This is a genomic window from Pseudomonas sp. PDM26, from assembly GCF_019219185.1.
Classification (GTDB): domain Bacteria; phylum Pseudomonadota; class Gammaproteobacteria; order Pseudomonadales; family Pseudomonadaceae; genus Aquipseudomonas.
In genome coordinates this window covers 1-57,671 of record NZ_JAHUWC010000006.1, presented here as the reverse complement: position 1 = coordinate 57,671, position 57,671 = coordinate 1, and the positions used below count along the sequence as shown (strand labels likewise).

At 55.2% G+C, this 57,671-nt stretch carries 50 protein-coding genes and 2 pseudogenes (1 of these 52 running past the window's edge); 28 read left to right on the top strand and 24 right to left on the bottom strand.

Features of this window, described 5'->3' with window-relative positions; all coding sequences use genetic code 11:
• The 5 genes from KW849_RS13535 to KW849_RS13515 form a co-directional block, all read left to right on the top strand.
• A protein-coding gene (locus tag KW849_RS13535) for an electron transfer flavoprotein subunit alpha/FixB family protein (protein ID WP_218429847.1) crosses the window boundary here: on the top strand, window positions 1–376 show its final stretch. Its footprint begins 569 nt before the window's first position; 376 of the gene's 945 nt are visible here — the last part of the coding sequence; its start codon lies beyond the left edge, outside the window; the stop codon is at window positions 374–376.
• 14 nt (window positions 377–390) lie between these two features.
• Window positions 391–1,233 (top strand): MaoC family dehydratase N-terminal domain-containing protein, encoded by an 843-nt coding sequence (locus KW849_RS13530; protein WP_095966582.1) that lies wholly within the window; start codon window positions 391–393, stop codon window positions 1,231–1,233.
• A complete protein-coding gene (locus KW849_RS13525; protein WP_218429846.1) occupies window positions 1,230–2,045 on the top strand; it encodes a CoA ester lyase in 816 nt (271 codons plus the stop codon). The genes KW849_RS13530 and KW849_RS13525 overlap by 4 nt, the downstream gene beginning before the upstream one ends.
• Window positions 2,046–2,106: 61 nt before the next feature.
• Window positions 2,107–3,498: an aldehyde dehydrogenase family protein gene (locus tag KW849_RS13520; RefSeq protein ID WP_218429845.1), complete on the top strand. Its 1,392-nt coding sequence runs from the start codon at window positions 2,107–2,109 to the stop codon at window positions 3,496–3,498.
• A 609-nt stretch (window positions 3,499–4,107) separates the two neighbouring features.
• A complete protein-coding gene (locus KW849_RS13515; RefSeq protein ID WP_218429844.1) occupies window positions 4,108–4,329 on the top strand; it encodes a hypothetical protein in 222 nt (73 codons plus the stop codon).
• A 371-nt stretch (window positions 4,330–4,700) separates the two neighbouring features.
• On the opposite strand, the pseudogene KW849_RS13510 reads toward KW849_RS13515, so the two are convergent.
• Window positions 4,701–4,904: pseudogene (locus KW849_RS13510) on the bottom strand (antitoxin Xre/MbcA/ParS toxin-binding domain-containing protein); the annotation flags it as partial.
• 212 nt (window positions 4,905–5,116) lie between these two features.
• Here KW849_RS13510 and KW849_RS13505 point away from each other — a divergent pair.
• Window positions 5,117–5,526: pseudogene (locus KW849_RS13505) on the top strand (IS5/IS1182 family transposase); the annotation flags it as partial.
• A gap of 422 nt (window positions 5,527–5,948) precedes the next feature.
• Window positions 5,949–6,281: a hypothetical protein gene (locus KW849_RS13500; RefSeq protein WP_218429842.1), complete on the top strand. Its 333-nt coding sequence runs from the start codon at window positions 5,949–5,951 to the stop codon at window positions 6,279–6,281.
• A gap of 60 nt (window positions 6,282–6,341) precedes the next feature.
• On the opposite strand, the gene KW849_RS13495 is transcribed toward KW849_RS13500, so the two are convergent.
• The 3 genes from KW849_RS13495 to KW849_RS13485 all read right to left on the bottom strand — a co-directional run bounded on the left by KW849_RS13495 (window position 6,342) and on the right by KW849_RS13485 (window position 7,946).
• Entirely contained in the window at window positions 6,342–6,791 is a 450-nt protein-coding gene (locus KW849_RS13495; RefSeq protein ID WP_218429841.1) for an antitoxin Xre/MbcA/ParS toxin-binding domain-containing protein, read from the bottom strand.
• A 203-nt stretch (window positions 6,792–6,994) separates the two neighbouring features.
• Window positions 6,995–7,351, bottom strand: a complete 357-nt coding sequence (locus tag KW849_RS13490) for an XRE family transcriptional regulator (protein ID WP_218429840.1) — start codon at window positions 7,349–7,351, stop codon at window positions 6,995–6,997.
• A gap of 406 nt (window positions 7,352–7,757) precedes the next feature.
• On the bottom strand, window positions 7,758–7,946 hold the full coding sequence (locus KW849_RS13485; RefSeq protein ID WP_218429839.1) for an AbrB/MazE/SpoVT family DNA-binding domain-containing protein: 189 nt from the start codon (window positions 7,944–7,946) through the stop codon (window positions 7,758–7,760).
• A 287-nt stretch (window positions 7,947–8,233) separates the two neighbouring features.
• On the opposite strand from KW849_RS13485, the gene KW849_RS31335 reads away from it, so the two are divergent.
• Both KW849_RS31335 and KW849_RS13480 read left to right on the top strand, forming a co-directional pair.
• Window positions 8,234–8,452 (top strand): hypothetical protein, encoded by a 219-nt coding sequence (locus tag KW849_RS31335; RefSeq protein ID WP_109787213.1) that lies wholly within the window; start codon window positions 8,234–8,236, stop codon window positions 8,450–8,452.
• Window positions 8,453–9,671: 1,219 nt separating this feature from the next.
• The gene (locus KW849_RS13480) at window positions 9,672–10,322 is read left to right on the top strand and encodes a hypothetical protein (RefSeq protein ID WP_218429838.1); all 651 of its coding nucleotides are present in this window, start codon (window positions 9,672–9,674) and stop codon (window positions 10,320–10,322) included.
• A 1,029-nt stretch (window positions 10,323–11,351) separates the two neighbouring features.
• Here KW849_RS13480 and KW849_RS13475 read toward each other — a convergent pair.
• Window positions 11,352–11,591 (bottom strand): hypothetical protein, encoded by a 240-nt coding sequence (locus KW849_RS13475; RefSeq protein ID WP_218429837.1) that lies wholly within the window; start codon window positions 11,589–11,591, stop codon window positions 11,352–11,354.
• 1,314 nt (window positions 11,592–12,905) lie between these two features.
• Between KW849_RS13475 and KW849_RS13470 the strand changes: the two genes are divergently transcribed.
• Entirely contained in the window at window positions 12,906–13,115 is a 210-nt protein-coding gene (locus KW849_RS13470; protein ID WP_143519873.1) for a hypothetical protein, read from the top strand.
• Window positions 13,112–13,993: a Fic family protein gene (locus tag KW849_RS13465; RefSeq protein ID WP_218429836.1), complete on the top strand. Its 882-nt coding sequence runs from the start codon at window positions 13,112–13,114 to the stop codon at window positions 13,991–13,993. Before KW849_RS13470 ends, KW849_RS13465 begins: the two co-directional genes overlap by 4 nt.
• On the opposite strand, the gene KW849_RS13460 is transcribed toward KW849_RS13465, so the two are convergent.
• Window positions 13,981–14,682 (bottom strand): DUF2290 domain-containing protein, encoded by a 702-nt coding sequence (locus tag KW849_RS13460; protein WP_218429835.1) that lies wholly within the window; start codon window positions 14,680–14,682, stop codon window positions 13,981–13,983. The two genes, KW849_RS13465 and KW849_RS13460, sit on opposite strands and share 13 nt — an antisense overlap.
• A complete protein-coding gene (locus KW849_RS13455; RefSeq protein ID WP_218429834.1) occupies window positions 14,675–16,828 on the bottom strand; it encodes an ATP-binding domain-containing protein in 2,154 nt (717 codons plus the stop codon). Before KW849_RS13455 ends, KW849_RS13460 begins: the two co-directional genes overlap by 8 nt.
• An 838-nt stretch (window positions 16,829–17,666) precedes the next feature.
• Here KW849_RS13455 and KW849_RS13450 point away from each other — a divergent pair.
• Window positions 17,667–18,611: a hypothetical protein gene (locus KW849_RS13450; RefSeq protein ID WP_218429833.1), complete on the top strand. Its 945-nt coding sequence runs from the start codon at window positions 17,667–17,669 to the stop codon at window positions 18,609–18,611.
• Between the two features lie 104 nt (window positions 18,612–18,715).
• On the opposite strand, the gene KW849_RS13445 is transcribed toward KW849_RS13450, so the two are convergent.
• The 5 genes from KW849_RS13445 to KW849_RS13425 form a co-directional block, all read right to left on the bottom strand.
• Window positions 18,716–19,807: a hypothetical protein gene (locus tag KW849_RS13445; protein ID WP_218429832.1), complete on the bottom strand. Its 1,092-nt coding sequence runs from the start codon at window positions 19,805–19,807 to the stop codon at window positions 18,716–18,718.
• Window positions 19,808–20,547: 740 nt separating this feature from the next.
• Window positions 20,548–21,090: a hypothetical protein gene (locus KW849_RS13440; RefSeq protein ID WP_218429831.1), complete on the bottom strand. Its 543-nt coding sequence runs from the start codon at window positions 21,088–21,090 to the stop codon at window positions 20,548–20,550.
• A 344-nt stretch (window positions 21,091–21,434) separates the two neighbouring features.
• Window positions 21,435–24,131 (bottom strand): tandem-95 repeat protein, encoded by a 2,697-nt coding sequence (locus KW849_RS13435; RefSeq protein WP_218429830.1) that lies wholly within the window; start codon window positions 24,129–24,131, stop codon window positions 21,435–21,437.
• A 153-nt stretch (window positions 24,132–24,284) separates the two neighbouring features.
• The gene (locus KW849_RS13430) at window positions 24,285–24,725 is read right to left on the bottom strand and encodes a hypothetical protein (RefSeq protein ID WP_218429829.1); all 441 of its coding nucleotides are present in this window, start codon (window positions 24,723–24,725) and stop codon (window positions 24,285–24,287) included.
• Between the two features lie 99 nt (window positions 24,726–24,824).
• The gene (locus tag KW849_RS13425; RefSeq protein ID WP_218429828.1) at window positions 24,825–25,277 is read right to left on the bottom strand and encodes a hypothetical protein; all 453 of its coding nucleotides are present in this window, start codon (window positions 25,275–25,277) and stop codon (window positions 24,825–24,827) included.
• 251 nt (window positions 25,278–25,528) lie between these two features.
• On the opposite strand from KW849_RS13425, the gene KW849_RS13420 reads away from it, so the two are divergent.
• Both KW849_RS13420 and KW849_RS13415 read left to right on the top strand, forming a co-directional pair.
• On the top strand, window positions 25,529–25,966 hold the full coding sequence (locus KW849_RS13420) for a hypothetical protein (protein ID WP_218429827.1): 438 nt from the start codon (window positions 25,529–25,531) through the stop codon (window positions 25,964–25,966).
• Between the two features lie 27 nt (window positions 25,967–25,993).
• Complete coding sequence (locus KW849_RS13415) at window positions 25,994–27,427, top strand: Shedu immune nuclease family protein (RefSeq protein ID WP_218429826.1); 1,434 nt, start codon at window positions 25,994–25,996, stop codon at window positions 27,425–27,427.
• 496 nt (window positions 27,428–27,923) lie between these two features.
• Here KW849_RS13415 and KW849_RS13410 read toward each other — a convergent pair whose 3' ends face one another.
• The 5 genes from KW849_RS13410 to dsr1 form a co-directional block, all read right to left on the bottom strand.
• Window positions 27,924–28,517 carry a GNAT family N-acetyltransferase gene (locus tag KW849_RS13410; RefSeq protein WP_218429825.1) on the bottom strand — a complete coding sequence of 198 codons (594 nt, stop codon included), beginning with the start codon at window positions 28,515–28,517 and terminating at the stop codon, window positions 27,924–27,926.
• Window positions 28,518–28,714: 197 nt separating this feature from the next.
• On the bottom strand, window positions 28,715–29,077 hold the full coding sequence (locus tag KW849_RS13405) for a hypothetical protein (protein ID WP_218429824.1): 363 nt from the start codon (window positions 29,075–29,077) through the stop codon (window positions 28,715–28,717).
• Window positions 29,078–29,236: 159 nt separating this feature from the next.
• Window positions 29,237–29,758: a hypothetical protein gene (locus KW849_RS13400; RefSeq protein WP_218429823.1), complete on the bottom strand. Its 522-nt coding sequence runs from the start codon at window positions 29,756–29,758 to the stop codon at window positions 29,237–29,239.
• 165 nt (window positions 29,759–29,923) lie between these two features.
• The gene (locus KW849_RS13395) at window positions 29,924–30,715 is read right to left on the bottom strand and encodes a tetratricopeptide repeat protein (protein ID WP_218429822.1); all 792 of its coding nucleotides are present in this window, start codon (window positions 30,713–30,715) and stop codon (window positions 29,924–29,926) included.
• 358 nt (window positions 30,716–31,073) lie between these two features.
• Window positions 31,074–34,853: an anti-phage defense-associated sirtuin Dsr1 gene (dsr1, locus tag KW849_RS13390; RefSeq protein ID WP_218429821.1), complete on the bottom strand. Its 3,780-nt coding sequence runs from the start codon at window positions 34,851–34,853 to the stop codon at window positions 31,074–31,076.
• Window positions 34,854–35,032: 179 nt separating this feature from the next.
• Here dsr1 and KW849_RS13385 point away from each other — a divergent pair, with 179 nt between their 5' ends.
• Window positions 35,033–35,512: a hypothetical protein gene (locus KW849_RS13385; RefSeq protein WP_218429820.1), complete on the top strand. Its 480-nt coding sequence runs from the start codon at window positions 35,033–35,035 to the stop codon at window positions 35,510–35,512.
• 87 nt (window positions 35,513–35,599) lie between these two features.
• Here KW849_RS13385 and KW849_RS13380 read toward each other — a convergent pair whose 3' ends face one another.
• Both KW849_RS13380 and KW849_RS13375 read right to left on the bottom strand, forming a co-directional pair.
• On the bottom strand, window positions 35,600–37,318 hold the full coding sequence (locus KW849_RS13380; protein WP_218429819.1) for a class I SAM-dependent methyltransferase: 1,719 nt from the start codon (window positions 37,316–37,318) through the stop codon (window positions 35,600–35,602).
• Window positions 37,319–37,789: 471 nt separating this feature from the next.
• The gene (locus KW849_RS13375; RefSeq protein WP_218429818.1) at window positions 37,790–38,611 is read right to left on the bottom strand and encodes a GIY-YIG nuclease family protein; all 822 of its coding nucleotides are present in this window, start codon (window positions 38,609–38,611) and stop codon (window positions 37,790–37,792) included.
• Window positions 38,612–39,452: 841 nt separating this feature from the next.
• Here KW849_RS13375 and KW849_RS13370 point away from each other — a divergent pair.
• Window positions 39,453–40,802, top strand: a complete 1,350-nt coding sequence (locus KW849_RS13370; protein ID WP_218429817.1) for a hypothetical protein — start codon at window positions 39,453–39,455, stop codon at window positions 40,800–40,802.
• A 224-nt stretch (window positions 40,803–41,026) separates the two neighbouring features.
• Here KW849_RS13370 and KW849_RS13365 read toward each other — a convergent pair whose 3' ends face one another.
• Window positions 41,027–41,686, bottom strand: coding sequence for an SOS response-associated peptidase (locus KW849_RS13365; protein WP_218430064.1), 660 nt, complete (start codon window positions 41,684–41,686; stop codon window positions 41,027–41,029).
• A gap of 292 nt (window positions 41,687–41,978) precedes the next feature.
• On the opposite strand from KW849_RS13365, the gene KW849_RS13360 reads away from it, so the two are divergent.
• The 3 genes from KW849_RS13360 (at window position 41,979) to KW849_RS13350 (ending at window position 43,298) form a co-directional block, all read left to right on the top strand.
• Window positions 41,979–42,200, top strand: coding sequence for a hypothetical protein (locus tag KW849_RS13360; protein WP_218429816.1), 222 nt, complete (start codon window positions 41,979–41,981; stop codon window positions 42,198–42,200).
• 125 nt (window positions 42,201–42,325) lie between these two features.
• Window positions 42,326–42,919 (top strand): hypothetical protein, encoded by a 594-nt coding sequence (locus tag KW849_RS13355; protein ID WP_218429815.1) that lies wholly within the window; start codon window positions 42,326–42,328, stop codon window positions 42,917–42,919.
• Between the two features lie 109 nt (window positions 42,920–43,028).
• A complete protein-coding gene (locus KW849_RS13350) occupies window positions 43,029–43,298 on the top strand; it encodes a hypothetical protein (RefSeq protein WP_218429814.1) in 270 nt (89 codons plus the stop codon).
• 106 nt (window positions 43,299–43,404) lie between these two features.
• Here the strand turns inward: KW849_RS13350 and KW849_RS13345 are convergent, their stop codons facing one another.
• The gene (locus KW849_RS13345; protein ID WP_218429813.1) at window positions 43,405–46,620 is read right to left on the bottom strand and encodes a DEAD/DEAH box helicase; all 3,216 of its coding nucleotides are present in this window, start codon (window positions 46,618–46,620) and stop codon (window positions 43,405–43,407) included.
• Window positions 46,621–46,886: 266 nt separating this feature from the next.
• On the opposite strand from KW849_RS13345, the gene KW849_RS13340 reads away from it, so the two are divergent.
• Window positions 46,887–47,327, top strand: coding sequence for a LexA family transcriptional regulator (locus KW849_RS13340; protein WP_218429812.1), 441 nt, complete (start codon window positions 46,887–46,889; stop codon window positions 47,325–47,327).
• Complete coding sequence (locus KW849_RS13335) at window positions 47,324–48,595, top strand: Y-family DNA polymerase (protein WP_218429811.1); 1,272 nt, start codon at window positions 47,324–47,326, stop codon at window positions 48,593–48,595. The genes KW849_RS13340 and KW849_RS13335 overlap by 4 nt, the downstream gene beginning before the upstream one ends.
• Window positions 48,596–48,674: 79 nt before the next feature.
• On the opposite strand, the gene KW849_RS13330 is transcribed toward KW849_RS13335, so the two are convergent.
• Together KW849_RS13330 and mobI are read right to left on the bottom strand one after the other, a co-directional pair.
• Window positions 48,675–48,998: a hypothetical protein gene (locus tag KW849_RS13330; protein WP_218429810.1), complete on the bottom strand. Its 324-nt coding sequence runs from the start codon at window positions 48,996–48,998 to the stop codon at window positions 48,675–48,677.
• Window positions 48,999–49,059: 61 nt separating this feature from the next.
• A complete protein-coding gene (gene mobI / locus KW849_RS13325; RefSeq protein ID WP_218429809.1) occupies window positions 49,060–49,527 on the bottom strand; it encodes a conjugative transfer protein MobI(A/C) in 468 nt (155 codons plus the stop codon).
• A gap of 587 nt (window positions 49,528–50,114) precedes the next feature.
• Between mobI and KW849_RS13320 the strand changes: the two genes are divergently transcribed.
• Window positions 50,115–51,125 carry a ParM/StbA family protein gene (locus KW849_RS13320; RefSeq protein ID WP_218429808.1) on the top strand — a complete coding sequence of 337 codons (1,011 nt, stop codon included), beginning with the start codon at window positions 50,115–50,117 and terminating at the stop codon, window positions 51,123–51,125.
• A 10-nt stretch (window positions 51,126–51,135) separates the two neighbouring features.
• On the top strand, window positions 51,136–51,636 hold the full coding sequence (locus KW849_RS13315; RefSeq protein WP_218429807.1) for a hypothetical protein: 501 nt from the start codon (window positions 51,136–51,138) through the stop codon (window positions 51,634–51,636).
• 34 nt (window positions 51,637–51,670) lie between these two features.
• Here KW849_RS13315 and KW849_RS13310 read toward each other — a convergent pair whose 3' ends face one another.
• On the bottom strand, window positions 51,671–52,366 hold the full coding sequence (locus KW849_RS13310) for a helix-turn-helix domain-containing protein (protein ID WP_218429806.1): 696 nt from the start codon (window positions 52,364–52,366) through the stop codon (window positions 51,671–51,673).
• Between the two features lie 447 nt (window positions 52,367–52,813).
• Between KW849_RS13310 and KW849_RS13305 the strand changes: the two genes are divergently transcribed.
• Genes KW849_RS13305 through KW849_RS13285 form a run of 5 tightly spaced genes read left to right on the top strand, consistent with a single transcriptional unit; the run spans window position 52,814 to window position 56,523 of the window.
• Window positions 52,814–53,371 carry a transglycosylase SLT domain-containing protein gene (locus tag KW849_RS13305; protein WP_218429805.1) on the top strand — a complete coding sequence of 186 codons (558 nt, stop codon included), beginning with the start codon at window positions 52,814–52,816 and terminating at the stop codon, window positions 53,369–53,371.
• Between the two features lie 2 nt (window positions 53,372–53,373).
• A complete protein-coding gene (locus KW849_RS13300; RefSeq protein WP_218429804.1) occupies window positions 53,374–53,883 on the top strand; it encodes a hypothetical protein in 510 nt (169 codons plus the stop codon).
• Complete coding sequence (locus tag KW849_RS13295; protein ID WP_218429803.1) at window positions 53,876–54,310, top strand: hypothetical protein; 435 nt, start codon at window positions 53,876–53,878, stop codon at window positions 54,308–54,310. The genes KW849_RS13300 and KW849_RS13295 overlap by 8 nt, the downstream gene beginning before the upstream one ends.
• A 1-nt stretch (window position 54,311) precedes the next feature.
• Window positions 54,312–55,085 (top strand): FlhC family transcriptional regulator, encoded by a 774-nt coding sequence (locus KW849_RS13290; protein ID WP_218429802.1) that lies wholly within the window; start codon window positions 54,312–54,314, stop codon window positions 55,083–55,085.
• A gap of 1 nt (window position 55,086) precedes the next feature.
• On the top strand, window positions 55,087–56,523 hold the full coding sequence (locus KW849_RS13285; protein WP_218429801.1) for a 3'-5' exonuclease: 1,437 nt from the start codon (window positions 55,087–55,089) through the stop codon (window positions 56,521–56,523).
• Window positions 56,524–57,671 lie beyond the last annotated feature (1,148 nt).

Sequence of the window (57,671 nt, the reverse complement as noted above, 5' to 3'; positions counted from 1 at the left end):
GTCCGATCGTCCGGAACTGACCGCTGCCAGGATCGTCGTTTCGGGCGGGCGCGGCATGCAGAACGGCGACAACTTCAAACACCTGTACGCCCTGGCCGACAAGCTGGGTGCTGCCGTGGGGGCTTCGCGCGCCGCGGTCGACGCAGGTTTTGTTCCGAACGACATGCAGGTCGGTCAGACCGGCAAGATCGTTGCTCCACAGCTGTACATCGCCGTCGGTATCTCCGGCGCGATCCAGCACCTGGCCGGCATGAAAGACTCCAAGGTGATCGTTGCGATCAACAAGGACGAAGAAGCGCCGATCTTCCAGGTGGCCGATTACGGCCTGGTAGTAGATCTGTTTGAAGCCATTCCAGAATTCACCTCGGTGGTCTGAAAGGAGTAAACGCCATGAGCAACCTTGATATTTCTGCTTGGATCGGCCGAGTCGAAGAAAGCCACGACCAGATTAGCTACAACTTGGTCAAGCGCATTGCCGCGACACTCGGCGAAGCTGCACCGCAACCTGGTGAAACGCTGCCGCCCCTGTGGCATTGGGCATTCTTCCAGGAGCCGGTTGCCGAGGACGGACTTGGCCAGGACGGCCATCCGGCGCGCGGTGGTTTCCTGCCGCCGGCGGACAACCGCAACCGCATGTGGGCAGGCAGCCGGCTAACGTTCAACCGCCCCTTGCGCGTCGAAGCCCAGGTCGATCGCCTCTCAACGATACTCAAGGTCGAGGAGAAACACGGACGCACCGGCTCGCTGCTGTTCGTCACCGTGCGCCATGAGTTTTTCCAGGAGGGTGAGTGCGCATTGGTCGACGAGCAGGACATCGTCTACCGCGAACCCACCCCACCCAAGCTTGGCGGCACCGAACCACTGGCGGCCGGTCAGTGGCGCGAGCCGGTAGTTCCCAGTGCAACATTACTGTTTCGTTATTCCGCGGTGACCTTCAATGGCCACCGGATTCACTATGACTGGCCGTACGTGACCGAGACCGAAGGGTATCCGGACCTGGTGGTGCACGGCCCGCTGATCGCCACCTTGAACCTGCGCGCGTTCTTGCGCGCACACCCTGGGGTAACCCTCAAGCGCTTCAGTTTCCGTGGTGTGCGGCCACTGATTTCGCCTCAGCCGTTCGAAGTCGGCGGCCGGGTGATCGAGCCAGGCAAGGCTGAGGTTTGGGCAGGCAATCAGGACGGCACCGCGCAGATCGGTGAAGTCGAGTTCAGCCAGGGAGAAACACCATGAGTCCATCGATTGTTCGCTCCGCCCTGTTTGTGCCGGCCACCCGTCCAGAGCGCATCCCCAAAGCCATCGCCAGCGGCGCGGACCGAGTCATTGTCGACCTGGAAGATGCCGTGCAGGAAAACCTCAAAGAGGAGGCCCGGGATAACCTTGAACGTTTCTTGAGTGAACACCCCGAAGCTCAGGTGTTGGTTCGGGTGAATGCCCCGGAGCACTGGGCGCACACTGCGGACCTGGATCTTTGCCGTCGGCATGCCGGCGTGACCGCCATTCTGCTGCCCAAAGCAGAAAGCGCGGCGCAGGTGTCCACCGCCTTTAGCACCGGTAAACCGATCTGGCCGATCATCGAGAGCGCCAAAGGCTTGGCGGCACTCAGCTCGATTGCTGGTGCGAAAGGCATTGAACGCTTGTCGTTCGGCAGCCTCGACCTGGGCCTGGATCTGAACCTGACCGCCGGCAGCCGTGCTGCCGAAGAGATTCTCAGCCACGCCCGCTACGCCGTGTTGCTCTGCACACGGGTTGCCGGACTGGCCCCGGCTCTGGACGGTGTCTTCCCCTCAATCCAGGACACCGCTGGCCTGCACAACACCGTTCAATTTGCCCGCGACATGGGCTTTGGCGGCGCGTTGTGCATTCATCCGAGCCAAGTGGCAATCATCCATCAGGCGTTAAAACCCAGCCCTGAAGAGCTTCTCTGGGCGCAACGCATTGTCGACGCAGCCCATTCAGGTGAAGGCGTGTTCGTGCTGGACGGGCAAATGGTCGATGCACCGGTCATCGGTCGCGCGCATTCCATCCTGGCGCGCGCGACTTGACTAAACGGCGAGACTTTTGTTCTGAAGCTGCACTTTCATTCACATTTCGCAGGACAGTGTCATGACTAACGTCTCCAGCCTCACCCATGCCATTTCGATCAACCCTGCCAATGGCGAGCAGATCGGCTACTACCCATTCGAGTCCGAGTCGGCACTGGAGGCTGCCCTTTCACGCGCCGCTGCCGGGTTCTCCCTCTGGCGCAGCAAACCTGCAGAAGAACGTTCGCAGTCGTTGATTACCCTAGCGAAAGCATTACGCGGCAATGCAGAAACGATGGCAAACATGATTACCCTGGAAATGGGTAAGCCCACCACACAGGCGCGCGGTGAAATTGAAAAATGTGCGCAGCTCTGCGAGTGGTACGCCGAACACGGCCCCGCCATGCTGACCGCCGAACCCACCCAGGTCGAGGGTGGTAAGGCGCGCATCGAATATCGCCCACTGGGCCCGATTCTCGCCGTGATGCCGTGGAACTTCCCCATCTGGCAGGTGCTTCGCGGCGCGGTTCCAGCGCTGATCGCTGGCAACACTTACGTCCTCAAGCATGCGCCCAACGTGATGGGCTGCGCCTATCTGCTGCAGGATGCTTTCAAACGCGCAGGCTTTGAGGAAGGTGTTTTCGAAGTCATCAATGTCATGCCGGACGGCGTCTCGACCGCAATCGCTGATCCACGCATCGCCGCGGTGACGCTCACCGGCAGTGTTCGCGCCGGCATGGCCATTGGCGCACAAGCCGGAGCAGCCTTGAAGAAGTGTGTATTGGAATTGGGCGGCTCCGATCCGTTCATTGTGCTCAACGATGCCGACCTCGACGAAGCGGTCAAAGCTGCCGTCATCGGCCGCTATCAGAATACCGGGCAAGTCTGCGCGGCCGCCAAACGCCTGATTGTCGAGCAAGGCATTGTCGAGGCGTTCACCCGCAAGTTCGTCGAAGCCACCCGCGAGTTGGTCGTCGGCGATCCATTGGCCACAGACACCTACATCGGCCCCATGGCTCGCTTCGATCTTCGTGATGAGCTGGATCGTCAGGTCCAGGAGACTCTGGAAGAAGGCGCGACATTGTTAATGGGCGGCAAGAAGGCTGAGGGCCCTGGCAACTTTTATGAGCCCACCGTATTCGCAGATGTCACCGACCGGATGACCTCGTTCAAACAGGAGTTGTTTGGGCCGGTGGCCTCGATCATCACCGCGCGCGATGCAGCCCACGCGCTAGAGCTGGCCAATAACAGTGAGTTCGGCCTCGCCTCAACCATTTACACTCGCGATGTCGAGCTTGCCCATAAGCTGGCGGGCGAACTGGAAACCGGCGGTGTGTTCATCAATGGCTATTGCGCAACCGACCCACGTGTCACCTTCGGCGGCGTGAAGAAAAGCGGTTTCGGCCGGGAGCTGTCGCATTTCGGGGTTCGCGAATTCTGCAATGCGCAAACGGTGTGGCTGGACAGATGTTGATTGTATCGACAATGCAATGTTTGCCGGCTCAATCGACATCCCAACGCTGCAACCACCTTTGAACGATAGGTATGTTCGGTCGACGGCATAATGATGAGGATTGTCGAGCAGCCGTGCACGACAATCCTCGTGATGCACTCCTCCTCTACCACTATCAAGGTGACAACTTTCCAATACATCGATTCAAAGGACAGCCAGCGCAAGGAAGCTTAGGCCCGTACAAGCCTCTAAAACGTACCTAGTGGATCTGCCCCCTCGGCCGCTAATATGTACCCCCCCCCAAGGCTGCAATCAGCTGGAGAAACTGTTTATCGCCCGATTGATGCCGCCATTCGTTGGTGTGGTCCTATGGTATACAAGGCTCAGATTCTTGAGGCCGTATGCGATTGCTCTACCTTGCTTTCCAAAACATTCCCCCAATGGCCGTGCCTCCCTGCCAACACTGCGCGCCCGGCACGCTGAACCCACGCACCTTGTTCAGGGAGGCGGCCATACTGGCGGAGGCGCGGCAGTTGATCCTGCAAGACGGCGACTGGGTCACTGCAGCGGGCTTGGCTGCACGACGGCCGCCTCATCAGCTTGAGCGACCGGAACCAGGAGTACTTTCCAGTGTTCGCGTTTGGCGACTCAACGGAACAGCGACCCACCGCCGAATTCGGCGCGGTGGTCAAAGTGCTGAGCGAAAAAAAGGACAACTGGGGCATAGCGTTCTGGTTCGCCTCGAGCAATCACCTCTTGGGAGGTGAACGCCCCAAAGACCTGCTGCGATCGACACCAGAACGCGTGCGCTGCGCGGCTGAAGAAGAGATTGCGTGGCAACTGGATGGCTAGTCCTGAGATCGTGCACGAGGCAAGCAGGTACGTTTTGGCTACCAGATAAAACCACCTGACCGAGGGCAGTTTCCTGCAGTGACGGAAACAAAAAAACTGGATGAGCGAGAGGGTGACTTACGGCGCCAGATCATCGGAACAGCCGAACCGCATCACGCAACCGAGCTGCAGCTTGCCCCGAACAATGTCTAGTTCTACCCAAAAAAACGCCTCAGCGCCCCGCGACTGACGCTCGTGAATCAACTTAGCGCACCACGGCCCTAACGTACGTCATGACAAGCCAGTAACACTATCCGTCCTTGATCGCCAGCGTCTTGGCCGGCCAAGACGGTCGTAAATCGGAGCACCGGTCAAAGGCTTCACGCGCGGCCTTACAAGACCAGCCCCTCTGCCACCTGAATCAGCATTTCCTCGACCAGGCGAGTGCCCTCGCTGGTGGAGAGCAGTGCAAAAGGTTGTTCCATCGCAACGCGTTGCTTGGGTTTGCTAAGCCAGCGTTGGGCTTTTTTGCCGTCGCCAAACACCGCCTCGGCCATTGCCGTCACATGTGCAAGACGGAACAAGCGATCACGCTCAGGCGCCGACCGCGAGCCAACCGCGTGGCCGGATAATAAGCGAAATGATCTGGTGTCTGGGTGTTGGCGCTGATGCGATTTTGATCCAGGCTGCTGATTTTGACTGACTCAAATGCTGCCTCTGAAATCACCCGCAAGGCCATCTTTTGTTGAGTACTCGGGTAGGTCAATGACTTCTGGCAGCCTGGGTCAAAATCGCATCAGCGCCAACACTGTTGCAGCAGTTGGGACTGTTTGGAGAAAATCTGGTCGCCATTGATGGCAGTAAATTCAAAGCCGTCAACAACCGCGACCGCAATTTCACCAGCGCTAAACTGAAACGGCGTATGGAAGAAATTGAATCGAGTATCAATCGTTACTGGCGGCACTTGATGCTGCCGATCGGAAAGAGCCAACAGCTTCCGAGCACAGCGCCGTGCGGCTAGAGGAGAAAATCGCCAAGCTCAAAACCCAAATGAAGGAGCTTCAATCGATCGAAATCCAGCTCAATGAATCGCCGGATAATCAGGTCTCACTGACCGATCCAGACGCCCGTTCCATGATGACGCGCGGCACAGGAATCGTTGGCTACAACGTGCAGACAGCGGTCGATACTCAGCACCATTTAATCGTTGCCCATGAAGCATTTCCTGGCTAGATCGATAACTGACCACGGGTACCGACATCTACCGGATAACTCGGCGGTGGGGTTGCAAACGAAACATCCCCCACCCTTGTGCGCATCGACGTTTGGAAGCAGTTATTCGCGAAGTTCTTCACGACTGTAGCTCGCAGCAACGCCCCACCAAATCAGCTGAACGCCATCATCGGTTTGCCCCCCCCGGCGATTCCTCGCGCTCATCCTCGTAATCAGCGAAAGGGATCGAACTGCCTGGTTGCCATGAGACTATGGCCGAAGAGCTGGATGACTGCATTGAGGTCGCTCAGGTAACGCCATCGGTGAAAGGTAGATTCAGCTTTTTGTCCCAGAGACTCGCCGCTATAGAGACCGATCATGCTGATAGAATCAGACCGCCTGCACATGACAGCCTTACGAGAACCTGCATGATCGAAAAACTGACCGAAGAAGAGATGCGCCGAGCGCTGTTTGGCGATTCAGAGCCCCTCGTTGAGGCTCCAGCCTTACCCGTGCAAAACACCAACTCAGACATCGCAACTCCACAATCAGCAAACGCGGTGGAGAAAAAGAAGATCGTGAAAGCGTTCACGCCGAGGTTAAAAGTCACGCTGCGGGTCGGCAATGAATTTGAGGGCAAGATGCATGAAATGGTCCATGAGGCGGATACGCTGAGTACGCTTCTAGCAGAGCAAGAAGCGACCAAGGTAGCCAGGAAGAAATTTCGATTTGTGGAAGTGGTTTCTGTAAAGCCGATGTAGCGTGACTTCTTAACACGCCATTATGCGTCAGCGCTTCTACCAATGACCTGGACTGCCCTTTTACAAGGCCAACCCTTCGGCTACCTGAATCAGCAGCTCCTCGACCAAACGAGTGCCCTGAGTAGTGGACAGCAGAGCAATGGGCTGTTGCCATGCAAAGCACTGCTTAGGTTTACTCAGCCAACGCTGGGCTTTTTGGGCGTCCCCAAACAGCGCCTCGGCCATGGCTGTCACATGCGCAAACCGGAACAAACGATCACTCTCGCTCAGGCTTAAGCGCTGACTGCGAGCCAATCGACTATTGAGGGTGCCTAGCGGAATAATCTGATTCAGCGCTGTCGCGCTGTATCCGCCCAACTCGCGAAGCATTTGGACTCTCTCGGCGGTGAATCCCGCCGCGATAAGCTCGTGGATCTCCTGCTCTGAAGCGTCGATGGCGATTTGCAGTGACATTTCCAGACGCAGCCGATAGTTACGGTAAACCGGTTTGGGCAGCAATTCAGCCAACATAGGTCGCCTTTTGACTTGCCATGGTCTGTTCAGCATCCAGTGACTTTCACTGCTTGAAAAGATGGGCTGCTCGCCAAGCCCTGTCAACGGCCGCACCGGACAACGTCAAATCCGCCGTGAAGGAAAAGCCGATTTGCAAGACCTCCGTTGGCCACAGCCCACCTCACCAACCAAGCATCGATGGTTGACCACAGGGATATTCATCACCAGTCGACGCTTTGTTTTTTGCTGGAGTGAACCGCCTCCGCCTCGAAGGCAATACGAGAACCAGAGGCGCGCCGTCGCTTTTTGCCCTCCATCCGCAGGATTTGTAGCGGACTGGGCCGCACCTCTTCCAACAACGAACTCAGGCGCTCCAGCTCACCGAGGGCGCGCAAAACGGCGATCAGATTGATCAAGGTGCCTTTGCCTTGATTGAGCAACACATGCAGGGTCTGACGGCTGATCGCCGCATTTTCGGCGACGGCCTCGAGGCTGATGTTCTTCTTCAACCGCAGCGTTTGCAGGTGTGCCCCGACGGTGGCGGCGAGGACTTGGTCGGATTGTGCGCGAAGTCGCATAGCGTCTGCTTTCCTAGACATTAACTGGCATATTCGTACTTTACGTCAGTAATTCTAGACAGCACAGCAAAACAGCAACCGCCGGCTCGGTGCCCCTGCTGAGTTCCGCAAACCACGGCCATATACCTCCCGGCCTGCATTGTAAGGCTCACCGCCTACACTCACTGGGCGGACATTAAGAAGCTGCCAATCGCCCCGCTTGGCCTCGGGCGTGCTGGGCATCGCGCTTTTCCGCCCGCCAACGGCGATGAGGTTTGAGAATCTTGGTTTCTCACACCGGTTGAATCGCCCACTTCAAGGGTGAATTGACCTTGTCGCCGCTAGCCACTCATGCTCAATCGTTGCCGCTGAGATGTGCTGTTCGTTTACGCCTGCTTGAAGATTAGGTGAAGCGCGCGGGCTAGATTCAGAGTGTTGCTGAGTCGCTCGACTTCGGCGTCAGAACTATCGCACCGTCGATCACTTCAATCGTCAGCACATCACCGATGTTCAGTCCTAAACTGGCGAGTAGTTCAGTCGGCAAGTCAATGATGACGTCGCCACTTCCATCCGAAGGATCTTGGCACTTCACTGTCCAGCGTTGGGCTTGGGTCATGACGTCACTCACACTTTAGTCTTGGCGGGGACGATTCATTATGCTCGCAATCTCTTCGCAAGTTGAATCGTGATGCTGACTGGTTAGGACGTTCTCTCACCGTTCACTGCTGGTCATGTTTGCTAAGGGGGCGGGCCAAATCCAGGACAAGTGGCTGGTTAGGTCGAATGCAAGTGGGTGGTCAAGTCAATGCAATTACCCAGGTGTCAGCGGATCTGGAGAGGTTGGCTCCAGCCAGCGGCGAGTTCAGCTAGTCTTCCCGCACCGGTTACTCAACGACGATGCCCATGCCAGATAACTCTGAAACGAATATAGCCACAGCAGACGCTCTCACGCTGCTCCTGCACAACCAGCACGCCATATGTGCAGCTATTGAAGAGGTGACCAAGTGGCTCTCTGAGAATGGAGTGGGGAGTGTTGCCGCTAACGCAATTGCGGCCATGGAAACGCTGGACAAGAATGCTCAAGGCATCACAGACGCCATCATGAGACTACGGCAGTTATAGGCATCATCTAACGCCCTGCTACTCATCCTTCAATAGCGAGTCCCAATGTAGTGAGGGGAAAAAATGGGATTCTTTGGGGAGTGGGAGATTACATTCCACCCGCCCCCCCATTTACAAGCTGTACGCCCTGGTGCTTCGACCTGTACCAACAGGCAGCCGCGTTCCCCTGCAAGGTGATGACGAATCTCTGTACTTGTGCAACCAACACCAGAAGGCGACGCATCCGACGCCGGACCTAGCTTTTGCTGTAGGTGGTGCGCATGACCGATCCCCCTGACCAGATCTCGATACAGAGTAGCCTTTTAACGCCATGTGACGACCGTTGCGCACCGACGGTAAGCCCCAACAACTAGAGTAACGACACCGAGTCTGCGGACGGATAACGCTTGGCATGCTAAACGTTACCGGGTTAAACCTGTCGTTGCGCCTAAAATTCTAGGCATTCGCTCAATGACGTGGTGGGTGACGCTATGGTCGGGCTACCGCGCAGGCTACTGGAATACCCGCCAGGGATTCGGACGAATGTGGCGATGAAGCAGCGGCTGGATGCCGCTACACGCTTTACATTTTATTTCACATCTCGTTCTGAGCACACCTCAGCACCTACAAGGCTTACCGGCCTGCGTGCCAAACATGCAAGACTCATAGCCTTCACATTTTTTTGCTCGCCTCCCCGCGCGTTTCAAACACCGTATGGCCACGCCACCCGACGCCCACCGCCAGCCCAGCACCTCCCAAACGCCGTACTGACTGATCAAGCATCATGCGCCCCGCAAAGCAGCCAAGCGGCCGGTGTCCGACGCGACCGATTGTACGGACGGCGAATGCAGCCTGGACTAACGGGCCACCCGGTCAGCTCGACTGCGCCAGCGGAGGGGGGTGCCCAGTTCGATAAAAAGCGACGTCAGTCGGACAGTGACAAAAAGTGCGTCGTGGCCGCGACTGACGCAGTAACATCCATAGACACTTTCCCAGCGTCGATGGCGAGCGAACGGTGGTGGTTCGCCTCGTTGGCCTGGGCAGTGCCCTCCGGTGGTGCGCCAACATTCGGGGCCAGACCGACCAACACCGGGTGACGTCAAGGTCAGGGGCCGCCGACTACTCATTCGCCGCTTTGGCCGGTGTCGGCTTGACGTCAGCGCCAACGCACCCGGCACGGCAAAACGCCTATCGTTCGATACGATCGGCAAACCTCATCGCCGGTGTTCTAGGAGGCAGCATGTCTGCAACGAAAATCGAGGTCTACGGCGGTTCAGACGGGCACGCGCCGACGCCTGAACAGGCGGACGGCAGCCACTTCCACATCGAACTGCCCGCCATGAGCAGGCACGCCACAGAGGTGTACCTCGATTGCCTCGAGGTCTTGAACCGTGTGTTTCTCAACGCCCTGCCCCTGGCAGCCGATTCTGCGGCGCCAGCCTCAGACCTCGGCGCGCCCGGCTCGCTGAACCCGCGCACCTTGTTCAGGGAGGCGGCCATGTTGGCAGATGCGCGGCAGTTGATCCTGCATGATGGCGACTGGGTCACGGCGGCGGTTTTGTCCCAACTCACCGGGCTCGAGCCGGCAGCGCTCGCCGCCGGCCTCCGGGCGTGGCGGCGCGACGGCCGTCTCATCAGTGTGAGCGACCGGCGCCAGGAGTACTTTCCAGTGTTCGCGTTTGGGGACGCAACGAAACAGCTACCCACCCCTGAATTCACCGCGGTGGTCAAAGTGCTAAGCCAAAAAAAGGACGCGTGGGGCATGGCGTTCTGGTTCGCTTCGAGCAATCACTGGTTGGACGACAACCGTCCGAAAGACTTGTTGCGATCGTCACCGGAGCGTGTGCGCAGCGCGGCGGAAGAAGAAGTTACGGGGCCACTGCATGGCTAATTCCGCCATCGCGCACCAGGCAGGCAGCTACGTGATGGTTGTCTGCGGTAGCAAAAGCAGGCTGGTGAAGGCGTGAGCGGGTGACTGACGGTCGTCAGCTCCTCGACACCGCCGCGCAGCGCCACGCAGCCTCGAACATTGGGCAACACACACACCGCCAGCGACTATACGCGGGGACCCACCGCCCATGGTGGTGAGGGCCAGAAGTCCCTCGGCCGAGCTGGCAGGGCATGCCCTCAGTGCGTGGAGCCCCCGAGCCGTCACCTCACCGGCGTGATTGACACGGCAGGCGCGGTCCGTGTGCCGCTAAAAACCAGACAACAAATCACTCGGCGGCGGGCTTGCCGCTAGCCCGTGCAGCGCTCGGCCAGCCTCGCGCTATGACTCCCGATCACCGGCTTCGACCGCCGCCGCCATCCTGGGTCGCGTGGCAGACGCGTTGACCTGCTGGCGGTGCACCAGCGCCGCTGAACACGGACACGTCGGCTCCCGTCTGGGCGTTAGCCCCTGGGTCAGAGCGGGTGGCTTCGCCGTCCCGCCCGCCTCTGCCCCCTCTGTCACCGCCCCTCGGCGCTGACGGCCCGCGGTCAGTGAGTCCCCCGCCGCCATCCACCGGCCAAATCGAACTACGCTGAACGTGAGACCCACGGCTGGCAACCCCGGCCGAACACGGCCCCCCGTGGGGTGGAGGATGGCTGGTGTAAGGGGGTTCCGCGCCAAATGCTGAAAAAATCGCCTGACATGGGGTAACCCCGAGTTACCCCGTACCAGCAGACGCCTGCGACACAATAACCAGGGAGGGTTCATAGTCTGTAATTACATGACGCGTGACACTGCACGCAAATGTTGGGTGGTGGAGCATAGCCCACGGTGGCATTAACAAGACGCTGGTACAGGACACCTACACGGTGTGCGCAGTCGGGGGCCGCATCCGAACATCGATACGGTGCGGGTGCAACTGGGCAATACCGGGACCCGGGTCAGGCACTGCGCAAGCAACTGATGCGGCAACACGGACACCAGCTGCAGTTACTCAACGGGGAGTTGCGCCACGTGCAGGCGCAATGCACAGCCAACCAGGAAACGCTCGTCCTGCTCAATCGTGACTATGAAGCGTTGATCCGGTAGCTCACGACCAAACAACAGCACACGCCCCAACTCGACAAACAGCTTCGGGCTGTCACTCAACAACACGACGAACTCCGCGTCCACCTTGAGCAGCAACAAGGCATTAAGCGACTGCTCTCTACTCAATTGGGCGAAACGCAACGCACCCTGCAATGGAGGACGCTACGTTGCCAGTACCTGGGACTAACTTTTACTGGTCGCCTGCACTGGTGAAATGGGGCGGACGTCGTGGGCCGGTTCCCGCCAGCAATCCGACCGGTTCCAAGTCTCTACCCGCCAACAAGGCGGCGTCCAAGAATCGATTCGCCCGTGCCGAGCGCGCCCTGAGCGCCGCCTGCGCTGCGGCCTTGAACTGCTCAGCGACCTGCCATTTTTTCGTTTTGACTTTGCGCTTACCTTTCATCGCGGCTCTCGATGTGAATCACGAACGTCTACTCCCGACAGGCGTTGAGGCATGAGCGGACCGCCTTGGGACTTCTCCCGAACCCACGCTCGTTGCTCCAAAGGTACCACTCACGTTGATCAGAGTGGCCACGCTTCTCCTCGGCGTACCGCCTATCGAGCCTCTGAGCACCAAACACGCGGTCAGGTTTGAGAATCTTGGTTTCTCAAACCTGATACTTCGCCCCTTCCGAGTGACCAATAGTAGCGCCGTAAAGGTGTGACTTCATGACCTGAATCTCAGTACGAAATCGTTTGTCCTACAGTCAAATCACCTCTGGTGCATGGCTGTATCGTCAAGCGCCAAATGGGGCGTCGGCGTCGACATAGTGCGTAATTGCATGGACTTGACCACCTGATTGCATCGGCACCGACCAGTCGATTGCATCCGTGCCGACAAACCGTTTGCACTCGACTTGACCAGCACACGCCGTAGTGACGACCGGCAGAGAACGACCCAAAACTGCCCATCGCGAGGGGCAAAAAACGGCCGATTCTGTTGAAAAAGTCGGTCTACCCAAACTGCCTGATCATTTACTCGTGAAAACGCCTTTTTCGCACGCTGCTACGTGAAATCCGAGTCCGGAAGCCTCTGCCAAAAGTAAAGATTTCAATCTCGGACGCGTACTTTTCGGATGCGCAAACCATGGTCGACTTTTTCAACACAATCGGCCAAAAGCAGACCGTGGACAGACGAGGGACGAATGGGTCGCGTCGACCCGGCTAAAGCCTGCCCCCATATTGTCTGCAAAGGGCTGCGCGTGGTCGGAGCGATGCAGGCCCTTGGCGGTTCTCATCGGCGTTACAGATCGACAGTAGGTACTAAAACGCACAGAGGCAAAGCGTGAGAACAGGCTACAATCTGCTGCATAGCCTATCGGCCCCCGCGTCGGTGTCTGGCGCCGGGAACGTAAATTTTCTTGCGCTATTTGTCAGCGGGATCGATAAATAAAGACGACATCAGGCGTGCACCGGTGTCGAATGAATAGGTCAACCAGCGCAAAGGAGGTCAACGTGGCAAAGAATTTCTTGGACTTGAATACGAGCCCAGATCTGTTGCTTGCGCTCAAAGGGGCTGCGCAACATAAGCAGACGGCCGAAGAAGTATTGGAACAGCGTGTATCGTTCGTTTACGGGTCTGTTGGCTCGAAGAACGGCATAACCCGCGAACAGGTTCGCAAGCTGATCTTTGAGCAGGAAGGAGTCGAAGGGGCGAAACGTTGATCCTCTTCGAGCTATGCGGAAACACCGAGCAAAATCCAGTCTACCAAGAACTGGAAGTCTCCAATGGCAATCGGCAGTACGACTTTTTGCGGTCTATAGTGGGTGCAGCATTGGCTGTGGACCGGGCGTTTCTGTCGAACCACATCATCAAGGCATTGAATTTTCATGCCATTACTTGCCTGCATACAAATGCAGGCGAGTACCGTCCTTGCCAAGTCGTCGTAGGCAATCATATGCCCCCCGAGCACTACCGTGTCGAGGCGCTCATGGACGATTTTGTGAATATAGTGAACAGGAGCTGGGAGCAATCCGACCCAGTGACGCTAACGGCATACGTGCTTTGGCGACTAAACCACATTCACCCGTTTATCAATGGCAACGGTCGAACAGCTAGGGCTGCCTGCTATTTCGTGTTGTGTGTGAAGTCCGGAAGCTGGCTACCAGGGACTACGATCCTTCCTGAGCTGATTTGTCGCAACCGAGATGAATACGTCGATGCACTACAGCGTGTTGATGCGTCCCTCCCTACAGGAAAGCTGGATCTAAGCCCGCTGCATGATCTGTTAGTCCGGCTAATCACCGAGCAACTCAGTACGCAACCCCCCCCCCCGCAGATAAGCCTCAGGATTAATCTCTATAACGCCTTGGTCGTTTCGCACGAGAATCACTCTGGGGATATAGCCATTGTCAGCTTCGGGGCGTTTTCAACGTTCAGTGACAGACAGAAAACGGCCAGAAGCTGCCATGATGCGTCTAGGAAATCAGGGGCGATTCATCCTGAGCGGCATTTTATTGTCCCGCCCTCCGGTGAGCACGCTCTCTATCAATATGTGCCCAAGTCTGGATTTCCGAGAGACTTTCTCGATTACCCAAAATAAAACGCACGTTCCTCCACGGGATCGAACAACAAGTCGGAAACGAGATAGCTGCGAGCTTTTTCAGATACCAAAATTCTGTCGAAGGAATTTTCGATTTCATCATGTTCGTCATCACCCACAGCACGCCAGTTGGAGCCGTAGTATTGCTTAAATACCAGTAACGCAAATGCTGCTGGAGTGAGTACCCTCCTCACCGCCCATCGATTCTCAGAATGGAATCCAATGTGAAAATGTGAGCACGGGTGATGAAGTTTTGTTCGCTGCGCCGGAGCATTTTCATACCTAAGCAAAGGCACGGAACCGATGCCAACCTTATCCGCCAAAAGAGACAGAAACTCCTCATGTGTCAATAAACCGGCTTCCACCATCTCGTGACGGGTTCGAAACCAATCAGCATATTCGTTAGAATTAGAAGAATAAGGATTGGGGTAAAATGCATAGCGCACATTGCTATCGCCTTCAATGCTAAACTGAAAGAATGAATAATCAGACAGCAGAATATTGTAGTGCGATAATCCAAGCGCCTTGTTGTAAACATCAATGTAATTTGCAGAGTCAGACAATATTAAGTCACGAAACTCTTCATTGACAGGTAATGGAATTGGGTTTGAATATATCTCAGCAATACCCAGACTTTCCGCTACTCGCCATACTTGGGAAATACCGGTTCTCACCTCTTCCTTATTCATCTTTGACTTCCTGCACGACCAAAAAGTCATCGATTTCGTTATCTGTAAACCCTTCGTCACGCAGACGTTCTATAAATTCTTGCCGGAGTTTCTTAGCTCTGAGTGTCTTCTCACTCATATCACGTTGAATCAGGTTCATCTGAGAAAGATCTGGCATCTTAAAGCGCAGATAAGGGAAGTCAGCCGCTGCCGAATCGATTTCATTACCGATGGCAATTGTCGATCCTTTACACCCAGAAACGCGAAGCCAGGCTTTGGTTCGGGTGAAAGCAACGAACAATTTATTACGCTCACTCCTCTGACGAAGCCATATAGCATCAACCCCGACTACGTAAACAACCGCCGCTTCATTACCCTTTGCCCGGTACACTGTTGAAAGAGTGATCTTGTCAGAAATAGAGAAGGGCGGTTCTGAATAAGGGTCAGCATGGATGTTGTTTGTTGCGATCCCAGCCATGGAAAAGCTCGCGGACAATCGCTTAAAGTAATTACGAGCGTTTCTGTCATCCAAGGCAATGACAATGATGTCCTCTGGTGATAGACCACCTTGTAGAAAAGAACATGCGTCCTTAACAACCCAATCTATTTCTTCTTCAAAATCATTGGCTGAGTGATATTTAATCAAGTCAGGCAAGCCTTCTCCCTGCAGGGATACTGGACTATTTCCTTCAGGTCTCAAAATTTCAACCTGCTTGCCTGTTTCAAAAGTGTCAGCTTGTACGATATACCCAACGTCGCGCCAATGATCAGGACTTTCAAGAAGTTGGACTATATCGGAATAAATGCCAAAGCCCATTGCGTGTGCGGTGGTTAAAACCTCTCTTTGGTTTCTGTAGCATTTACTAAGCACTGTGTCATTGACGGCTCCCGGAGGTAGGCCCGCAGCAGCTCTATCAAGAGAAATACACGGCTCATGATTTTCGTCAAAACCAAAAAGTTCTTCTGCAGACGGCATTTTTACATTTAGAATGTTCTGCAGTTCATCATATGCCCAAACTATGCTTTTTTTGTCTCGGGTACCTTTAGTTAGCAGGAAGCAAAGTTGATAAAATGCAGCAGGAAAATCTTGGCCTTCATCAATTAGCACGTGATCGTAATATGCTTGTACGGATCCAGTAGCAACCAGATCAGCACAGGCATATTGGAACGGATCCACTCCTGCAGGAGCAGCACTCCTCGCCGCGCTATAGTTCATTGGGATTCTTCCTGCGCGACGGCTAGCGTCTGAATATGCACCGTTCGCGTTTGAACCACCCCAGCCATGAAGAATGTTAATTTTAGTCCAGTCAGGATCAACTTCAGTGTAATGCCTAAAAAACTTTGTAATCATGTTCTGAATGGGCGAGCGCAAACTTTTTGTAAAGAATGTAACGAGAATAGTTTCATTGGGCTTGGTCATGTGCAGATGCGCAGCTTTCATGGCCAATATTACAGTCTTTCCTGAGCCTGCTAGACCTCGAATTCGTTGAGGCCCATTAATTGTAACGAGAGCCGCTCTCCTTTGTTTTTGGTCGAAGTTGGCGATTTCAGCTTCCAAATTGGATAGAGCAAAGGCTTCCTTGTGTTGCTCAGGATTTTCAATAACTCGATTTCCGCTACGCGTAAGTGCTTTTGCACCCTCAATGACGGATCGAGCCTCATGCATTTGCTCAGGACTGAGTAATTCTTCGCTTTGAAGGTTTTCGAGAAGGGTGCGGAGAGCTGTATTAGAGTTTATTACATCGCACTCTCCACCCTCAAAGATTCGGTCAGCTATTTCTGAGTCGCAGAAGATCACCGGTGTAATCTCTACGTCAAGCGAGGAGCGTGTTCGTCGTAGCGTTTTGCTTTTTAATAGTCGGCCAATCAAGATGCTGCAAAATTGGTTAAGAGACTCACCGATCTCACCAATTTTTGGAGTTGGTAGCCTTTCCGCCTGCGACGCGCTAACAAAACGAAGTGCAATAACGCCATGCGATCGGCTTAGTAGTAATGCGTCAGGTTTATGCGTGACAGTTTCGTAGTCAGAGTAGCTAGGAAAGTCGTAGTAAAGCACTGCCTCCTCAAGTCCAAGTTCTTGATGGGCACCTTTAACATATGAAATGAATTCTCTGGCGAGAGGGTCGTTATTAATTCGATCACTTGTTACAAGGATGTCGATATCCATTTCTTCTTTGCTCGCCGACCTAGGTCTTAAATAATGATTTTTACTTTGTCTGGAAAGATAATAGCTTCGAACCTCCATGTCTAGATTAGATGGGTGTGAGAAACCCTTTTATTTTCGCCTGCTTTGGATCACAGTCGGCCTTATGAGGGAGGTGAATGATCCTAGGTATTCCATCTGCATTTAGGTCTGCAATTGGCCGATTCTGTTGAAAAAGTCGTCCATGGTTTGCGCATCAGAAAAGTACGCGCTTGAGATTGAAATCTTTACTTTTAGCAGAGGCTTCCGGACTCGGATTTCACGTAGCAGCGTGCAAAAAAGGCGTTCTCGCCTGTCAATGACCAGGCAGTTTGGGCAGACCGACTTTTTCAACACAATCGGCCAAAAGCTGACGGCCACGACTGACCGCTTTTGGCCGATTCTGTTGAAAAAGTCGGCCATGGTTTCCACGGCAGGAAAGTAAGCGCTTGAGATTGAAATCTTTACTTTGTGCAGAGGATTCCGGGCTCAGATTTCGCGTAGCTGCGCGCAAAAAAGGCATTTTCATCAGTCGGTACGCGGCCAGTCTGGAAGTATCGACTTTTTCAACACAATCGGCCGATTGCTGCCTGTCGCCAACGGCAGCAATGCGCAGCTCTCTTCCAATTATGGTTACTAAGCGTGCTGGTCAAATCCGATGCAATCAGGTGGTCATACGGAGTGCAATTTCGCACAGAAACCATTGGGTGGCGGAGATCCCTGCGCAAACGGTTTAGATGGAGTGGGCGCCCCCCTCGATGCCACTGTTGACTATTCAGCAAGTCAACATAGTCTGAGTCGGCTAAGCTGGGGGTGTTTGCGTGTGAGTACCGACAAAAGCATGGAAAACATGCTGAGTCAGGAGGACGGTCGCCACGAGTGGATGAAGCCACTTAACGACTATCGCAACTACCTCAAGGCCCGCCACTACGATCCAAAAGGCCGGAACTGGCTGGCTCGAACGATCAACCCTGAGAACGGGTATATCAAGATCGCCGCCAACGCCTACTCCCCTGAGCTGTGTCTGGAGCTCCTGCGCTTCGCATTAACCATCGACGCGGATGAGGCTGAGTGGTCCCAGCGCAATCGGCAGCCGGCGCGGTTCCAGCTTCTGGGCATGAAGGAAGTATTGGCCATTGATCTGTACTGGTCGCGGTACTCGTACCAGCGACCTTTCACCGCCCTTTCCGAGTACAAAGCCATTTTCGAAGACGGCAAACGCTACCCTCTTCCTGCTGAGTACACTGTGTTTCAACGGTCGGATCTGGATATTTCCCGATCCATCGAGGTGCCGTTCGCCGATAAAGAATTCAATGGCATGTTTGAAGGTCTGCGCTCGGTAAACGATGAACTGTCCTGTCAGGGTACCCTGCAGAAAAAGGGCATCTACTACACGAACGTCAATGAGACGAACGAGTTCGACCTGGACGACGAGGGTGTGGAGCTCTTTTACGCCTTCGAGCTGGACCGGGCACTCGAGTACTACGGCCCCCACCAGGACGTCTACCCGTCGCAGGCCCTGCACTACCTGCTGCGCTACGGGGTTGTCTCCTTCAAGAAAGGAGGCCACTCTGCCTGGGACCGCATGCTGCGTATCGGAAACCAGCTGCACCGACACGGACTCCGGGAGATCCTCAACAACCCGGATGCGCTGGTCGCTAAGCTGACCGGCCTATTCGCATCGGCAGGTAGCCCCCTGCAAGCCTCTAGAGGACAAAACCGATCAGCGCCGCGTTGTGATAACGGGCAGTACCTGATGGACTTTTAAGCGCATCAAGGTACCCCTGGGCGATGCAACCACACGGGGGGGCAAGCAATATAGGCATTTGCCCAAGATTTGCCCCCCCTATACGATCGTCGGTTTGCTAAAACCTAGATCACGGGTAATTGGCACGCGCCTTCATTAGTGAAGGGAATATTGTTTCTTTTTGCCGTCCACTTATACCATTCGTACCAATCGGTGCTAACGAAGCAACTTTTCGTCACCAACAGGTCGAAACAACTTTCGTCTCCCGCATCGCAAAAGCCTTTACCAGGCGCTACACATTTAGCCTTTCTAAAAATCATTCGAGCGGACTTTAAATCACCAACACCGATGTACGTCATATTAGGTGGAGTAGCTAAACATGTAAAACCTTCGCGAATTGCATCTTTCTGATCTTGAGTTTTCGGAGTTTCCGGCCAACCTTTACCTCTCCAATATGCCCATGATTGATATACAGTACCCGGCTCGATAGGAACTACATACTTTTTAGGACCTATTCCATCTCCAGCCACCTCCATCGATCTAGGTTTTCCTGGAACATAAACATATGCAGAGCGATTCCTATGCCCGTCATCGTATCCTAAAAGCTTCGCCAGCCAAGACTTTTTACCAGTATGACCATTGAGCGCACCACTAACGCTAGCAAACTCATCCTTGGGAATAATATTAAAAGTAATAGTTCCAAACATCTCATCAAGTTCTGAGGTATTTGGAGATGTAGTAGCGTTGGTTAGTACGAATGGCTGGTCAATGTAAAGACTTCCAAGGGCTTCCCGCGGATTCCATTCAATTTCGACTTTTGAGATACCATCTCCATTACGAATATATCGGACTATAGGTTGCTCTGCCTTTCGCATGCACTTCGTCCATGCATCTAACTGTGTTTCGTTTAAATAAGAGCGATAAATCTCTCTAGAATCACGAACGCTTAAATTATACTTATTCTTTTCGAAATACTTTCGGCGGTTCTCTTTGAAGTTTGAGGCTGACCCACTGAACACGTCCACAACCGACGCGCTGGCATTTTGCTTTGCCTTTTCATAATTCTCTTCAGTGACAAGATTCAGATATGCCAAGTCGGATTCATAATTACTTATTTCGCTTGTTTTTTGCATCTCCAATGCCGCGTTACACTCATCATCAGCTATTGCATTTTGGATAAATATCGAAGCCGCAATTAATGCGAGAAAACTTTTCATCCCTAGCTCCTACCAATGCTGCTGCCCTATGAAATATGGAAAATTCTATAAGCTTCCCAATTCATTTGTGAGCGTAGAAGGTCTTGCCTCGTTTGCCATGCCCTCCCCACCCTCTTCCGCCAGCTACGAAGGCCGCTGTGCTACTTCTCGCTATACCGACGCTCAAAACCAGAGAGACCTGCGCACCCGCCGAGGGATGCCGGAGGCAATATGGTTAGTGCAGCCTTTCTGGATCCCCTCCATACCGAGGATACCGGCGATAACGAAAAAGCCCGGCACAATGGCCGGGCTTCTTTATCAAATCATTGCCCCATTGACTGGAGGGGCGGTCGGGCTTGCCTGGACTCTCCCGTTTCCGAGACGCTACGTTCCCGCAGCGGACCCTCAGCGAGGGTGGAGGTGGTTTGCCCGTGCCGTTCGCTGCCCATTGCTGCGCAACTACTGAGTGGAACGAACCTCAAGTCCATCTTACCTGCAGCTGTTTTGCGGATTCTCTCATCCCTAGAATTCGGGGCACCTTCTGCGGACCCCCACGGCGGTGTATCTGATCGCCGCGGACGTATTTCTACGTCGCCACACTGAGTAGTGGCCACTATTTGGTCGTCTAGAAACTGTTCGGCACCAGGTGAGCTTGTGCTCCTGCAGTGCCTCTTTGATTTAGATTCTCCACGACATCCAGGAGATGCAACCCCCAATAAAAAAAAGGCCACCCCCGAGATGGGAATGGCCTTTGGGTATTGCTACAGCTCGATCAACTTGTAGTCAGTCGGATCGGCACTTTTCTTCTTCTTCAATTCAGCAGTGATCAGATCCGGTGTTGGATTGATCATCCACATCATGAGTTCATAGTCCGAACCACTCGGCGGATGAATCCAAGCTTGAACCCGATGCGTGTAGCCACGAGCTTTGAACTTGGCGTCATCACGTTTGAGCTTGGCGTCAGCCTTCTTCATGTCCTTCTCGAACTCGGCATTGAGCTTGGCCATGAAACAGGCCTCGCACTCGCCGTCGCGATTGGTACGACAGGTCGACGGATCGAACGCAGGCTTTTGGCAGGTCTTGCAGGCCACAACCTTAACGGTCTCCAGCAGGGCCTGGCAGTCCTGCTCGGTAGCGGTCTCGATCGGAATATCCTTTCGACCGACGATCGTGTTACCGCCATTGGGCAATTTGACTGTCAGCTGCAAGCCGTAGTCCTTGTACATGAAGACGCACGGGCTAATTTCGGCTGTCAGTTCAACGTCACCCTGGATAGTGGTGAATTTCTGGTCTTTGGAAAGCATGGTATAGCTCCTGAGCAATACTCGCGGAGCTACCCCACGCGGGACGGCATCCCGCGAGGGTTTTTGATGTGCTGCATTGCAGCTGGTGGCGGCAGTAGAACTGCCATTCATTCAGATCGAACACTCGATCTGAAAGAAACTTTTGGATGGTGCCTGTTGGCTGAGGGGCAGTATAACCTGGTGGTGATTGGCGGCAAGCAGGACATCCCATCAAATTTATAGCGTTCATCCAACCCCCTCTTTCACCTGACAGCCTGTCAGGATCTAGCTCGGCTAAGAACCACTGCTCGATACCCAATCCATAAAAAACCCGCTGTCAGAGCATGACAGCGGGTTGTCTGGCGTCATTGCTGGCTTACGACACCTTTGACCGTTACTGGCCGACTTTCCCTCGCATCAATCTTCAGAGGAGATCTGAGCACAGGGGCATCATTCACTGGGTTAACGGTGACTTGCACCGTTACAGGTAACGACCAAGCCCCCTGATTGTCCTGGGCCCTGTAGGTGAGGCTGGTCACGCCGTTCCAATCCTTAAACCCCGTGAAAGTGAGAGTGCTCCCAACCAGGCTCACACTTCCCTGAGTGGCGGGTGGTACGCTTACGATTTGAAAAACCGTCGGCGCCGGAGAATCGATATCGGTAGCACTCAGTTGCACGCTGCCGGAGCTATCTTCATTCAAGGTCAGGGCTTTCGCAGCAGCCACGGGGGCGTCATTCACCGGGTTTACTGTGATTTGCACCGTGACCGGTAACGACCAAGCGCCCTGGTTGTCCTGGACCCTGTAGGTGAGACTGGCAGTTCCGTTCCAATCCTTAAACCCCGTGAAGGTGAGAGAGCTCCCTACCAGGCTCACACTGCCTTGAGTGGCGGGAGGTGCGCTCACGATTTGAAAGACCGTTGGCGCCGGTGAATCGATATCGGTACCACTCAGCTGTACGGTCCCGGAGCTATCTTCATTCAGGGTCAAGGCTTTCGCATCAGCCACGGGGGCGTCATTCACCGGGTTTACTGTGACTTGCACCGTTACGGGTAACGACCAAGCGCCCTGATTGTCCTGAGCCCTGTAGGTGAGGCTGGTCACGCCGTTCCAATCCTTAAACCCCGTGAAGGTGAGTGTGCTCCCTACCAGGCTCACACTGCCATGAGTGGCGGGAGGCGCGCTCACGATTTGAAAAACCGTTGGTACCGGGGAATCTACGTCGGTACCACTCAGCTGTACGGTCCCGGAGCTATCTTCATTCAGGGTCAGGGCTTTCGCATCAGCCACGGGGGCGTCATTCACCGGGTTTACTGTGACTTGCACCGTGACCGGTAACGACCAAGCACCCTGATTGTCCTGGGCCCTGTAGGTGAGACTGGTCACTCCGTTCCAATCTTTGAAACCTGTAAACGTGAGCACATTCCCCGCAATACTCACACTTCCTTGAGTGGCGGGAGGTGCGCTTACGATTTGAAAGACCGTCGGCGCCGGAGAATCGATATCGGTAGCACTCAGTTGCACGCTGCCGGAGCTATCTTCATTCAAGGTCATGACTTTCGCATCAGCCACGGGGGCGTCATTCACCGGATTAACGGTGACTTGCACCGTGACCGGCAACGACCAGGCGCCCTGATTGTCCTGGGCCCTGTAGGTGAGGCTGGTGACTCCGTTCCAATCGTTAAACCCCGTGAAGGTGAGAGTGCTCCCTACCAGGCTCACACTTCCCTGAGTGGCTGGAGGCGCGCTAACGATTTGAAAGACCGTCGGCGCCGGGGAATCTACGTCGGTAGCACTCAGCTGAACGGTCCCGGAGGTATTTTCATTCAGTGTCAGGGCTTTTGCATCAGCCACGGGGGCGTCATTCACCGGGTTAACGGTGACTTGCACCGTGACCGGTAACGACCAAGCCCCCTGATTGTCCTGGGCCCTGTAGGTGAGACTGGTTACTCCGTTCCAATCTTTGAAACCAGTAAACGTGAGCACGTTCCCCGCAATACTCACACTTCCTTGAGTGGCTGGAGGCGCGCTTACGATTTGAAAAACCGTCGGCGCTGGGGAATCGAAATCGGAACCACTCAACTGCACGCTACCGGAGCTATCTTCATTCAAGGTCATGACTTTCGCATCAGCCACGGGCGCATCATTGACCGGTGAAACAGAAACTGGGATGGAGTATGTCATCGAAGCACCACCACCAGCGTAATTCGCGTTGTATTTTACTGACGTAGACCCATTCCAGTTCGCATTCGGAGTGAAGACTATGGAGCTACCGCTTACATAGGCACTGCCATTAGCAGGCTGTTCAATAATCTGGTACGTGATCCCGGGGTAGGATCCAAGGTCCACGGCACTGGGGGTGTCTTCTTGAGTATTTATCGCTGCCTGAGCGCCGACATAGACACTAACATGTCCCAAATTAGTAGACACTAGGAACGGGTAGTCCTCCCTCGTACAGGCATAAGTAAATTCCGTGGTACCGACGAATGAATCGTTAGCCGTATAAACTAACAAATTTGCCCAATAACTTGCGTAACCAGCTGAAGGCTGAGAATAAATGGAAGCAACAGGGGTGCCAGGGATATTTGAACATATAGCCCCCCCCCATCCTTGCTGGCCTTTTACCGTATAAATATAGGTATTACTCGTGACCGGATGGCCGGCCGGGTTCAATGAACCATTAACATTGATATTATAAGTAACTGGCACAGAGGCATCGCCAGTCGAATCATAGGCTTGAACAACAAAGGAGTCTGCGCCCGTAAAGCCAAACGGTGGAATGTAATAGATCACACCTGACAAGGCTGTAACCCTACCATATGTTGGCCCAGCTAAAATTGCCGCTGTATCTTGCATCGCCGTCCCATCGGGATCACGAAAGAGTCCAGAAATAGGCGGAACCCAATTCTCATACCTTCCCAACTGAATGGTTACTGGATTTCCCTGGGTGCTTACTGGTGGCTGACCAGCTGCCACCTGACCACTCAGTGTTGAAAGCGCCAGTAATCCTAAAACAGAAAGTATGCCCAGCGGTTTCGATGCATTTAAAAGGTATTTGATCATAAGGCGAACCAATGGATAGTTTCGGTTAAGGATTTTCAGACGTTCATGAAAGTGATGAAGGCGCCGCTCCTGGATTTATAACGTCAGTGATTCCCCCATCGCGGTGGTCAATGGGATTGCTCTGGCTTTCATTGCGTTCAAATGAAGCCATGTTTATTGATCCACCCGGGTTAGAACGCGATTATCTTTTAGATAACCATGCATATGGCATGTGCTGGGAATCCCACCAGGCTGAATTATAAAATCTGCGAATGACTTCCAGTAAATGAGCTGAAAATTGGTCCCAACACAGTCTTTGTCGGTAGAAACAAAATCAACAGCCTGCCCCCCGCTGTTTGATCCAAGCCCTTCTACCACACCATTTAACTCAACTACATTCATTTGCCCATCTGCTGGATTGGGAGCTTTGACGTAAATAGTTGCATTGTAATCCACTGTCCCTACTTTATTTTTAATAGCAAGGTGTTGCCCCGCTTCCAGACGATCAAGATCAACATCTTCAATCGTTTTTATATAAAACTGGGAGTACGCAATCACACCCCCAACTACCAAAGGGAATATGATTAATGGCAAGGCCAATATATTTTTTGTCATAAAACCATCTCGTAAAAACGGCACCTGAGCAGATCCACTTGCTTGAAATGGAATGCCTCTGGAGAAGCGAAATCCAAAGGGAAACAGGTCGGGCCGACATCAGTCCTCCTGGTCTTCCTCTTCTGTTTCACTCGCGATTTTTCGAGACCACATGAGCGTGCCATCGCCGCCGAAACTGCATTCGTAGCTGGGGTCATTGCGGTAGCCTTCGGCAATGGCCAACTTCATGGCCCTGTAGGTCTCGGGGGAACGGGGACGCTCGCTGTAGGGGACCCCACCCTCGTTGTGGTACAGGTGGACGATCTGATCCCATCGCTCAAGCAGGCCTTTCCAGTCAGGCCCATACGCGGCCATTTCATGGAGCCGCGGCGCCCAATCCGGTACCTGGTCCAGCAAGCGCAGGCAGCGACCAAGATCTGAGCAATCGGACGGGGCATAGCCCTCGCAGGGTTCACCGAGCATGTGGGCGCAGATCGAGGTACTCGATGCGCCGGTATCATCTGACAGCAACCAGCTGATCACCCGTCGTTCTAGTGTTTTCAATCCTGTCATCTTGCTTCTCTGGGAAGGGACCTTGGAGTTCGCCGCACTCGGTTCGGGAATTGTTCCTGACCATGTCAGCCTGATAGGGCAAGCGTCTCACGGGCCGTGGTGCAGAGCGGGTCCAGTTCATCCCAGTTTTGGGTTCGGACACTGCACCCACGCAGGCTGCCTCCCCCTACAATCCCTGCCTTAGCAAACTTGCACATGCTCAGGGCCGTGAGACCTTCGGCCTAATGAATTCCCCCCAACAGGAGCGTGACATGCAAGTTCTCACCGATGCTAAAGTCTCGACGTACCTCAGCTGGAGTCGCGACGCTGATGAGCGCTCGCAACTGACGCTCATCATGGGGGCGAATGATGCGACCCTGGCCTACGAAGATTCTTTTCGCGAGAGCACCGCTCTTTCCTTGAGCGCTGAAGAGGCCCAGGCCCTCGGCACCGACCTTCTCAAGCTGGTACCCACCAGCAACGGGGTTATCCCCTATCAGGAACGGGCCGGCGCATCCACGAATCGCGTGGACCAAGAAAGTGGTCTGGTTACCCGGATCATCCCCAACACCGATGGAGAGCCTTACCGCGAGGGAGTACGTCTCGAAATCAGCCGACCCGACTTCACCGATGTCCTCTACATGGACTTCGACGCCAATACTGCGCATCGCCTGGCTATCCGTCTAATCGGTTATATTCGCCAGCCATAGGTATTGACTCCAACGAAGGGGGGGCAGATGGCAAATGGGGTGGGTGGAGCTGCGGTTGCACCGCAGTCATTTAGTGATGACGACGTGCAGGAAGCGAGCTTCCACCTGGAAGCAACGACCGAAGGAACAGAGCTTGCACGAAAGCTCTACCTGCGAACGTACAGGCTTGCCAATGCTCAGGATCGAATTTGGCATGCTATGCCTGAGGAAGACTGGCCGCTGCTGGCGACCATCCTTCCAAACAGCATCATCATGCGGCCGATCCATACAAACCCGTACGCACAGCGCTACCTGAAGCCCAAGAACGGGCGTTTCACCACGGTCATCTACGTCGATGAGTTCGGCGCAGCGTTGCCGAATGACGCTGATGCTGCCGCGTCGTGGATTGACTCGCGGTTACCATGGCGCCTCTTTGATCCTGCAAGCAACGGCCTCGGTCTGCACAGGGACCTTGACCTGGTGTGGCAAGGCCTATCGCGTATTCAGCACGCCGAAGTCCTCGTGATCAGCCAGCACCCGGAAATGCACGCCAAAAACGGCGTGGTTTCGATTAGCGTTCAGGAGGTCGACAACCTGCGCCGCGCCTTCAATCGGGTCACGAGGAACGGCCGTAACCTGATTAGTCAAACAAAGCAAGGCATCGTGCACAATGAAGTGCTCACAAGGCTTGATCCCGAGCGATTCCGCAGAGTCGTGCCGACGAACCAGACCTTGGTCGAGGTTCGACGCGAGGGTACGAAGCAGGCTACTGCCCGGGAGCGTGCTGAGCGTCGAACCAATGTGCAGGTCGTGCGAAATCAGCTCAGTTCGCTAGTAACGGAGGCTCCCCAGGAGCTGATGATTCTGCATGCCGAGATTGAGCGGGTGACACTCGTAAAGATGATCGAGGCATTCAAGGCGAAGCTCGCCAGTAATCTCACCGAACCGCACTGGCAGACGTTCTTTGAGCAGAACAAATTCGTCCTGAGTATGGCCTTTGCGCGTCCGGTCGAGCTAACTCATACGCAATTCCATGCAAAGGGGTCTACCTTGACCGGTGCTGGTGCTCAGATCGGCGACTTCCTGTTCAAGGAATATGGTCAAGCACTTGCCATTGTTGAAATCAAAACGCCGGAGACAGAACTGCTACAGGGCGTGGCTTACCGCGGGCAGGAAGTATTTGGTCCGAACTCGAAACTTTCTGGTGCTGTGACTCAAGTGCTGTTTCAGCAGAGCGAGCTTCGGAAACGCTGGATGACTCATTCAAACGACAACCCGACCCTGCGCCAGTCCGATGCCGATGTCATCAAATGCGTGGTCGTTGCTGGCCGCATGCCCACAGATCCCGCCAAACTGCGCAGCTTTGAGGTGTTCCGAAATGCGTGCAAGGACGTGGACATAGTCACCTTTGACGAACTTCTAGCGAAGCTTGAGTTCCTAGAGAAGCAACTGGCTCCGAAGCCTGAACCAGACCTGTTCTGACCCAGGATCCCGTCCGGTGATGCCGGACCCGCTGGGCCACCCGGGCTTGCCGGAGCTCCTCTCCTAGGTGCACGGAACGATTGCTTGCGCCGTGATGGTGAAGCGCTAGGCCGGCACCTGAGCCGGCTCAATGCACAGGACGCATTCTTCACTTTTGATTGGCTCTAGTCTTTGCTCTCGTCCAACAGAGAGAGAGGAGAGAAGCGGTCCCCCACCAGATTGCCAGCCAGACGAAAGCGACAACGGCCCAACCTAGCATTGATGGAGCCTGCCAACCACCTCCATCTGCGATGGCAAACACGGGTAACCCCATCGCGCTGAAGAGCATGAGTGGCAAATACACTGAGCCTGCGATAGGGGGAGCCAGATTCTCAGGCGGGGCTGAAACCAGGGTTAAGTGCCCTACCACGAGCGCGAGGAACAAAAGCCAACGTGTGTGCATGGGTCTCCTTTTCCACTGACGTTTCCCCTGGTGTTGCGGTCTTTTACTCAAGGGTCAGATGATAAGAAGCTGCTTGATGTCGTCGTCGTTCAGCATGAAAACCGGCGATGCCCCTTCGGTCCCCGGGCTCCCCATTATGGCGAGATCAGCGTACATGTCCCTTGTGAGGGCAAAGCCTTGCTGTGCGCTCGGGGGCGCGAAGCTGCCCTTGAACTCCATGCCAGCACGCTCGTAGAACGGAATCAGATCGTGACTGCACAGCAGGCTGGTGCCTTGCGAATAGTCCAGTACGCCTCTCAGCAACTGACTGCCAAGGCCATGGCCTCTGTAGGGTTTGAACACGAAGATTTTGTGCAGATACCGAGACATGGTTGGCTCTGGGTGCACGAAAAACATGGCATAGCCGTAAAGACGTCCGTCTTCATGACTGACAGCAATCTTTAGGTGGCCTGCGCGATAACACTCTTCAAGGATACCAACCACATGGCGGATCGCCTGCATTGTCTGGGCTTCTGAGAACCCCATGAAGTGCATCGCGAGCCCGGGCTGCCCCAATAAATCAGACAATATTCCTTTCGCATCATTTTCCAATATCGTCGGAAGAAAGGTCTCAACGATGTCCTGGGGTGCCTCTGGCAGCTGCGTCATAGAAATTCCCTGTCAGTTTATGAGGACAAAATGGGCGTCCTCTACTGTAGCCCGCACTGGCGGGCTGAGGGTAGCGATGGATTTTCTCGTTGCACTGGAACCGGAGGCCGCCAGGCTCTCAAAGGCGCATAAACAACCACCCTGGTGCCGCCAAGGCCCCGCAACCTGCGAGGCTGTGGTGGTGCTGTATTCTGACTTCACAGCCCTTTTAAGCCTTCTCGCACTGCATCCGCCGTTGACTTGCTTTCAGCCTGCCGGCCGTTCGCAAAAAGCACGTACTGAAACCATGGCGAACTCTTGCTAACGCCGTCAGCTGCCTTCAACTCAAATTTCGCCGTGCACTTGAAATCGCCATTCTCGATTTCGGCACCGTAGCCTTCAGTCATCGCCGTTACCTGATAGCCACTCTCCTTCGCGGACGAGTCCATATGGCCACGCAAACGCTGGAAGCAATTGTCACGCGGGGTCATCGCAGTCGCATTAGCTGGCATGCCAGTTGGGATACCTGCCTGAGCGTAACTGGCAGTCAACATCAAGGCCGCTGCAAAAATTTTCTTCATAAGAATACCTTCGGTTTATCGTTTTACCCGGGCGCGAACGGTCGGCCCTTCCACTGCTTCGGCCCAGCAAAGCCGGGCTTGAGTGGTTTATGAAATCCAGGTGCCGGAATGGCTGCAGTTACTCCGCGTACGCGGCGTGCTGAGTGGTGCCGCGGGCTTCTATCCTTGGTAGTTGGATTCGGCAACCTCGAGCCAGGCTTTATCAACATGGATAGATGAGGGGGCTTGCAACCAGGTGCGAATCGCGTCTGCGACAGCGAACAGTTCTTCAGTGTCGATTTCGCCAATGCACGTGATAAACCCCGGAGTGACTTCCTTGGCGTCAGAGCAGCCAGGTTCGTCCCATTCCACCCATAGCAGGTTTTCGCGACCATCGATCCAGAAGTACAGGCCGTCTTTGAGAGTGGCCACAGTACCGCGAGGCATACCCAACAGGACCTGCTTAAGCCGTTCTGCCTCACGCTCCATCTGGGAGCGCGAAGCGCGAGTGACAACCATCACCTCTTCAACAGCAAGGGAAACGTCGGTCGCGTCCAGAACCATATCTCTCAGCGCCGTACTGCTTTGATTGAAGTGTGCTTCGAACGTGGCGTTGCCCACCACAACCAAGCAATGGCTCATGTCTCCATTCTCGGTGGTAACGGTTTTGACGGTAACTTGAGGACGCGATTCAGGGGGCATGATTTTTCCGTTCGGCGGGGGCTTTCAAGCCGGGGTAACGGCGTCGCGCCGAATCCCAACTTGATGTGAGCAATTCTCCCACTCCACTCGAACATGCAAGCCCCAGATCGCAGCGTTGTTCGATTTAAGCCTGATCCAGGAAGGACCAGCTCAATCGGGCGGTGCTCACCCGATTTTCTTGGCCAGAGAGTCCCGCTTCCGCTTTACGCCAATCTTTGGGTCCAGTGCCAATGCTTCATCGAAGGCTTTGACGGCCTCTCGCAATTCACCGAGGGCCTCATGCGCCAGGCCCTGCAGCTTCAAGGACTTGGCCTTCCAAAAATCCACCTGATCGGCACCGTGTTTACGGGCCCGCTCGACGATGTCTAGCGCCTGCCGAGCCGTCTCTGCAGTCAAATCGGGCGACTTCAGCAGCACCTCGGCAGCAGGGATAGCAAACTCGTATCGGGGCGACACGAGCTTGGCTTGAGCAAGCTTCTCCGCATCGATAAAGGCCCCTTGGCTGTCGTATCGAAATGAGCCGAGGTCTGTGAGATGGGCAATTACTTCTGCGGTTTCTTCATCAATCGAATACCGCTCAGGCCATCCGGCGAGCGGATCAACGGAGTAAAGAATCTCCCTTTTACTGACATCGATGAGGAACAACTTACGGGCGTCGTCGGTGGGGCCATTTGCAGTCTGGAAGAGCGCGAACAGGCCATTGCTCGAGATCTCACTCTTCATGATGTTTGCCGTCACATCCTTGGCGACCACGAGCTGGCCGTTGTGCTCGAACACACTGAACGTACCGGACAGCCCGGACCCAAAGTGCCAGTCCTCCAGGCTGAAATGCCCACTGTCGGCGACATGCCCACCATTTGGGCGAGGCATTTCGCCACGGACAACGACCTGTCCGGCCTCAGCGTCATGCAGCAGGTAGGATCCGTTGCCACTCTCGCGATGGCCACCGATGCCCATGGATGGGGCAGAGTCCGACCAGGACAACACCCATCGACCGTTCGGCGAGCGTGAATGGAGACCAACGTATTCGCCAAGCCGAAATATGTGCTTGTCCTTAACGGGTGAGTCGGTTTCGACGGCCACACGCGTTGGCACAGCTGCAGTGTCTACCGCTGAGGCAGGGGCAGATGTCGCATCAGTTGCCCTGATCGGCGAACTCGGGCGAACGTCATCCGCCCCGTTTCCAGACAGCAAGCTCTTCAAAGTATCAAACCACCCCATGCCCTTCTCCTTGGTCTGTTAGTGCCGCCTAGTTCACTCTGTCCGCATCTTCAATCCAGCGGTGCTGCCTGGCTGCCATCGTCCTTCGCCTTTGTCATCCCCGCCCGCGAATGCGTAGGTATATCTGCAACCCGTCGTAGCGGTGATCCGCCTCCAACTCTGGCGCTGCGGCCCGAATTTCGCCCAGACACGTGGAAAGCTCGCTAGGCGGCCATAGGGTGTGCTCTCCAACCACCTGGCTCAGAAAATCCAGGGCCTGTTCAGGGAATTTCGCGCAGAGCCCGGACCTTTTGAGCATACGCACCACGGTGTCAGGATGGGCCAATGGTTGTAGCCACGCACGAAGCATCTCCAAAGCCTCAGGGAATGCATCGTCTGCCGCGACACACAACCGTGACATCACGTTTGCAATCGCCGGCGACATGAGGTCCCGGCTCTTGGGCCAAAGGTTGTTGATATAGGGGGCCACGCGGTTCGCCCAGTAGTCAGCACGCTGATCACCCGCCCCTTCCAGAGCATTCACCAGTGCATTTGCCGCGTACTGCAACCCCTCTGCAGGCAGTGCTCGGATGGCACCGGCAAGCTCGGAGGACGTGAACGTGTCAGCTGGGTCCAACGCGGCAAAGGTCAAAAGGGAGGCGTATTGCCCGCCGTGCTTGCCCAATGCAGCAAAGTGGCGGGCCGTGTCCAGAAACGCGGGTTTCAGCACCTCCATCAAAGGGCTATATAGGCGGGGCGACCACAAAAAACCTTCCCAAACCGCGCCCGCCTCATGCTCCGAGACCGGCCATTCGAAGTGTGGTAGCAGATGCTCCACTGCCCATTCACGGTCAACCCGGAACAGTGCAATTACATGGGCCGCGAGCAAGACACGTCCATGACGATACTTTTCGACGCTCCCGTCGCAAAGCTCTGTAAACGTGGGTTTAAGCTCTATAGGCAACCCTTGCGCATCCTGCAGTGACTGCCGATACCACCAACCGAGTAGCGCCTCAGTGACTTGCCCCACCGGATGATTGATGGCACGCCCCACGGGGTCGTCCAAGTCAATACCATCGCGGCTGTGCAGCTCCAGGACGCGACGCGCGAGTAGGAAAAAATTCTCCTCGTGGCCCACAAAGGTTTTAGCGATGGTACTCAGCCAGTAGCTCACAGCGTGGGTAAGCGGTTCCAGGGCATCATCCGGTGCCCCAGCCAGAACGGGCGCCATGTATCGCCACGCAAGGGAGACAAGCTTGCCCTCTGACCATGCCTGTAGCGCCTCGCGCCAACGACCAGCCGGCCAAACACCCTCTTGCGCCAGTACCCACAAAGCGCAGGCCGTGGTGGCAAAATTTTCGCGGCAACGCTCCCTCCAATCGTCCTGTTGAAAGTAGTCATTCTCTTGATGCTGCTTTAACCACTCGATCAGTTCACGGCGTCGGCGTGGCGTGGCAGTAAACTTTCGCCATTCATCGCCACTTCCCGTCCAGTAAGGAAACTCGTCGCTCTGATCTTCTTCCAAAGCCCAGTCTGGATACTGTTGGCTGAGCGCATCCAGGCGCTGCTGCCCCACCGGGCTCAACGTGGCACCGGCGCCGGCGACCTTTGCCAGCCGTAGCCAAACGTCCCGGTCCAGGATACGAGTTAGCCGCTCAGGTTCGGTGTCGCCATCGAACATCGTGATAGGCGGACCGCCGAGGATGGCTTGCTCAAGCTCCAGAACCATCGCAGGATCGCCTTTCTCCACCAGGGCAACCAGCAAACGTGTGGACTCACGCTCAGTTTCCAATGTCCAAAGCCACCAGTGTTCATCCGCTAACAGCCAGTCAAGCGCTCGGCGGTTGCCTATGACATCACCTTTCGTTGCAGCAAAAAAAGCCAGGCGCTTGAAGATAGGATACGGGGCGGTCCACCAGATCTCCGCCTCGAGGGCTGCACGCTCCGGGGAAACCGCGGCCGTGGCCAGCCAGGCATCCCGCGTCAAATCGATGAGCGCCGTCCAGTCGTTGTACTCGTTGTTCTGTGGATGTACATCGATTGATGGTTGCTGCGTATAGGTGTGGTCACTCCTGTCATCAGCGCCTCCCAGCTCTCGCATCTGATCGAGGGCGTCTCGCAACAGGCCCGTGAAATCGGTGAGTAGCCCAGGAAGTGCTGCTTTCCAGCGTTCGTCACTGGACAGATCCTTCAGGTTGGAATGGACGTGCTCCGTCGACAGCACAATCTCCCATTCAACCAAATCCTTGAGGCGCCCTGGCTCATGCTCTTCATCCTCGTCGACTCTCAAGCGATACGGTTCACGCAACGAAACGCGTGGGGTCAGCAAACCCCTCAGTTCCAGGCGCAGGGCGTTGGTGAGCCCATCGTGATTAAACCGATCTCGCCAACGGTATAGGTCTAGTTCGCGGATCCAGGACTTGCCCCGCCCACGGAGCAATAACCGCCAGAGGGTAACCATCCAGGGACCGGGAATTGCGTTGGGAGCACCAGCACGAATGCGGTCCAACTCGCCCGTGTTTCCCTCGCGCTCCAGCTTGGCCAACTCCTCCAAGCGATTCTCAACCCACAGCGCCAGTTCGTCGTGCAAGCGGCCACCGCGATTGACGAGCCAGAGCACCAGTTTTGGATCATTGAGGTGACGGAGTAGCCAACGCGCCAGCTGCCTCATCACGTTGTCCCACTCGCTGCTGCGAGGACCTGAGTCTGCGACCGTCATGTGAGGGGCCAGCGGATATGGCGAAGGCCTGGACAACAAACTGAAGGCGAGGTCTCCATCGACTCCGGCCTTTGGTGGAACACCGTACCGGCCCAGGTCGGTATGGCCGAAGCGCGTTTGGCTTAACGGCTCCAGCCAATCCAGCGAAGGCACCGGTTCAAGTTCGGCAAAACGCTTGGCTGGCAGGCCGTTAAGATCACTCATTGCCCAGAGTAGCCGGCTGACGAAGTCGTCTTGTGCAGTGCCTGCCAGAGGGCGAGCAATCGCGCTTTCAACGACGATGCGTTCCTTGCCGCGTACACCGTCGCGGTAGGTTGCCGCCCATGCCTGCAGGGTCTTGTGCAGGTAGGCATGACGGTTGTGTTCCATGTAGAGGATCGGTGTGACGTTTTTGGCCTTCCACTCGTTGGAGCGAATTTCCTCCTTGCCCTTAGCGAAACTGCCGAAGGCGTACATCTCCGGCGGTGACTCGCCAAGCAGACGATCAGCGGCCAGTGCGTCCATCATGTACCGAAGCACTGGATCAGCGATGCTATATCCAACGAAACAGACGGTGTAATTGCGAAACAGCTCGCTGACGAAGCGTGCCGCCCACCGTTCAGTGAGGTAGGCCAGGCCAAAATCACCGCTGGAAATCACCAGGCGATCCAGCTCACTTGCAGTGGGAGCTTCGCTCAGCAGGCCATGAAGATACACCAGCCCGTCCCAGCGATTTTTTGGCACGGGCAACAGTGGTGCTTGAAAGGGGTGGACCGGATAGGGCGCCGTGGCTATCACCTCTTCGAACAACCGGTCAAAGTTGGTAGTGATCAACCGCATGCGCCCATCGCGAGTCCTGCCCAGGTTCAACAGTGCCTGGTGGGTTGCAGTGGCCTTGGGCGAGGACAGGTCTGGGTTGAGAATGTCAGCCATGGTCCGCCGAACTCTCTCGCGCCCGACGTCCGCCTCAAGCAGCCCCACGGCAGTGTCGTACTGCTGGGACTTGATTGCCGCTTGCTGCACCGCGCTCGGGACCGACGCCAGTATGCGGTACAGCTTGTCCACTAACCCCCCGAATCCCGGCAAGCGTGCGGGGTAGGAGATGCCAGCGCCGCAGAAGAACACCACGCGCCCCTCCTCGTGCGCCTGCAGCAAGCGTTCGGGGATGGTGGGGCCATTTTGGACGAATTGCGGCATTCAGCGGGTCTCGATAAGGGGACGGGGAATGGTTGAGGTCAGGCAGAGGTGGCCAATAAGTCAGATGGGCGTCCTTCCCGCTGCTGAGATTATTCGATTCTGCTCAAAAATGCCGGGCAAACCGTACGCCCATGGCAAAATGACCCTCGCCCACAACGGCGCCCTCAAAGAGAAACGCAATGTCCCAAACTCAAGACCCGCTTCAAAGTTTGCTCGGCTTCCAGGAGGCTCTAACGGCTGGTTTTATCCAGCCAGACCTCAGCCCACTGTACCCCGACCTGATCGTTCTACACGACGACGCAGAGGGCACCCCGCGATCCACCTACGCCCTGATGGAAGGGAAGGTAGTCAAGGCCGTCGCTGTGTACTTCCTGGAAAAGTCCGTGGGTAACATTCCCTATTTTGACGTCGGCTACGCGGTTGCCGAGCCCTACCGACAGCAAGGCAACGCGCACGCTGTAGTCGAAAAGAGCCTGGCCCAGCTCCAGCACGAAACGCGGGGCAAAGTGCTCAAACTTTTCGTCGAGGCCATTGTGCCGAACTCGAACATTGCCTCCCAGAAGGTCGCAGCCCGAGCCCTCTCAGCCTCCCCTACCGAAATCGTGGACGGCGTTTCGGGTCAGGCTTCCCAGCAATATCTACGGCTGTTCGAGGTCTGAGCGGAAGGTTTGCCGACGGCGCCTTACTGTCCATTTGGTGATTCACGAGATTCGTAGTCCTTGGCGCCTCCCTACGCGGCGCCCGCACTATCGCGGTTCTACTTTCTTTCTCGCCGATAGAATGACTACCGACACGGTGGTACCGGCGAAAGCGTTCTCAATGACGCGCGACCACTCCAGCTCGAACCCAGGGAGCATGTCCTTGTTCTTCGCACTGGTGGGCAGCACGGCCGTAACCTGTCCGCCGGCCTTCAGCAGGCCCGCAGCCGCGGTCAGGTGCGAAAGCCAGCGGCCCTCGCTAAACGGTGGGTTCATGACCACACGTTCGAATCGGTCGGTCGTTGACCCTGCCCAGGTCAAGAAATCAGCCTGTGTGACGTCGAAGCCCTTAGCTTCCAGCACCTTGCAATGTAGGTCGCTTATCTCGACACACCGGGTTCGGTCCTTGGGCATGTGATCGGCAATACCCCCGATGCCGGCAGAAGGCTCCAGACAGGTATGGTCGTCGCCGATATCGGCCAGTTCGGCTACTTTGATGGCGAGATCATCCGGGGTCGGATAGAACTGGTGAGCTCGCTGGTCGGGCACACAGCCACTGATGATGATCTCGTCCAGTGCTTCGCGGGGGCTGAATTCGAATTCAAACCAGACGTGTGCATTCTTGTTATGGCGCACCCCGCCGATCATGGCCAGAATCTTCTCGGCCTCGGCCTGTACTGCCTCACTGCGATCGCCATAGTCGAACTGTAGGGCATGTGGGTTGGCGGTCAGCGCAGGCCGCGGCTCCTCCCAACGGTCGTAGCGAACTGGCTTGTTCGGTTCGGACCGCATCTTAGACAGCATCGTTATCACCGCAAAAGGAAGCGGACGACCGAACACTTTGTGCCGCTTGCCCTTGGCATTCGGTTTAGTTCGGAAACTGGCCGGAATGGCCGCCGGATACAAGCTGGCCAGCACCGCGTTAAGGCGCCAAGCCATGTCCGGATGCACTTCGATGTGGCAGGTGCCCTTCTTGTACATTTTCATGCGCAAGGTGCCGCCATCAACCTCGTACCACTCTCCCGTGCGACGCCGGAACACCTCCAGCAGCGGCCCAGTGTCGCCGTGGCGAGGCTCCTCGCGCCCCATGAACTTGGCGATGACGCAGCGCAGATCGTTAAGGTAGCCGGCACGCTCGTAATCGATGGAGTCGTAGCTGTTGATCATGTTCGCAACGATCATGCGCTTACCAAAGGCGGCCGGCGAGTTGGTGACGTGCTCCCCCGAGAGAGCGCGGAAAATACCGTCCACACGCTCGGCGAAGAACTTGGAGCGGGCCAGCAATAGATCGTTCAGGGTGGAGCGAACCGTCGTCTCTTCGAAGTCCGGCAGCGGGTGCACTTCCCATTCGTCCTGCGACTCATTGTTCCGGCGGCGAGATGACGCCTTCTTGCCCATGGGATTGCGGATCTGCTCTTGCCACTCGGTACGGCGCTTTTGAGGCATGCACTCATAGACGTCAGTTAGGGACAGGGCTTTGCCCCAGTAGGACGCATTGAGCACAGCGATGGCGGGTTCGAGCTGCATCAAGCGCGCGATGTCAGTCGTGTAATAGCGGCCTTCCGCGCTCGTGTTCCCCTCCATGAAGTACCAGAGGGCGCCACTGAATCCTTCGCCGGTCATCATTTCATGCAGCTGCTCGATGCGTCCTCGCTCTGAGAGATAACCACCGATCAGACCGTCAACCAGGTCAGCAGAAGCGGGCGCGAAGAACTCGGAAGCGTCCTCAACGATATCGCCGATTTTGGCGTGGGATAGGTCTGTCATGGGGTGAACTCGTACAGTTTTCGATACTGCCGAAACCCCCAGTCAAGGAGGTGCGTTTACTAGGTACGGCAGCCGCTTAAGTGATGGACACATCAATAGTTTTTCAGCCCTTCTTTGCTCGCCAGCATGACTTTCAGCCGCTAGTTGATACGAATGCAATGCCCTGTTCGCGGGAGCCGAGGCGTCTGCCTGCCTCCCACTTTCCGCCATTGAATCCTTCGCGCTCTTCACCACTTCCCCAAATCCTGATGTGTGTTGCATGGGGATGGGGTGAGCGCCGGGGGCTCATTGCATTCGTTCCTAGTGTCTCACCACTTTTCAGAATGCAAGGGGGCTCGAAAGCGACTGAAGTCGCTCGCGGCATGGAGTATCTGGAAGGGGTAAATGAGGTGGCATCAAGCAGCCGTTCAGTGTCCTAAATTGACAACGAGGGTGTCCTGCGCCACTGCGGCGCCGGTGCCTTGATGACAACTAGTTGAGGTTGTAGCCGTGCGTCCTGGTCAACAGGATTTCCTTCCAATGATTCTCACGGGCATCAATTTCCCCCGGCATCGCATGCAGGTCTGCGATCTCCAGCAATGAGAATCGCAAGTCCTTTTCCCGCTCAGGCGGAGCATCAATGCCAAACTCCCGCTTGAGCAACACATTGTCGCCATGGCTGTTCGTCGAATACGTACACCAGCGGCCCCAAATGCCGGTCTCCCCGTCTGCCTTGCCCACGTAGAGTTTACCGGTAAGGGTATCTGTGATGAGGTAGATGCCCTTGACACTCGACAGGGCCGAGCGCCAAGAATCAACGTTCTGCTGGACCACCACGTCGAGCTGGCTTTTGGTCAGGTTGACCTTTTTGAAGCCGGGGAAATGGCCAATGCTCAGGCGTTCGGCCAGCAGTTCAGTCACAGCCAAGTCGTCAACCAGGGTTTCGCCGTACGGGTAGGAGTTACGTTTGGTGTACTTGCTGCTCAGATATAGCCGCCCTACCCACTCCTCGGCCGCTGGCACACGCTCCAGCGTGTAGATGTAGTCGGGCTTGGGGCCGACTCTTTCGACACACTCCACTGTCCTAAACAGACCTGCAAACAACCAGCGGGTTGGACTCCCGGCCTGAATAAGCGAAACCACATAGGGCAGCTTAAAATTGCGGTTGCTTTGCCGACTCTGCCACTGATCGAAGCCTCCCTGAATGAACACGTCGAGCGGATGATCCTCGCCGTTGTACCTGGCCAGGTGGACCTTGGCCTTTTCCGGCGAGAACGTCGGCTCCCACAGCTTCAACAGATCGAACAGGTTCAATGCAACGCTCCCCAGGCAGTCAGGATCGAGAGCTTATTCGTTGTAGGTGAGGAATGCATCGACGGCTTGCACTCTGCTCGGTGCTGATAAATGAGCGTGATAAATGGCGAGCTTTTCACGGGCTTTTGCGCCGGCATTACGGCCACGCTGATTGCTTGACTAACTGACCATGGAAAATCCCGCGGCATCATCTGCCCGCCAATGTCGCGGTTCCAGTGCCAGGGCGCGGCTTTCGACGCATTTGATTGCGGCCAAAGCCGCGTTGCACTGCGTGATCGAGAAATGCGAAAAATCCGGGCAGGAGACAACCCGGCGCTACACCATCAAGACAGCATGCGAGCCGCCGATAAAAGATAGGAATTGTGTTTGAGGAGGAAGGACCAACGTGACATCGGTATTGATCATCCAGTCAGTGCTTTGGACACTGTGCGCAGCAGCACTTTGGATTTCGCACTGGAACTATTCACGCTACGTTGAGGCGAAGCGAGACCCTGAAAAATCAAAGCGCAATCTCCAAATCGCTTTGCACGCGAGGAGAGATGCTGGCATCGGTGAAACCGAGTTTTCGAGAACTGAAAGCGCCCACTATCGTCCTTACCAGACACGCTTTAGAGTTGCGCTCCTCGTAGGCCTGAGCTTTACGGTTGCAGGTCTGGCTCACCTGCTCGCTTAGTCGCGTGTACCCTCCGACTGGACCTCAAACGGAGCCAGTGACCGAGACCTCGGCCGCGCTTTTTCAACGCATTTCTATCCAACTCAGAGTAATTGACGGATGTCCAAGTCACGACGTGTCAATTTTAAAAAGAGCACGCGCATTATCCTTGCAGGGAACGCGGGCCATATGTGTTCTTTCTATGATTGCCCCAAGGTCACCATTGGTCCCGAAGTCAAAGGCGACGGTTCCGTTGGTGTGAAAGGAGTAGCAATCGCTGCGCACATCTATGCAGCTTCTCCCGGGGGCCCAAGACCACCAGTTGGCCTTACTGACGAGGAAATCAGAGCAGAATCGAACGGCATTTGGCTATGCCCCGATGACGCGACGAAAGTCGATGCCTTTCAGTTTGAATATCCTGCTGAGCTCCTGCTGGAGATGAAGCAAGTTCGAGTCTTCTCACAAAGCCTGGCATTGCAAAATCCGACCGTCAGCTTTATGGCCCATTTCATAGGCATGAAGCGAGTTGACAACATTGTTCGCCAACATCTGCCTGGTCTGGATAAGGCGAAGATCATTGAGGCAGTCAAATCGGCGTACATCCGGACGGAAATCGTTCATTCGACGGCCGAGCTCCCCTTTCCAACTGCATCATTCGCGCTCTCAAGCGTCCATGCGCTCAGTCGTGTTATTAGGGAGGTCATGGTTTGCGCAAACCACAGATTACAGATCGAGGACCAGGTCTGGAGAGACGTGATTGCTGACTGGTCCGTGTACTTCGGGAAATTTCAGCGGCCCCCGCAGAAGCGCGTCGCGCTATCTGGTCGTGGCTATGCCAAGATCAGCGCACGCAATCCCAAGACTGGCGAAATTCTGAAAGACGGTGTCAAGACTGGTGCCTTTGTTATGCTCTCTGACGGTGATGACCCCACCAATCCGATGACCAAGCACGTCCTGCTACAGCACACATTCACGTCTTTCAACTCGCTTGAATGGAAATTGAATGTGAAGCCTGCCTTTGGCACATTCGAGGTCGAGAGTGTGCTTACCGTCTACAAGGATGTGAGCCCCCGCAACAGCGTGTTTAACAATGACCGCGAGTCGTTCGAGTCATACGCGGCCGTGCTCGATAAACTCACCCAGGGTTGGGAACCGATTGGTTATGTTGGCTTGTCGGTGGGTGAAGGAAACGATGAGGGCAGCTACCATCCAACCCCCGTAAGCATCGTCTGCCAAGTTGAACCTGAACAGTTCGAATCAAGGAATCGCCGGTGCGAACGCGTCAAACTGGGATATGAGATTGCGGATGCATTTGGCGCGACCATGAAGTTCACACCAGCTTTCTTCAATCAGTCGATCACTGATGCTGCGCTATCAGAGGCTGCCGCAGATTTTCTGACTGAGCTGGGCCCAAAGCCATGGAATTTGCTTTGCAGTTCAAAGCCGATCATGCGAGTGAATGATGACGTGGAGATGTACTTTCAGCTCAAGCATTTAGTGTTGAGCGCTGAAACTCGTTCCGCGAGGCGCGTCACCTGACGCATGATGCGGAATCGTCGCCCCAGGTTACAACGGCCAGCAGCGCGTGCGGTACTGAAGTGATGGTCGAGTGGGATGGGGACGGAAGCGCGAGCGCATTGATTCATGCCACTTACTATCCGCGACTTTGAGGGACGTAGATTCTCAATCCGCCCCAGGAAGCGGGCCCTGAAATTGCTCGTATTTCCATCCATGGCCCGTTTGTGACCGCTAGTGTCGTGTGCCTAGGCCTTACCCTGGGCCGGTTCCGCCTCAGCAATGAGCCGGTCAGCTGGATACGCCCTCATGAACTCCATGCTCTCCTCCGCCGGCGCCCGCAACCAATCCTGATGCACGCCATTTGGCAGTATGACCACCATGCGTTTCTCGTCATTTGGCTTGTGAAAATTGCGCATCAACTCGTGTTGCGAGGCGTTTATCGTGAGCATGCTGTAGCTGTGCACTACCTCTCCGCCCGCGGGATCAACCCAGCGCTCCCACAGGCCTGCAATCCCAATCAGGCCACCGTCCGCCCGGGTAATACGGGTGGGCGTAACCTTACCCGAACGCCAGTCTGGCTCGTAGAACGCAGTGCACGGGATAGTGCAATGCTGGGCTTTGGCCCAGGCCGATCGGAATGACGGTTTGGTCGCGGCCGTTTCACTTCTTGAGTTGTAGGTGCTCCGCGCCAGCTTGGTGTCCTTCGCCCAGAACGGTAGCAGACCGAACATCCCGACCAGTGCCTCCACCGGGCTCTCACCCTCCTCCGTCTCTTCCGCTCCTCGAGCACGCAGGAAAGGCCCGATGTACCCTGGCCACAGGGCTGTTTTGAAAGGCTGATCCGGTGCGGCACCGAACCCGGCCAGGAGCCTCTCTGTCGTAGGCGCTTCGTATCGGCTACACATCGCCGTACCTCCGGAAAAAATTACATAATAGGCCATCGCCACCCATTCCCACCGGTGGTCTAGCCGCTCGCCTCTTGTATCCCCTCCTCAAGGCGCTACCATCGTCTCTCGGTAGGTCCTGCTGAGGTGGGCAAGGCCAAATCGCAGGCGCACCAGGACGAGATTCTGCGCCGTGCGAAAAACTGCTTCTGTTTCCGTAGCCCGCAGTTAGACCATAAGCCCAGCCTTAGAGCTGGGCAGCGGCAGTAGAAGATGCGCGGTTTTCGCGCTCCAGGACGAAGCGGGGAACACCATGAGCGACCAGCATACCTCCCAACCGGGGCCTTCTGAACCACTCGACCCAGCGCTGGAGAAGATCCGCGCCTTGCGTGATGAGCTTCGCGCATTAGGCTTCGCCTGTGACTACACAATCCGGGCACCGGGCTCGGCGCGTGCTCCTGTTGTCTACCTTTTCGCCGGCATGACGGATGCTGATGTCGATCAAGCCCGCGAAGACCGCCGCAAAGGTTACTGAGGTGTCCGTCTCTGACTCAGAAGTATAGGAATTTTAGATGACTGATAACTATGACCCGCGTACCTCGTATCTGGACACGAGCCGGCCCCCCAATCAGTGGGTAAATCCTAAATGGTGACAAAAGCTTGAACAACTTGCCAAGCCTCGCAGAGTTCGAGCAACGGCTCGAAGCTATCATCGGTCGACCAAGCGATCAGCGGCCTTTCGTCTGCGATGGCTCACCCCTTGGTTGTCGAGTTTTCATCGTCGGGCTGAACCCAGCGTCTGCTAGTGAAAGAGACTTTTGGGAGTTCTGGGATTGCGAGACAGGTTTCAATAAGCGAGCTTGGTTTGAGAGCTATCTCGCCGAGCGAGCAAAACGTCCGCTTAAACCTGGCAAAACCCGTAGAAACCCCATCAGTAATACTCGCCGATTTCTTGATTGGGTCATATCCTCAGCGGCCGACACCCGCATTCTCGAGACGAACATCTACGCATCGCCCACGGAAGATGCGAAAGACCTTACTGGTAGCATGAGGCGCTCGCGAGCGTTCGATTTCTTGGTTGAAACGCTCAAGCCGAGGCTGGTTGTGGCTCACGGAAACGATGCAGTTGATCATATGCGCGCCAAGTATCCAGAGGTGCAGACCATTGCTGTAAAGCACTTTTCACGAGGGTGGTCTCAGCAGGCTGCTCGGGATCTTGGGTTGTCCATTGCTCGCGAGGCAGGCGCTTTCTAACAGTCTGAGGAAAGTCGCACCAGGTACACCCAAGCCCCGGCCTAAAACCGGGGCCGGGGGCGTAGAAGGACGCCAATTTTTCGCGTCCGGGAACTCGAGGGAATGACGAATGACGCAAGACATGAAGGCTGGGAAAATTTATCGCATGCGCCCGGTAGGACGCCAAACGTTTACCGAAGGCTATTTTCAAGACAACTGCTTCTTTGAGGGCGGGGCTTTTCACGTCGGCGATGTGGCGGCCGACGGTGCTTTTCTGTATCGCGTAAACCTGCCAGATGGTTCACCTAAATTCCCGAATCACATCGCTGGTCACGTTGTTGGTCTGACGTTAACCCGTGTCGATGGGACTGTTTTTGATTTGGTCGAACAACCAGCGTAGGCAGCCGGATAAGCCCGTCAGGTTCACACAAGCCCGCTCAGCGGGCTTTTTGTTGCACCAATTTCCAAAATTTTGCATTTATTTCGGAAGCCGACAGTAGCCCAACTCACGGCACTGATGGCATCGCTTGAGCACCGCCCGCCTGAGTACCAGTTGAAGGAGTCGAGATCCTGATCTCAGGGAGCAGGTGCATCACCTCGCGGAAAATCGGCCGCTTCGACCAATCTGCCCGGTCACCGATGACATACAGACGGCGCTTCGCTCGCGTGGCGGCCACGTTCACCAGGTTCGGTTCGGAGACTGCCCAATCACGGGCACCGCCGGATTCCGTATTGCCACCCAACACGAGCACTACCACAGAAGATTCTTTTCCCTGCATGGTGTGGATGGTGCCAAAGACCATCGGCGACTTCAGCATCGCACCCAATCTTTGACGCACGTCCTGGTAAGGGGTAATTACCGAGATGTCCTTCGCCGCCACACCCTCCTCTTTCAGCCTGGCCAGCAACACCTTCAATTTACCACCCTCCTCCTCGACCCAGTTCCCATTCGATGGACCACACACGTTGATCCAACCTGTCGGCAGCGTGGCGGGGGTTTCCTTCTCCGGGGATGGCGTACTGGTCCCGTACACCATGGCGCCGTCGTACGCGATCTTGTTAGCCAGCTTGAACATGGGGCGGTCGCAGCGCCGGTGAACCACCAACGGTAATCCGACCCAGTTTTTCATGCCAGCCGGGCCTAACATCTTGCCGACTGCACTACCCCGGTCAGCCACCGACTGTGCCGATTGCCCACTGGGGTTCCAACAAGGGTCGACCCCTAACAGCTGTCGCATGTACTCAAGCTCAGCGTCAGAAACGGACAGAATTGGCTTGAGCTGCAGGGGATCACCAACCAGCACCGCACGGCGCGAGCGCCAAAGGGCACCCACTGCCGCCTGGGGTGTCGCTTGCCCCGCTTCATCCACCAGAAGCCAACCAATCTGACCGGCACCCAGTGTGCTAAACGTACGGGCAAAGGAGGCGAATGTGCTGCTGACTACCGGTACGACCATGAACAGCGTCGCCCAGGCCGATCGAATGGCATCTTGCGACACTTCGCTGTTCGGGGAGCCCTTCAGTATCCTCGTGACAACATTCAGGTTGTTGCGGACCCGATTTGGTTCAAGCTCAAAAAAGGTTCTGTGCAGATGGAGCGCTTCAATGAAAACCCGCGCACGGGCACGGCGCCATCCCGGTACCATCCATGGCTCCGCCAACTCTATTTCCTCTCCCCGGCCGATGCGGTCTCTTTCCAGCCAATGAAGAAAATGGTTCGCCTTGTACTTTTCGGCCAACGTTTTGAGTTCGCCTTTACGGGTTGCCAACACTCGCTCAAACTCCTGAAGCGCAGACTCACTCGCTGCCAGCAACTTATCGTGCTCCTCGCGCTCGCCCCGGAGGCGCTTCCATTTTTGGACGATAATCGCAATTTCGCTTTCCGTCTCATCAAGAGCTTTCTGAAGCGAATTCAGCGCCACCTTCCATTTGACGTAGTTGCTCCAGAGACTGAAGAGTTTGGACCAGAAGCCTGGCTCACTCTTGCGATGACGCTGTATCTGATCCTCCCGGGCTTGAGCGCGTTTATGAGTGTTGCTGAAGTCCTCCTCGATGGTCCAGTCGATCTCTGTGAATTCGCTGCGACGGATCTTGAGATGGTCGATCTGGCGCGTCGTGCTCTGGACTTGACCTCGGACCTCCATCAAAGCCTTCACTTTACTAGACACCATCACAGCCTCCGCCCCCACCGCTTCGGCTTTGGCTTTGGCTTTTTTGTAACGCTTCACCGCCGCTAACCACGTGGTCTTTCGGTACTGACTATCAGCCGCGCTTTCTTGTTTGTTGTGGCTGGCTTTTTTGTCGAGCCATTTTTTGAACCCTTCAAACTTTGCAGCGGAGCCAGCACCGCCAGTGCCTTGTACCTGGTCCGTGTCGGTAACGCTTGGACCGTCCGAAACATCGGCTCCCGCTCCCGTAGCAGGCACATCAGCTCCCTTCGATGTCTTTCCCTTTCCCTCATAGAACCTGTCAACGAAGTCATGCCGGTTGGTCTTGCTGCCCAGGGCGGCAGAGATAAGGCCCCACGCCTCCTTGCCGGTAAGCCATTCAGATGCGCCTCGGAAGTAGTCCAACTCGGACAACCATTGTGCGTCCACTTTGTCCCGTTGAGGGAGCTCCAACGTGACATTCTCAACCGCGCCGTTGTTGGAGGACGCCACCACAATTTCATGACCCAGGAGCTCAGGGATCAAAACGTTGAGTGCCTCATCCTTGCCAAACGCCCCCGATGCACTCGGAAGTTCTGCCAGGACATCAGCCCGGTCGGTCACTACGGCGGCGATAATGTCCCTCAGCAGAGTGGTTTTGCCGGTGCCCGGCGGGCCATTGACTGATCGTAATCCGTCACTTTCTCCGAGTTCACCCACGATATGGTTCACCGCAAGTTGCTGGGAATGGACCAGCCCTTGGTCTGCTTCTGTCGGCCAGCACCCACCTGGGTAACGATCCGGCCCCAGTAGGTCCAATAACTCCTTTGACTTCCCATCATCGCTGACGTCAATCTGGCCCGCCTTTGTGTGGCCAGCGAGATACGCCTTCAACGGCGCACTACTCCCCTTCAGATCCATGCTGTCAGCGACATCGGCCAGCTCCTCCAGAAAGAAACTGTTCATCGGGCCATCGCCTGGTACTGCCTGCGTGGGATTGATCTGTGTTGATCTGAAAAGGAATGATTTCTCCTCAGCGTCAAGATCCTTCAACTTCCACTTCTCGAGTAACAGTTCGGTGAGCCAGAGAATGTTCTGTGCTGTCACCACTTCGTCGAACCCTTTTGTCACTTCCTTGAGTGCCCATTGCTGCTCATCTGCGAAGCCACGCGCAAACGGCTCGTTGGCTCGCACTTTCCCCAACAGCCATGCGGCCGAGGACAACACCAAGCTGTCAGGCACCATGTGGCCGGTATCGGTGAAGCGGAGTGAAAAAAGGGCGACAGTCTCGTTTTGTGGGATCTTGGGGCCCAAGTCCGCACCGCACGCTGCCGCCAGCGCTGTCACTGCGTGCTTACGGTCATAGCAATGCCCGAAGAGCAGATGGCTCCACTTTTTGCCTGGCGGCAGCGGGTGCTTCGCCAACACAATGGGGTTAACCCAAGGCATCACTAGATTGGCCGCGGACATGGCATAAATGAGCGGACTGCCCCCTTGCTTGGGCTTTGGGGCAGCCATAGGTTGAAGCAATTCAACTGATTGCCAGTAACGAACGATAGCGGCAGGAGATGTCATCCAATGTCCTTTTGGGAGGTTGCGCCTGCTGTGAACCAAGCGGTCTGAAAAGGCGTACATCGTACGAGGCGGACGGAGCCGCTGGGAGTCTTTTTTTCTCCATATACCCGGCTCCCTGCCCATTTTTCTTCAGCCCCTTTCGATTGCGATGGCCACGCCCTCCCCTGTCCATTTTTTTCGCTACCGCCATCTGGCGCGAGATCCTTGTCGCTCGCCGGACTGCGTGTATCATGGACCCATCTACTGTACATTTATACAGGTTACCAATGAACGCCATTTCAGTCATCGGCCGTATCCGGGTGGAGCCTGCCTCCGGCCTGCTCCCCGTTTTCACATCGAAGCTCAGTTGTGGGTTCCCCAGCCCTGCCGAGGACCTCATCGAGGAAATGTCCTCACTGGATGACATTGCTGTCGCAAACCCGCCTGCGACCTACCTGGTGCGCAGTGGGGGCGACTCCATGATCGATGCCGGCATCTGGCCTGACGACGTGATTGTGGTCGATAGGTCCAAGAAGGCAGTCAACCGCTCAATCGTGGTTGCCATTCACGAGGGGGAGTTCGTGTGCAAGCGCCTGGTGATCGCCGGCGACGTTGTTCTTCTCTGCCCCGAGAACACGAGTTATTCCCCAATCGTAATTGCAGACAAAGAAAGCTTAATTATCTGGGGCGTATGTACTTTTAACTTGCACCGTCTGTGTCCGGTATGAACGGACGAGCTGCGTTCATCTTGTTGGACGCGAACAATTTCTACGTGAGCGCAGAGCGTGTTTGGCGTCCTGAACTTGCAAACAAACCTGTTGTAGTTGCCGGGTCCGGGGATGGCTGTGTAATTGCTCGCTCCGACGAAGCCAAGGCGATCGGGATCAAGATGGGTGATCCCCTTCACCTGGTTCGCCAACAACATTGGCGCTCTGGCTTGATAATTTGCTCCGCCAACTTTCCCCTTTATGGTGACGCGAGTTCGCGCCTAATGCGATCTGTTGCATCGGTTGCACCGAAGATCACACCGTATTCAATTGACGAAGTTTTCCTTCACGCCCATGGCATGTCAGACCAGCAGCTACACCAGTTGGCAATTCAGGCTAGGGAGCGGGTGCTCGCGTGGACCGGCCTGGGTACCGGCGCCGGTATTGGCCCTACGCCGACCCTGGCGAAACTAGGTTCCTACGCGGCCAAACGGGTACTGAAGACCGGCCTGTGCAATCTGATGTCTCCGATCGACAGAGAGCCGTTACTTGCGCTGGCGCCAGTCGGAGAGGTTTGGGGGATTGGACCTGCATTGACTGCCCGGTTGGCCACTATGGGGGTCACCACCGCCGCTCAGTTTGCCAAGCTGCCACGACACGTTATTGAGCGTGAATTCCCGGTGACAGTCCTTCGTACTCAACTGGAGCTGAATGGCATTTGCGCAGTTGATCTGCAGGGGAACGATGGCCCCCGGGAGATGATCAACGTGAGTAGATCCTTCGGATCGCGGATAGAGTCGCTTGATGCTCTATCCGCTGCCCTGGTGGAGTTCGCCTCGATGGCAGCTGGCAGGCTCAGGAAGCAAGGGTCTGCTGCCTCAGCCATTCGGGTGTATGCACGTACCAGCCCTTTTGAAACCAAGTCCGCTCCGTACGCCAAGACGGTAACTGTCCCATTTGCACAGCCTGCGTTTGACGCCCGAGTGTTCGCCAGAGCTGCCTCACAAGCCGCGCGCAGCATATTCAAGCCGGGTATTAGGTTTTCCAAGGCCGGTGTTCTGCTGATGGGCATACAGCCGGCGTCAGCAATGAGCCAGCAAGACCTGTTCGGTTATGACGACACGTCGCAAGATCGGTTGATGTCCACTCTTGACGAGATCAACTCCCGCTTCGGTCGTGGCACCGTAAAACTTGCAAGAACAATCGAGTTGGCCGGATCGCGAGCCAGGCCAGAGAGCCTAAGCCCTGCGTACTCCTGCCGATTAGCAGACCTGAAAGTCGTTTTCTGATCCCACTACTGCACCGCTCTGTCCGGCCTCACTGTTAGCAGCGCTGCTGCTATCCCTGTCCATTTTCTTCGTCCCTGACTCAGCGTTCCTTCCTGCAAGAACTGTGGACCAGTTGCAAGTGCTGGCGGTCCAACCGCAGCCTCTTGTCTGTGCCCTCCCACGCACGCTGAATATCCTGGGAGATCTTGACCTGCGCCGGCATCATCGGGAAAAAGCCATTTTCCAAGCAGTCGAGCGCTGAAGCTTGGCCTGACTCCTTCAAGAAATCGTAGGGGCGCAGCAGGAACTCAGAGAGGGTCACGTCAATCAGGCTTGCCAGTCTTGCCTTGCAGTAGATATCAGCCCAAAGGTCCAGTTCCACCTTATCAATGGTGATCAAGGTTTCGTGCGGCGTGTTGCTCATGGTCATTCCTTCTCGTTAGTTGGATGACCCGACTCTATACCCTCTCACCAATGTGCAACCCTCACTCAATCGGAGGGTTAGCATTCACCCGGCGCTGTAGCTCCAACAATGTCTTCCGGGCCTTCATGTTCGACACGAGACTTTCTCGGATGATTGCGAATTTGGGTTCATAGGTGTGAAACAGTTGCTGCAACCAGTAGTCCGCTTTCTTCACTACCGCATCCTCCCTGTAGCTGTGCCCCTTCCCTTTAGGGATCGCCGTCGTTCTCTGTTTCTTCTTGCCCCCAGGCAAGTCGATGAAGCTGACACGCTTCCAAATGATCGACACAGACTCCTGCTTATTCACCTTCACCTGCACTGTTCGGTAGAGGATTTTCCCCTCTCGTTTTGCGTCAGCAAAGAATGCGTCCCTCAGCTGGATTGCCTGATCCCTGAGCATGAAGTGAATCGTGTCGAGCTCGCGAATCATCTCGAGGTACTTGGCGCTCAGCTTGCCTCGCACAGATGGGTGCTCTATCGGATCAATCATTACCCTACCCTTATAATAGGAATACAGAAAACTAGATTACCCCTAGGAATCAATCTGTTTCAAAGGGGCTATAAAACTATGGCCAAAACGTCAATGGCGGCAAAACTCTACACGAATGCTGAATTCCCTTATAGGGGTAATCTAGCCCAACTTATGGGCAGATAATCAAGGCAGGAATGTAGTATGTCAAAAGCCCTTATAGGGGAAATCTACCACCCTAGATTTCTTACAGAATCTAGGAAGCTCTTATAGATGGTTACATTACCCCTATAAGGGAATTCACGGTGAATTGAGCTCCAAGACGTGGTGGCGGCGTTCGGGTGTGCTAAGCACCATTTTCACGTCCATTACCAGGACTGAAAATTGGGTCGGATTGGGGGGTTGCATATTGGAAATCGATGGCAGGATTTAAGTGTGAAGTGCGTTTGTCGTCCGATTGTGCTGCGAGTAAGGGGTCGAGCAAGGGGATGGCGCCACTGACGACAGAATCCTATTCCGCGAGCTGTTTTCGATTGTCGATCGATTGTCGACCGAATGAGAGCTGCTTCGGACCAATAGCAAACCCAAGCGAGAGCTTAAGGAGCAACATGGCCAGTAAAAACAAACCCACCGGTGACTTCGTTGTAGGTCTGGACATCGGCTATTCGAACGTGAAGATGGCGTACGGTCATGCAGATCAGGATCAACCTAGCCTGATGGTTCGACCTGCCCAGGCGGCACCTGTAACCAGCCTCAATGGCAACATTGACCTGAAGGATGGCGAGCACTACGTCTACTTGAACAATGAGCAGTGGGTCGGTTTCGTTAACCCGGGCCGCTCGGGTGTCAAACGTGAACTCCATGGCGACTATCCATCGACTGATACCTATCGTGCCCTCTTCAATGCGTCGATCAGCGAAGTTTGCGCAGACGGCCGCTCTGAGATTGACCACCTGATCACCGGCCTGCCCGTGAAGCAAGCGCGAAATTCGGAGCTGGTCGAGCGGTTAACTGCACAACTGACAGGTACCCACCAGGTATCCCCCAAACGCGAGATCACTGTGAAGAAGGTCACGGTGCTCCCTCAACCTGTGGGCACCCTGAACTACATCTACGCAACCCATCCAAACCCAGAAATCCTGGAGGAGTCAGTCCTTCTCGTACTCGACCCTGGGTTCTTCTCTGTTGACTGGGTTGTCTTCCGCCGGGGCGACATTGTCCGGGACTCTTCGGACTCCTCCATGGAGGCCATGAGTGCTCTTCTGGATGCAATCAACGTAGAAATCGCCAAGGATTTTGGGGGCAATGGGCCTGGTCGCGACAAGATTGAAATCGCGATGCAGAACGGTCGCAACCACGTCTTTCTGTTTGGTGACGAAGTCGACCTGGGCCCATTCATCGAGCAGGCCTCCAATGTCGTGGCGCCCAAAGCCCTCCTGAACATGAAACAGCAGATGCGCTTCTTGGACGGGGAAGCAGTCGACTTCGTGCTGCTTGGGGGTGGTGGTGGCAACTGCTACAAATCTGCAGCTCAACAGGTGTTCCCGCGCTCCAAGACGTTAACCTCAGACCGACCAGTAATCTCGAATGCCTTCGGGTATTGGTTGAACCACGGTTAAGGGAATGACCATGAGCAAGTTAGACGACGACACTCTGAAAATGCTGGTCAAGCTGACATCGGAGTCAAAGCTTCTCTATAGGGATTTAGAGAGCATCTCAAAAATGCGTCGGGCCAGGCGTCTTCTCTACCTTGCTCAGCTCGGCCTGATGACAGAGAAAACGCTTGAGGGGGAACAATCCACAGGCGTAAGGATGCCAATGCCGGTCCCCGTGCCTGGCGATGAGGTGAAGGCAGCTAATGCGCGGGATCAAGTGCCCAAGGGTGCAGTCCACAGCGGGGTGGAAGGTGTAGATGAGGTTACAGCTGTTTCGCCTCGTCCCCTGCCGATAGATGAATCCACGAAGGGACAGTTGAATGGCAACCGGGAGCAACCAAACCAGCCAACCGCGGTTGGACGAGCCCCAGGCGAGGAGGTCCTATCGGCAGCTTTGAGTCCGGTTCCTGAAACTAGCCCGCCGCCCCAACTGCTGAACCGAAATAGGCCTGCGTTCAAATCTTCACTTGCTTAAAAATACAAAGCCCGCTCATCAGCGGGCTTTCATTTTAAAGTGCACTTAACGACATTCTACAAACGACCTTAGCTATTACCCGCGTATCTGCGTTTTTTGGTAAGCCTGTCTCCGGGTCAATTGGAACAGTGGTACCCAGGATATTAGGGTTTGTCGAAGTTAAGGCAAAACCAGTGATAACTGGAGACACTTGCCTGAGAACAACCGAATCTCGGATAGAAATCAGATAAACACCCTCATGAAGTGTTTTCTGAGAGATATCGACAAGGATGATGTCATTTCGGGAAACCACAGACTTTAAAGCATCTGTGTTTACCAATACTGCCCTAGTACTTTCAGGCGTTAAGCCGTACTCAGATAAGAGCCTCAGCGGCATCGGCAGGGTTCGGAGCACTGATTCGACGACTATCGCAGGGGGTTCCTTGGCCAGAATCCCTAATGTAAAAGCCAATTGTTCGGGACTTTGAACCATCAAAGAAACTGAGTCGTCCACCTTCGTCGTATCGGATCCAGTTCCTAGGTACTCAACTGTGGTTCCGAGAACCCGGGCCAACTGAACAAGGCGCTCACGGGTGCAAGCGGTTCCTTTGTACAGCATATTCTTAACCGTAGACTCAGATTCTTCTAACAGCTGGGCCAACTTCGTTGCGGAGACTTCGTGAACCTTCATCAGTTCAGTCACGCGTGTGACAAAAGCGTGATGACTGGTCGCTTCAGCGGCGTACTGCATGTAGTGCGATCCTCGGCTCTTCCACCTTGGTTTCTGTTGAATTGCGACCGTCGCGCTGCCTTAGGCGAAAGCTCGCCAGGCAACCAGTAGGCGTGAATTTAGACTTCGTTTATACCGTGTCAATTTACACCCATTCATTGGTGTAAATCAAAACCTCGAAATCTGACCCTTTTAGGGTAAATTAATTAGGTGTCAGTGTAGATTTTAGTAATATCACTTTGACCTCAAAATAGTGTCAATAACATGGCATCTAGCCATCTTTTGCCAATTTTTAGAGAAATCTAGTCAATTTTGTGACAATTGCTCTGCCGTTCGTCTGATTTACGATAACAATCTACACTATGAAAGGGTCAGATTGTGGTGAACCATCTTGAAACATCCTGAACCATGGGTAGAATGCGCCCACGACGAAGCGCCATTTATGCACTAGGACAGGGTCATATTTCGATGGACTGCACACTCAAACTCATACTGACGGCGGCCGCTGCCATAGCGCTGCAACCGCTTTCGGCAGCGGCATTCAGCCTGAAAGGTACAGTTTGGGAGCAAGAATCCAATCGAGCCTGCAAGGTCGACCCCAAACTTCTTTATGCAATCGCCCTCGTCGAGTCGAAAAACTACGATGGGCCTTTGGTTAAGCCGAACCCCTATGCGCTAAACATCGACAACAAGGCCTACCATCCTTCCACCAAGGAAAAGGCAGCAGATCAGCTCAATGAAGCCCTGACCAAGACGAGAACAATCGCAGTAGGCGCCATGCAGGTAAGCATGCGGTGGAACGGCCATCGTGTATCGAATCCAGCAGATCTGCTTGATCTCAATACAAACGTGCGCGTTGGCACACAGATATTTTGCGAATTCATCAAAGAGGGCAAAGGCGACCTAGCACTTGCCCTAGGCCGGTACCACACACCGAACCCTGATCTCGAGCAAGTGGCACGTGATTATGGGGTAAATGTTCTGCGCGTATGGCGCCGGCTCATTGTTCTCGAGCAAGAGGGGTGACCATGATGGATTCATTCGCGTTGAACCTTGCACTCCGGGTTGCTCAGGACTGGGCGACAAACAACGATCCGGCCTATGGTCGTTATTTCGACCTGGCTCCTGTAGATCGGCAATGGCTTGTCCAAGCCGCGGAAAGCGATTTGGCCGAACTGGCATCTCTCCCATCTTCAATTCTACTGGTCAACATCGGCACATTGGGTGAAGAAAACTTCACTGGATTTCACACCCCTTCCCCTGCGGTCTCAACCATCAGCCAGCTCCTGGGCGCGATCGCTGACGACCTTCGCCTGAGAGGTCGCGTAGCGATGATCGACTGGGGAATTACCTGCCCGAGCAAAGCTAACTGGCTTGCAACAAGCAAGATGAAAGATCGAATCCGCCTGGTTGCGCAGGGGCGGGTAACGTTCGCCGCTCGAACCTCCTTTAGCAAAATCATCGTTGACGCACCCGATAGCACCGTACGCATTGCCAATCTGATGCGGATTCTTTCCGGAGGACGTCGGGGTGAGTAAACAGCGGCAGGCCGTACAGTTGCTCAAAGCTGGACTGAGTCCAATCCTGGTTAACATTCAAACCGGGCTTTCTGCAGATCAAATCCTGTTACCAACTGACGTTAAGGCTCAAGTGGTGCGCAGCTTAACCACTTCGATCATTCCCTCGCTGGAAGACATTTTAAGCGCCCCTAACAAGGCGTCTGATGCAGCGGCGCTTCTGCTTCTGTACACAGCTCAGGCAGACCGTGCAGAGCTCCAAGTCGACATCGATATGCTTGTTGCCGCGTATGAGGACTACCTCCGCGAATACAGGCTCGTTCAACGGACTGGGCTCCCCTCCCCTCTTTCATTGGACGAGGCCTGGGTTCTCGCAAGAGAACTACGCAGCTCGGACCAGATAACACTCTTAAACAAAATAATATCTAGCGTCGTAAAGGGGCATTGAAATGGACGAATCACTGGCCAGCGTCTTGGTTAAAGCAGGTTTCCGATCAGCAATCATCCGGCTACATACCGGCCTGACCCGGAAACAAGTGACTAGCCTGCGGAAAAAATTGGGGGTCTGTGGCCCCTCCGAATCCGGCCCCCTGCCCAACGCCGAAAGCCTTCTGGTCAAACGAGCGGTTTCTCTGGAAGCCAGCCTATTCATGCTGGCGTATTTAATTACTGCCGAAAAACCACGCGAAGCGGTCGATATCCATGCAGTAATGGCTGCCCACACTCAATACCTTGATAGCCACTCAGCGTTACGCGGTGGAAACCTGGACCTTGAGAACATCCTGGAGCTCGATGACGCGTGGCTGATTGCACGTGATTACCGGAGCCAGGAGGTCACCATGCGATCCTGCAGCAATTGTCACATCGAGTTTGTCGCGAGCATCAATCACCGGCGTCATGCATGCCCGTTGTGCGAGGGTGTCCAGGTACGAGACCCATTCCACTGTGACGTTGCCGATCGTGCGGTATCGGCCCGAAACGTAGGTGAACTCATTGAGATTTCTGTGAAGGTCAGCCAGTGGGAGAACTGGGGCTACAAGGCTGATGAGATCAAAAGCGAGTTCGCACTTTCTGAAGGTGAACTGGTGGCCTGTAGGAAATTGCTCTCCCTTGCGGATGATGAAATCAAACGCCTTTGCTTGAAGTATCAGACCGGGGATCGATTGGTTAAATACCTGATCAAAGCACCTGTAGTGCGTGGTCACGGCCTGCAGGCGGCTTAACATGCATGCGCCTACGGACGAACAGGCGGCGTTTCGGAAAGCATCTGTAAGCCTATTGGAGACGCCTCGAGGAATAATTAAATCAACCGCCGGTGCGGGCTGTGGCAAGACAACAGCATTAAAAGGGGCAGTCCAAGACTGCAATCGAGCCGGCGCAAGCCGGCTCTTAGTTTTAGCCTACAGCAAACCACTGGTTGCGGAGGTGCAGAGTTCCTTTGGGAATCTTGCTGTTGTCAGAACCTTCAACAGCCTGGCTTTCGAGGCTGTCCGCGCCCGATCCGATGGACGTACTATTGGTCAGCTCTATGCTTCACACGTCATACAAGCCTTTGATCTGCTTAAGAAAAAGCTGCCAATAGATGCTCAAGCCTTTGCCAAGATCATAATCGGTACAGTCAGCAAATTTTGCTCAAGCGCCGATTCGGCACTATCAGATATACACGTCCCATCGTGGGTTAGAGAACCGGTGGTTTCCGATCTTGCCCTGCGTTATGCGACAGTTCTTTTCGACGCAATGCGCGTGACATCGAGAACCAGACTTCCCCTTCCGCACGATCTATACGTCAAAGATTGGCACCTGCAGGGATGCCCAGGCCTATCCCACTTCGACCAATTGTTTCTCGACGAGGCGCAGGACGCTTCAGATGTCATGCTCTCCTGCCTGGCATTCGCCAAGCGCGCCTGTTACGTAGGGGATGCCGGACAACAGATCTTTGCTTTCCGCGGCTCCCAGAACGCCATGCTGAAGGTTCCTGGCCGAGAGTTCCCCCTTACCTTGTCATTTCGATTCGGCCCACAAATAGCCGACTTGGCGAACCGCATACTGGAGTGCAAGTCCTCCCCTCCCCCCATCAAACTCCGAGGGCTCGCTGGGAAATCTTCAAGGGTCGGCCCGATTGCCACTAGCGAGGAGCACACTCGCATCTTCCGAACGAACACAGCACTGATACGTGACGCCATAACACTTAGGGACCTTGGGGAATCATTTTCCATTGTGGGCGACACCCTTGATATTCGCGAAAAAACTGAATCCGTTTTTGCATTGATGAGAAACGCCCCCAGAGAGGCAAAACACCCGGCGCTTGCCTCCTTTAAGACCCACGATGAACTCGCTGAATGGGCTTCAGACCACCCAGGTACTGAAACTGCTCAGATCTACTCGCTCGCCCGAGATTACGAGCTCCGAGAGGATGATCTCGTGAGGGTGCTGGCTGGTAGAGGACAATCTGCAAAAGGACGAATTACGCTCACGACCTGCCATAAGGCCAAAGGCAGGGAGTTTGCGAATGTGATTGTCCGAGAAGATTTCGACCATAGCCTGGCCACCGCTAAGCGCCGGGGGGATGCTCAATTAGATGAGGAGCTGAACCTGCTGTATGTAGCCACTACCAGGGCAAAGCAAGCAGTTGAGCTCCAGGTCTCGGAAATCAGAGTCTGAGGTAGCTCTCCCCTCCCCTTCCACTAAGGCCCGCACATAGCGGGCTTTTTTACACCAGCGAACACTGATACCAAGGCAAAGGCGCTTGTCCGTCGATAGTCGCCCTATTGTCGACCTTTGGACTATCAGGAAAGCATCGGCAACCCCTGAGTTCCGAATGTCGAGCGTTTGTCGCTCTATCGTGACTCTATTGTGCGCCTAGAAAATAGCGAGAACCTGAGATTCAAACCTACCTTCTCAATCCCCACATATCCGCCTGCACAATCGCCGCGATCAAACTGTACCTTTATACAGTGCGCCTAACGCCTGAATAGAACGCGGCATTAATGCCCTTCCTCCATGCACCTGGAGCCTCAGTTTCTCCCGCTCCAAGGATTAAGCCAGTCTGTGAGTGATCTCCCCTCGCGGATTACACAAAACTTCATACTCAGCTCAGGCGCACACAGATAGACGAGGCATTCCATTCCCACCGTGGGAATATGCGCCTCTCGGAATTAGACCAGCCTACGATATCGCGCGCACGAGATTCACAAGCAGTGCACTCGGGTGACCAATGTCGTCCGTGGGTATGGCCGTCGCCTCGAAGCTGGCTAACTCACGCGGCACTAATCTGGAACCACACGCACGACGACGGGCCGTTTCATCCCTAACATGGGAATGAGCGGCAAGCAGGCCGCCGGCCAGCCCACGAACCTGGGCACGAAATCGTGAAAGGGCGCTTAACCATCGCATTCCCACGGTGGGGATAAGCGGTGCGCCGAGTCCGTCTAGCCCATGAGCCGCGCACCAGATCGATGAGACGACCACCTGGGCGGTCCATCCCCATCGAGGTACCGGCAGCCGTCCCACAACCGGTCAGGCCACGAGGCAGTGAACTGAAACCTCACGCAGGACCGCAGAGCGATCCATTCCCATCGTGGGAATGAGCAGAAGGCAGGCCGCCGGCGAGCCCATGAACCTGAGCACGAAATCGTGAAAGGGCGCTTAACCATCCCGATCCCACGGTGGGAATAAGCGGTGTGCCGAGTCCGTCTAGCCCATGAGCCGCGCACCAGATCGACGAGACGACCACCTGGGCGGTCCATCCCCATCGAGGTACCGGCAGCCGTCCCACAACCGGTCAGGCCACGAGGCAGTGAACTGAAACC

Excerpts from the sequence above, each read along its gene's own strand:
- KW849_RS13530 (WP_095966582.1), top strand. The coding sequence starts at position 391 with ATGAGCAACCTTGATATTTCTGCTTGGATCGGCCGAGTCGAAGAAAGC.
- KW849_RS13525 (WP_218429846.1), top strand. The coding sequence starts at position 1,230 with ATGAGTCCATCGATTGTTCGCTCCGCCCTGTTTGTGCCGGCCACCCGT.
- KW849_RS13520 (WP_218429845.1), top strand. The coding sequence starts at position 2,107 with ATGACTAACGTCTCCAGCCTCACCCATGCCATTTCGATCAACCCTGCC.
- KW849_RS13500 (WP_218429842.1), top strand. The coding sequence starts at position 5,949 with ATGATCGAAAAACTGACCGAAGAAGAGATGCGCCGAGCGCTGTTTGGC.
- KW849_RS13495 (WP_218429841.1), bottom strand. The coding sequence starts at position 6,791 with ATGTTGGCTGAATTGCTGCCCAAACCGGTTTACCGTAACTATCGGCTG.
- KW849_RS13490 (WP_218429840.1), bottom strand. The coding sequence starts at position 7,351 with ATGCGACTTCGCGCACAATCCGACCAAGTCCTCGCCGCCACCGTCGGG.
- KW849_RS13485 (WP_218429839.1), bottom strand. The coding sequence starts at position 7,946 with ATGACCCAAGCCCAACGCTGGACAGTGAAGTGCCAAGATCCTTCGGAT.
- KW849_RS31335 (WP_109787213.1), top strand. The coding sequence starts at position 8,234 with ATGCCAGATAACTCTGAAACGAATATAGCCACAGCAGACGCTCTCACG.
- KW849_RS13480 (WP_218429838.1), top strand. The coding sequence starts at position 9,672 with ATGTCTGCAACGAAAATCGAGGTCTACGGCGGTTCAGACGGGCACGCG.
- KW849_RS13460 (WP_218429835.1), bottom strand. The coding sequence starts at position 14,682 with ATGAATAAGGAAGAGGTGAGAACCGGTATTTCCCAAGTATGGCGAGTA.
- KW849_RS13455 (WP_218429834.1), bottom strand. The coding sequence starts at position 16,828 with ATGGATATCGACATCCTTGTAACAAGTGATCGAATTAATAACGACCCT.
- KW849_RS13445 (WP_218429832.1), bottom strand. The coding sequence starts at position 19,807 with ATGAAAAGTTTTCTCGCATTAATTGCGGCTTCGATATTTATCCAAAAT.
- KW849_RS13440 (WP_218429831.1), bottom strand. The coding sequence starts at position 21,090 with ATGCTTTCCAAAGACCAGAAATTCACCACTATCCAGGGTGACGTTGAA.
- KW849_RS13435 (WP_218429830.1), bottom strand. The coding sequence starts at position 24,131 with ATGATCAAATACCTTTTAAATGCATCGAAACCGCTGGGCATACTTTCT.
- KW849_RS13430 (WP_218429829.1), bottom strand. The coding sequence starts at position 24,725 with ATGACAAAAAATATATTGGCCTTGCCATTAATCATATTCCCTTTGGTA.
- KW849_RS13425 (WP_218429828.1), bottom strand. The coding sequence starts at position 25,277 with ATGACAGGATTGAAAACACTAGAACGACGGGTGATCAGCTGGTTGCTG.
- KW849_RS13420 (WP_218429827.1), top strand. The coding sequence starts at position 25,529 with ATGCAAGTTCTCACCGATGCTAAAGTCTCGACGTACCTCAGCTGGAGT.
- KW849_RS13415 (WP_218429826.1), top strand. The coding sequence starts at position 25,994 with ATGGCAAATGGGGTGGGTGGAGCTGCGGTTGCACCGCAGTCATTTAGT.
- KW849_RS13410 (WP_218429825.1), bottom strand. The coding sequence starts at position 28,517 with ATGACGCAGCTGCCAGAGGCACCCCAGGACATCGTTGAGACCTTTCTT.
- KW849_RS13405 (WP_218429824.1), bottom strand. The coding sequence starts at position 29,077 with ATGAAGAAAATTTTTGCAGCGGCCTTGATGTTGACTGCCAGTTACGCT.
- KW849_RS13400 (WP_218429823.1), bottom strand. The coding sequence starts at position 29,758 with ATGCCCCCTGAATCGCGTCCTCAAGTTACCGTCAAAACCGTTACCACC.
- KW849_RS13395 (WP_218429822.1), bottom strand. The coding sequence starts at position 30,715 with ATGGGCATCGGTGGCCATCGCGAGAGTGGCAACGGATCCTACCTGCTG.
- dsr1 (WP_218429821.1), bottom strand. The coding sequence starts at position 34,853 with ATGCCGCAATTCGTCCAAAATGGCCCCACCATCCCCGAACGCTTGCTG.
- KW849_RS13385 (WP_218429820.1), top strand. The coding sequence starts at position 35,033 with ATGTCCCAAACTCAAGACCCGCTTCAAAGTTTGCTCGGCTTCCAGGAG.
- KW849_RS13380 (WP_218429819.1), bottom strand. The coding sequence starts at position 37,318 with ATGACAGACCTATCCCACGCCAAAATCGGCGATATCGTTGAGGACGCT.
- KW849_RS13370 (WP_218429817.1), top strand. The coding sequence starts at position 39,453 with ATGTGTTCTTTCTATGATTGCCCCAAGGTCACCATTGGTCCCGAAGTC.
- KW849_RS13365 (WP_218430064.1), bottom strand. The coding sequence starts at position 41,686 with ATGTGTAGCCGATACGAAGCGCCTACGACAGAGAGGCTCCTGGCCGGG.
- KW849_RS13360 (WP_218429816.1), top strand. The coding sequence starts at position 41,979 with ATGAGCGACCAGCATACCTCCCAACCGGGGCCTTCTGAACCACTCGAC.
- KW849_RS13350 (WP_218429814.1), top strand. The coding sequence starts at position 43,029 with ATGACGCAAGACATGAAGGCTGGGAAAATTTATCGCATGCGCCCGGTA.
- KW849_RS13345 (WP_218429813.1), bottom strand. The coding sequence starts at position 46,620 with ATGACATCTCCTGCCGCTATCGTTCGTTACTGGCAATCAGTTGAATTG.
- KW849_RS13340 (WP_218429812.1), top strand. The coding sequence starts at position 46,887 with ATGAACGCCATTTCAGTCATCGGCCGTATCCGGGTGGAGCCTGCCTCC.
- KW849_RS13335 (WP_218429811.1), top strand. The coding sequence starts at position 47,324 with ATGAACGGACGAGCTGCGTTCATCTTGTTGGACGCGAACAATTTCTAC.
- KW849_RS13330 (WP_218429810.1), bottom strand. The coding sequence starts at position 48,998 with ATGAGCAACACGCCGCACGAAACCTTGATCACCATTGATAAGGTGGAA.
- mobI (WP_218429809.1), bottom strand. The coding sequence starts at position 49,527 with ATGATTGATCCGATAGAGCACCCATCTGTGCGAGGCAAGCTGAGCGCC.
- KW849_RS13320 (WP_218429808.1), top strand. The coding sequence starts at position 50,115 with ATGGCCAGTAAAAACAAACCCACCGGTGACTTCGTTGTAGGTCTGGAC.
- KW849_RS13315 (WP_218429807.1), top strand. The coding sequence starts at position 51,136 with ATGAGCAAGTTAGACGACGACACTCTGAAAATGCTGGTCAAGCTGACA.
- KW849_RS13310 (WP_218429806.1), bottom strand. The coding sequence starts at position 52,366 with ATGCAGTACGCCGCTGAAGCGACCAGTCATCACGCTTTTGTCACACGC.
- KW849_RS13305 (WP_218429805.1), top strand. The coding sequence starts at position 52,814 with ATGGACTGCACACTCAAACTCATACTGACGGCGGCCGCTGCCATAGCG.
- KW849_RS13300 (WP_218429804.1), top strand. The coding sequence starts at position 53,374 with ATGATGGATTCATTCGCGTTGAACCTTGCACTCCGGGTTGCTCAGGAC.
- KW849_RS13290 (WP_218429802.1), top strand. The coding sequence starts at position 54,312 with ATGGACGAATCACTGGCCAGCGTCTTGGTTAAAGCAGGTTTCCGATCA.
- KW849_RS13285 (WP_218429801.1), top strand. The coding sequence starts at position 55,087 with ATGCATGCGCCTACGGACGAACAGGCGGCGTTTCGGAAAGCATCTGTA.